Origin of the sequence: Agrobacterium sp. CNPSo 2736 (assembly GCF_004005385.1) — a bacterium.
GTDB classification, from domain to species: domain Bacteria; phylum Pseudomonadota; class Alphaproteobacteria; order Rhizobiales; family Rhizobiaceae; genus Agrobacterium; species Agrobacterium leguminum.
This window is the reverse complement of the sequence record NZ_RZTX01000006.1, coordinates 113,926-171,596: the sequence shown is the minus strand read 5'-3', so window position 1 is coordinate 171,596 and position 57,671 is coordinate 113,926. Positions and strand designations below refer to the sequence as shown.

General features: G+C 61.6%; 48 protein-coding genes (2 of these 48 only partly in view). 28 read left to right on the top strand and 20 right to left on the bottom strand.

The window, feature by feature from the left end:
* The 10 genes from EM858_RS12745 to EM858_RS12700 form a co-directional block, all read left to right on the top strand.
* Nucleotides 1-1,261 carry the 3' portion of an NAD(P)/FAD-dependent oxidoreductase gene (locus tag EM858_RS12745; protein ID WP_080821055.1) on the top strand. It extends 137 nt beyond the left edge of the window, so 1,261 of the gene's 1,398 nt are visible here — the last part of the coding sequence; its start codon lies off the left edge, out of view; its stop codon occupies nt 1,259-1,261.
* On the top strand, nt 1,258-2,478 hold the full coding sequence (locus EM858_RS12740; protein WP_080820316.1) for an FAD/NAD(P)-binding oxidoreductase: 1,221 nt from the start codon (nt 1,258-1,260) through the stop codon (nt 2,476-2,478). The genes EM858_RS12745 and EM858_RS12740 overlap by 4 nt, the downstream gene beginning before the upstream one ends.
* Entirely contained in the window at nt 2,478-3,923 is a 1,446-nt protein-coding gene (locus EM858_RS12735; protein ID WP_080820318.1) for an FGGY family carbohydrate kinase, read from the top strand. Before EM858_RS12740 ends, EM858_RS12735 begins: the two co-directional genes overlap by 1 nt.
* Before the next feature lie 143 nt (nt 3,924-4,066).
* The gene (locus EM858_RS12730) at nt 4,067-4,882 is read left to right on the top strand and encodes a DUF2189 domain-containing protein (protein WP_127756882.1); all 816 of its coding nucleotides are present in this window, start codon (nt 4,067-4,069) and stop codon (nt 4,880-4,882) included.
* Nucleotides 4,883-5,171: 289 nt separating this feature from the next.
* Nucleotides 5,172-5,987, top strand: coding sequence for a cytochrome c oxidase subunit II (locus EM858_RS12725; RefSeq protein WP_127756881.1), 816 nt, complete (start codon nt 5,172-5,174; stop codon nt 5,985-5,987).
* A gap of 54 nt (nt 5,988-6,041) precedes the next feature.
* Entirely contained in the window at nt 6,042-7,820 is a 1,779-nt protein-coding gene (locus EM858_RS12720; RefSeq protein ID WP_127756880.1) for a cytochrome c oxidase subunit I, read from the top strand.
* Nucleotides 7,817-8,521: a cytochrome c oxidase subunit 3 gene (locus EM858_RS12715; RefSeq protein ID WP_080820326.1), complete on the top strand. Its 705-nt coding sequence runs from the start codon at nt 7,817-7,819 to the stop codon at nt 8,519-8,521. Before EM858_RS12720 ends, EM858_RS12715 begins: the two co-directional genes overlap by 4 nt.
* Before the next feature lie 12 nt (nt 8,522-8,533).
* On the top strand, nt 8,534-9,259 hold the full coding sequence (locus EM858_RS12710) for a heme-copper oxidase subunit III family protein (protein ID WP_080820328.1): 726 nt from the start codon (nt 8,534-8,536) through the stop codon (nt 9,257-9,259).
* 14 nt (nt 9,260-9,273) lie between these two features.
* Entirely contained in the window at nt 9,274-9,606 is a 333-nt protein-coding gene (locus EM858_RS12705; RefSeq protein ID WP_127756879.1) for a cytochrome C oxidase subunit IV family protein, read from the top strand.
* Nucleotides 9,607-9,678: 72 nt separating this feature from the next.
* Nucleotides 9,679-10,983: an IS701 family transposase gene (locus EM858_RS12700; protein WP_127756878.1), complete on the top strand. Its 1,305-nt coding sequence runs from the start codon at nt 9,679-9,681 to the stop codon at nt 10,981-10,983.
* A gap of 59 nt (nt 10,984-11,042) precedes the next feature.
* Here EM858_RS12700 and EM858_RS12695 read toward each other — a convergent pair whose 3' ends face one another.
* Nucleotides 11,043-12,089, bottom strand: coding sequence for a GlxA family transcriptional regulator (locus tag EM858_RS12695; protein WP_162936915.1), 1,047 nt, complete (start codon nt 12,087-12,089; stop codon nt 11,043-11,045).
* 85 nt (nt 12,090-12,174) lie between these two features.
* On the opposite strand from EM858_RS12695, the gene EM858_RS12690 reads away from it, so the two are divergent.
* The 7 genes from EM858_RS12690 to purU are packed head-to-tail and all read left to right on the top strand — an operon-like array spanning nt 12,175 to nt 20,902.
* The gene (locus tag EM858_RS12690) at nt 12,175-13,428 is read left to right on the top strand and encodes a sarcosine oxidase subunit beta family protein (protein ID WP_080820333.1); all 1,254 of its coding nucleotides are present in this window, start codon (nt 12,175-12,177) and stop codon (nt 13,426-13,428) included.
* An 11-nt stretch (nt 13,429-13,439) separates the two neighbouring features.
* Nucleotides 13,440-13,760, top strand: a complete 321-nt coding sequence (locus EM858_RS12685) for a sarcosine oxidase subunit delta (protein WP_080820334.1) — start codon at nt 13,440-13,442, stop codon at nt 13,758-13,760.
* On the top strand, nt 13,757-16,747 hold the full coding sequence (locus EM858_RS12680; protein WP_080820335.1) for a sarcosine oxidase subunit alpha: 2,991 nt from the start codon (nt 13,757-13,759) through the stop codon (nt 16,745-16,747). The genes EM858_RS12685 and EM858_RS12680 overlap by 4 nt, the downstream gene beginning before the upstream one ends.
* A gap of 13 nt (nt 16,748-16,760) precedes the next feature.
* Nucleotides 16,761-17,315, top strand: a complete 555-nt coding sequence (gene soxG / locus EM858_RS12675; RefSeq protein WP_162936916.1) for a sarcosine oxidase subunit gamma family protein — start codon at nt 16,761-16,763, stop codon at nt 17,313-17,315.
* A 17-nt stretch (nt 17,316-17,332) separates the two neighbouring features.
* On the top strand, nt 17,333-18,601 hold the full coding sequence (glyA, locus tag EM858_RS12670) for a serine hydroxymethyltransferase (protein WP_080820339.1): 1,269 nt from the start codon (nt 17,333-17,335) through the stop codon (nt 18,599-18,601).
* Nucleotides 18,602-19,996, top strand: a complete 1,395-nt coding sequence (locus EM858_RS12665; protein WP_127756877.1) for an L-serine ammonia-lyase — start codon at nt 18,602-18,604, stop codon at nt 19,994-19,996. It begins immediately after the preceding gene.
* A 21-nt stretch (nt 19,997-20,017) separates the two neighbouring features.
* The gene (purU, locus tag EM858_RS12660) at nt 20,018-20,902 is read left to right on the top strand and encodes a formyltetrahydrofolate deformylase (protein WP_080820344.1); all 885 of its coding nucleotides are present in this window, start codon (nt 20,018-20,020) and stop codon (nt 20,900-20,902) included.
* Between the two features lie 60 nt (nt 20,903-20,962).
* Here the strand turns inward: purU and EM858_RS12655 are convergent, their stop codons facing one another.
* From EM858_RS12655 to EM858_RS12625, 7 genes are all read right to left on the bottom strand, one after another.
* A complete protein-coding gene (locus tag EM858_RS12655) occupies nt 20,963-21,712 on the bottom strand; it encodes a siderophore-interacting protein (RefSeq protein ID WP_080820346.1) in 750 nt (249 codons plus the stop codon).
* The gene (gene fhuB / locus EM858_RS12650; protein WP_080820348.1) at nt 21,709-23,679 is read right to left on the bottom strand and encodes a Fe(3+)-hydroxamate ABC transporter permease FhuB; all 1,971 of its coding nucleotides are present in this window, start codon (nt 23,677-23,679) and stop codon (nt 21,709-21,711) included. Before fhuB ends, EM858_RS12655 begins: the two co-directional genes overlap by 4 nt.
* On the bottom strand, nt 23,676-24,566 hold the full coding sequence (locus EM858_RS12645) for an ABC transporter substrate-binding protein (RefSeq protein WP_127756876.1): 891 nt from the start codon (nt 24,564-24,566) through the stop codon (nt 23,676-23,678). The genes fhuB and EM858_RS12645 overlap by 4 nt, the downstream gene beginning before the upstream one ends.
* Nucleotides 24,566-26,986, bottom strand: coding sequence for a TonB-dependent receptor (locus tag EM858_RS12640; protein WP_127756875.1), 2,421 nt, complete (start codon nt 26,984-26,986; stop codon nt 24,566-24,568). The genes EM858_RS12645 and EM858_RS12640 overlap by 1 nt, the downstream gene beginning before the upstream one ends.
* Nucleotides 26,987-27,102: 116 nt before the next feature.
* Nucleotides 27,103-28,059, bottom strand: coding sequence for a FecR domain-containing protein (locus EM858_RS12635; protein ID WP_127756874.1), 957 nt, complete (start codon nt 28,057-28,059; stop codon nt 27,103-27,105).
* 151 nt (nt 28,060-28,210) lie between these two features.
* The gene (locus tag EM858_RS12630) at nt 28,211-28,714 is read right to left on the bottom strand and encodes an RNA polymerase sigma factor (protein WP_080820354.1); all 504 of its coding nucleotides are present in this window, start codon (nt 28,712-28,714) and stop codon (nt 28,211-28,213) included.
* 303 nt (nt 28,715-29,017) lie between these two features.
* Nucleotides 29,018-30,244: an MFS transporter gene (locus EM858_RS12625; protein ID WP_127756873.1), complete on the bottom strand. Its 1,227-nt coding sequence runs from the start codon at nt 30,242-30,244 to the stop codon at nt 29,018-29,020.
* 121 nt (nt 30,245-30,365) lie between these two features.
* Here EM858_RS12625 and EM858_RS12620 point away from each other — a divergent pair, with 121 nt between their 5' ends.
* From EM858_RS12620 to EM858_RS12575, 10 genes are all read left to right on the top strand, one after another.
* Nucleotides 30,366-30,959, top strand: coding sequence for a TetR/AcrR family transcriptional regulator (locus tag EM858_RS12620; RefSeq protein WP_164865416.1), 594 nt, complete (start codon nt 30,366-30,368; stop codon nt 30,957-30,959).
* Between the two features lie 129 nt (nt 30,960-31,088).
* Entirely contained in the window at nt 31,089-31,538 is a 450-nt protein-coding gene (locus EM858_RS12615; RefSeq protein WP_080853693.1) for a DUF1801 domain-containing protein, read from the top strand.
* Nucleotides 31,539-31,798: 260 nt separating this feature from the next.
* The gene (locus tag EM858_RS12610) at nt 31,799-32,851 is read left to right on the top strand and encodes an NAD(P)-dependent alcohol dehydrogenase (RefSeq protein ID WP_127756872.1); all 1,053 of its coding nucleotides are present in this window, start codon (nt 31,799-31,801) and stop codon (nt 32,849-32,851) included.
* 386 nt (nt 32,852-33,237) lie between these two features.
* Nucleotides 33,238-34,122, top strand: a complete 885-nt coding sequence (locus EM858_RS12605; protein WP_080821057.1) for an AraC family transcriptional regulator — start codon at nt 33,238-33,240, stop codon at nt 34,120-34,122.
* Between the two features lie 96 nt (nt 34,123-34,218).
* Complete coding sequence (locus EM858_RS12600) at nt 34,219-35,130, top strand: ABC transporter substrate-binding protein (protein WP_080820364.1); 912 nt, start codon at nt 34,219-34,221, stop codon at nt 35,128-35,130.
* Nucleotides 35,131-35,201: 71 nt separating this feature from the next.
* Nucleotides 35,202-36,704: a sugar ABC transporter ATP-binding protein gene (locus tag EM858_RS12595; protein ID WP_080820366.1), complete on the top strand. Its 1,503-nt coding sequence runs from the start codon at nt 35,202-35,204 to the stop codon at nt 36,702-36,704.
* The gene (locus EM858_RS12590; protein ID WP_127756871.1) at nt 36,694-37,671 is read left to right on the top strand and encodes a ribose ABC transporter permease; all 978 of its coding nucleotides are present in this window, start codon (nt 36,694-36,696) and stop codon (nt 37,669-37,671) included. Before EM858_RS12595 ends, EM858_RS12590 begins: the two co-directional genes overlap by 11 nt.
* 39 nt (nt 37,672-37,710) lie before the next feature.
* A complete protein-coding gene (locus EM858_RS12585) occupies nt 37,711-38,442 on the top strand; it encodes an SDR family oxidoreductase (protein WP_080820370.1) in 732 nt (243 codons plus the stop codon).
* A gap of 89 nt (nt 38,443-38,531) precedes the next feature.
* The gene (locus EM858_RS12580; protein ID WP_127756870.1) at nt 38,532-40,142 is read left to right on the top strand and encodes an FGGY-family carbohydrate kinase; all 1,611 of its coding nucleotides are present in this window, start codon (nt 38,532-38,534) and stop codon (nt 40,140-40,142) included.
* A gap of 57 nt (nt 40,143-40,199) precedes the next feature.
* Nucleotides 40,200-40,925: an SDR family oxidoreductase gene (locus EM858_RS12575; RefSeq protein ID WP_080820377.1), complete on the top strand. Its 726-nt coding sequence runs from the start codon at nt 40,200-40,202 to the stop codon at nt 40,923-40,925.
* Between the two features lie 97 nt (nt 40,926-41,022).
* Here EM858_RS12575 and EM858_RS12570 read toward each other — a convergent pair whose 3' ends face one another.
* Complete coding sequence (locus EM858_RS12570; protein ID WP_080820381.1) at nt 41,023-41,319, bottom strand: PRC-barrel domain-containing protein; 297 nt, start codon at nt 41,317-41,319, stop codon at nt 41,023-41,025.
* 275 nt (nt 41,320-41,594) lie between these two features.
* Between EM858_RS12570 and EM858_RS12565 the strand changes: the two genes are divergently transcribed.
* Nucleotides 41,595-42,731, top strand: a complete 1,137-nt coding sequence (locus EM858_RS12565; RefSeq protein ID WP_080820383.1) for a polysaccharide biosynthesis/export family protein — start codon at nt 41,595-41,597, stop codon at nt 42,729-42,731.
* An 11-nt stretch (nt 42,732-42,742) separates the two neighbouring features.
* On the opposite strand, the gene EM858_RS12560 is transcribed toward EM858_RS12565, so the two are convergent.
* The 11 genes from EM858_RS12560 to tssC all read right to left on the bottom strand — a co-directional run.
* The gene (locus EM858_RS12560; RefSeq protein WP_080820385.1) at nt 42,743-43,648 is read right to left on the bottom strand and encodes a protein kinase; all 906 of its coding nucleotides are present in this window, start codon (nt 43,646-43,648) and stop codon (nt 42,743-42,745) included.
* Nucleotides 43,635-45,041, bottom strand: a complete 1,407-nt coding sequence (gene tagF, locus EM858_RS12555) for a type VI secretion system-associated protein TagF (protein WP_080820387.1) — start codon at nt 45,039-45,041, stop codon at nt 43,635-43,637. Before tagF ends, EM858_RS12560 begins: the two co-directional genes overlap by 14 nt.
* Nucleotides 45,042-45,121: 80 nt before the next feature.
* Entirely contained in the window at nt 45,122-48,601 is a 3,480-nt protein-coding gene (tssM, locus tag EM858_RS12550) for a type VI secretion system membrane subunit TssM (RefSeq protein WP_080820389.1), read from the bottom strand.
* On the bottom strand, nt 48,598-50,100 hold the full coding sequence (gene tssL, locus EM858_RS12545; protein WP_080820392.1) for a type VI secretion system protein TssL, long form: 1,503 nt from the start codon (nt 50,098-50,100) through the stop codon (nt 48,598-48,600). Before tssL ends, tssM begins: the two co-directional genes overlap by 4 nt.
* Nucleotides 50,097-51,437: a type VI secretion system baseplate subunit TssK gene (tssK, locus tag EM858_RS12540; protein WP_080820394.1), complete on the bottom strand. Its 1,341-nt coding sequence runs from the start codon at nt 51,435-51,437 to the stop codon at nt 50,097-50,099. The genes tssL and tssK overlap by 4 nt, the downstream gene beginning before the upstream one ends.
* Nucleotides 51,427-52,632, bottom strand: a complete 1,206-nt coding sequence (locus tag EM858_RS12535) for an FHA domain-containing protein (RefSeq protein ID WP_162936918.1) — start codon at nt 52,630-52,632, stop codon at nt 51,427-51,429. The genes tssK and EM858_RS12535 overlap by 11 nt, the downstream gene beginning before the upstream one ends.
* Before the next feature lie 4 nt (nt 52,633-52,636).
* On the bottom strand, nt 52,637-53,641 hold the full coding sequence (gene tssG, locus EM858_RS12530) for a type VI secretion system baseplate subunit TssG (RefSeq protein ID WP_080820396.1): 1,005 nt from the start codon (nt 53,639-53,641) through the stop codon (nt 52,637-52,639).
* A 9-nt stretch (nt 53,642-53,650) separates the two neighbouring features.
* The gene (gene tssF / locus EM858_RS12525; protein ID WP_080820398.1) at nt 53,651-55,432 is read right to left on the bottom strand and encodes a type VI secretion system baseplate subunit TssF; all 1,782 of its coding nucleotides are present in this window, start codon (nt 55,430-55,432) and stop codon (nt 53,651-53,653) included.
* On the bottom strand, nt 55,425-55,934 hold the full coding sequence (tssE, locus tag EM858_RS12520) for a type VI secretion system baseplate subunit TssE (RefSeq protein ID WP_080821059.1): 510 nt from the start codon (nt 55,932-55,934) through the stop codon (nt 55,425-55,427). Before tssE ends, tssF begins: the two co-directional genes overlap by 8 nt.
* Entirely contained in the window at nt 55,927-56,751 is an 825-nt protein-coding gene (locus EM858_RS12515) for a type VI secretion system accessory protein TagJ (RefSeq protein ID WP_080820400.1), read from the bottom strand. The genes tssE and EM858_RS12515 overlap by 8 nt, the downstream gene beginning before the upstream one ends.
* Nucleotides 56,748-57,671, bottom strand: partial view of a type VI secretion system contractile sheath large subunit gene (gene tssC, locus EM858_RS12510; RefSeq protein ID WP_080820402.1) — the 3' portion only. It continues 471 nt past the right edge of the window; the window shows 924 of its 1,395 coding nt (coding positions 472-1,395); its start codon lies off the right edge, out of view; it ends in the stop codon at nt 56,748-56,750. The genes EM858_RS12515 and tssC overlap by 4 nt, the downstream gene beginning before the upstream one ends.

Sequence of the window (57,671 nt, the reverse complement as noted above, 5' to 3'; positions counted from 1 at the left end):
CGCCTCCAAGGCCAATAGCGCCATCCTCCATACCGGCTTCGATGCGCCGGAAGGTAGTGTGGAACTGGAACTGGTGAAGGCAGGCCGGGCGGAATATCTCTCCATTCATGGGCAGATGGGCCTCAGCCTCGTCGAAACAGGCGCACTGGTTTGCGCCTGGAGCCCGGACGAGGCGGAAAAACTGCAGGCGATCGCCGATCAGGGGCGGCGTAACGGCATCGCCGGGCTTGAGCTTCTCACGGCGGGGCATGCTCGCGAAACCATGCCGGGCCTCTCCGACCGCCTTGTCGCCGCGCTCGACGTTCCGGGCGAACATATCATCGATCCGTGGTCCGCGCCGCTCGGCTATCTCACGCAGGCGGTGGCGCTCGGCGCGCAGCTGGTGCGTAACGCGGAAGTCCTGTCCGGTGTATTCGACGGCGGGTGGCGGATCGAGACGACCGCAGGCGTTATCCTCGCCGCGAGTGTCGTCAATGCCGCCGGGCTGTTCGGCGATATCGTCGATGCGCGTCTGGGACTTTCGCCCGACTTCGCCATCAAGCCCCGCAAGGGACAGTTCGTGGTGCTGGACAAGGCTGCCCGTCGGCATGTGCCGCGTATCGTCCTGCCCGTTCCGACCGAAATCACCAAGGGCATCGTGGTGTGCCCCACCGCCTTCGGTAATGTTCTCGTCGGTCCGACAGCGGAAGAGCAGGAAGACCGGGAGCGCGCGACGGTCGAGACGGCGACGCTGGAAGCACTGCTGGAGCGCGGTGCGGAGATCGTTCCGGCGCTGGCCTGCGTTTCCGTGACCGCCGTTTATGCCGGCGTGCGGCCGGCGTCTGAAAAGAAACATTACCGCATTTCCACCCGACCGGACCGACGTGCGATCACGCTCGGCGGCATTCGCTCCACCGGCCTCAGCGCCGCACTCGGCCTGGCGCAGCATGCGCTGAAGCTTCACGAAGGTTTCGGCATGCATTTTGTCCCACCGCCCTCGGCTCCCGACGTTACGATGCCCAACCTAACGGAAACCTGCGAGCGGGACTGGCAGCGTACCGATCACGGCGAAATCGTCTGTCATTGCGAACTCGTCACGCGCCGCGAAATCGAGGCGACCTTTTTAAGCCCGGTGCCGCCGGGCGATTTCGGCGGGCTGCGGCGGCGCACCCGCGCTGGCATGGGCCGCTGTCAGGGTTTTTATTGCAACGCCCGGCTGGCCGCGATGACGGGCGACCGTCTGGCAGCTCCGCTTGCCGTTCGCGAGGGAGACGACCGATGAGTGCGGATGTGATCGTGGTCGGCGGCGGCCCGGCGGGCGTGGCGGCGGCACTGGAGCTGAAAGCGCGCGGTATCGCCCGCGTGATGATCCTCGACCGCGAGCCGGCCCTTGGCGGCGCGACCCGGCATTGCCTGCATTCGCCCTTCGGCATGCGTGAATTCGGACGCATCTATTTCGGTCCGGCCTATGCGCAACGCCTGCAGCGGCAGGCGCAGGATGCGGGTGTCGATATCCGCACCGGTCATTCCGTGGTGGAACTCGGGCAGGATGGCGTGCTGCTGGTGGCATCGGCGCGCGGCGTCGAGACGCTAAAGGCCCGGCGTATCGTGCTTGCGACCGGCGCGCGGGAAAAACCACGCTCCGCGCGGCTTCTGCCCGGCGACCGGCCGGTGGGTGTGGTCACCACCGGCACGCTGCAATCCTATGTCGCCTTTCACGGCACCATGCCCTTTCGCCGGCCGCTTATCATCGGTTCGGAACTGGTTTCCTTTTCCGCGCTCCTGACCTGCCTGACGCATCGTGTCCGGCCGGTGGCGATGATCGAGCCGGAGCCTCATCCACTGGCGCGGTCGCCTTTTCAATGGTTTCCGCGACTGGCCGGGGTGCCTTTTCATTGTGGTGCGACACTCACGGATATTCGCGGACGCGGCCGGGTCGAGGAGGCCGATATCCGTCTTGCGGACGGTCGCATCCTGACAGTTCAATGCGACGGTGTTCTGCTCACCGGGCGGTTCACGCCGGAGGCAGCGCTTCTCAATGCATCCCCCGTGGATGTTGCGGCAGGCAGCGCCGGGCCGCTGATCGATCAGGACGGACGGATGCCCAATCCGATCTTCTTCGCTGGCGGGAATGTCTTGCGAGCTGTGGAAACGGGCGGCTGGGCGTTTCGCGAAGGCCGTCGGGTTGGCGCGGCGGTGGCTGACGATCTCGCCCGGGAACCATGCCGCGCACCGGGGGTGCCCGTCACCTTCGCCGATCCGCTCAAGCTGGCGGTTCCCGCCATGTTGCGGCCGGGTGGGCTCGACAGACCCGCATTTCGCGACTTTCAGCTTCGTTTCACCAGACGCGTTCAAGGCCGGCTTTCGCTGCATCTCGATGCAACGGAAGTGTGGAGCAAGACTGGCCGTTGGCGTCCTGAACGCCGTGTACTGGTGCCCATTCCCGGCGCTGCGTTTGAAGCGGGGCAGATTGCCTTTCATTTTCGGGAGGCCAATTGATGCGTATTGCCGCAATCGATCAGGGAACGACATCGACCCGGTGCCTTGTGGTGAGCGATGGCGGCACGGCGGAGGTCGTGGCCAGCCGGCGTCACGCGCAATTTTATCCGGCCGCCGGCCATGTGGAACATGATCCGGAAGAATTGCTGGGCAACATCCGCGCGGCGCTGGCTGCCGCCGGCCCGGTGGATGCCATCGCCATCGCCAATCAGGGCGAGAGTTGCCTGGCGTGGGATGCCGTGAGCGGCGAGGCGCTGTCGCCGGTCATCGTCTGGCAGGATGCCCGCACCGCCGAAGCGCTGGCCGCCCTGCCGTCTTCGGCAACGGATCGTTCGAAAGAGATTTGCGGGCTGCCGCTCGATCCCTATTTTTCGGCCAGCAAACTGGCCTGGCTGGTCAGGCACAATCCGGCGGTGGCGCAGGCACGCGCCGCAGGACGTTTGCGGCTGGGCACCACCGATGCTTTTTTTCTGGACCGGCTGACGGGCTGTTTCCGCACCGACCTTGCAACGGCGTCGCGTACGGGTCTGCTCGATCTTTCAACCGGAGACTGGAGTCCGGAACTCTGCGCGCTTCACGGCGTGCCGCTGGATTGCCTGCCCATAATCGGTCCTGTCGAGGGCGGCTTCGGCGCGGTTGAGGGAACGCCCATCCGCGTTTCCATCGTCGATCAGCAGGCAGCACTTTATGGGCATGGCTGCCGCAAGGCCGGCGATTGCAAAATAACCTTCGGAACCGGGGCCTTTCTGCTGGCCGTTGCCGGTAACGGGCGGCCTTTGACGGGAGAGCTTCTGCCGACCATTGGCTGGCAAATGCAGGAAGTGCCTGCGGTTTTCGCCATCGAAGGCGGGATCTATGATGCCGGCGCGGCGCTTGAATGGGCGAAAAACATCGGCCTCTATGCTGAAAATACCGAACTCGACGGTTTCGAGGGACCACCGGCCATTCGCCGAGGCCTTGTCTTCGTGCCCGCCCTTTCTGGCCTTGCCGCGCCCTATTGGGACAGGCGGGCCGTGCCGTTGTTCATAGGCATGGACCACGCGACCGAGCGGCGTGACATGGTGCGCGCCGTGCTGGAAGGCATTGCCCTGCTGACGGCGCGGCTGATCGAGGCGGCATCGGCGGTCGCCCCCATAGGCGACACGATCTCCATCGATGGCGGCTTGTCGAACAGCCGCTATTTCGCTCGCTTTCTGGCCGCCGCCAGCGGTCGAACCATTTGCGTGCCCGCCATGCGCGAGTTGACCGCGCTCGGTCTGGCGGAACTGTGCGGCGTCGATGTCGCGGCCCTGCGAGGCGATGCCGAGATATTCGCCCCCGACGGATCGGTCGATGCTGAAGACCATGCCCGCTTCGCACGCGCCATAGACAGTGCACGGAGCTGGCAACGATCCAAAACCTGCACAAGTGCGGTTCTGTCGACCGTGCCTGCAGCGGGCATCTGATTTTACCAATTTAAAGAACAGGCGACAAAGGCGACGGAATTTGATAAATTACAAAACAGCCGGTTGCGGTTTGACGCGTCGATAAGAAATCACCGAGCGTTCCTGTACCGCCAGCCGGATCATGGCGCAGGAGGAGAAGTGCTATGACGGCATTCCATGTCATGGCCGGTGCGAGTGGTGAATTTGCCCGCCCGGAAGTCCGCAAGATTGGCATCCCGGATATTGTGGATGCGTTGAAGCTGGGACTTGAGGACTTTAAAGAAAAGCCGTCCCACTATGTTTTTCTCTGTCTTATGTATCCGATCGCCGGTGTTTTTCTGGTGATGTGGAGTTCCGGCGCCAATCTGCTGCCGGTTATTTATCCGCTGATGTCGGGTTTTGCACTGATTGGTCCGATCGCGGCCATCGGGCTTTATGAAATCAGCCGGCGGCGCGAACAGGGTCTGGACACCTCCTGGCGGCACGCGTTAGAGGTTCGTCACTCTCCGGCCCTGCCGTCGATCATCGCGGTCGCCGTCATGCTGTTCGTGCTTTTCGTCGTCTGGTTGATTGTTGCGCAGAGCATCTACACTGCGACTTTCGATGCGACCGGTCCGGTTTCGCTCTCCACCTTTCTGTCGGACGTATTGACGACCTCGCAAGGTCTCTCCCTCATCATCTGGGGTAATCTGGCCGGTTTCGTTTTCGCGGTCGTCGTGCTGGCGACAACGGTGGTGGCGTTCCCGCTGCTGCTCGACCGGGATGTCGGCGCAGTCGCGGCGGTGGATGCAAGCATCCGCGCCACGCTTGCCAACCCGGTTCCGGTGGCGCTTTGGGGATTGATCGTCGCGGCGTTGCTCGTCGTCGGTACGATCCCGGTATTTATCGGCCTCGCGGTCGTCATGCCCATCCTCGGTCACTCGACCTGGCACCTCTATCGAAAACTGATCGTCTCCGATTATCCAAGCCGCATGCCCTGAATTCATAGAGGAAATCTATCCGTAATCATCCTCCCTGCCGTTGCGGCCCCGCTGAGGGGAGCCGCGGCGGTTGGGACGGCCATGGAGAGTGCGGGGACGCCATGTGGTATCGTTTTTTCCGATCTGTCTGCTTTTCGGGATTGCCTTCCCGATTGAGGCCGTAGCACAGGAAGAGGATACTGCCGCAGGCGCCATCGTAATTGCCCGCCCGATCAATTTATGAGATAATTCTAATATACTTCGCGATGGGGTTGTAGAAGTATTCGTAGCCGGGTCACGGGAGGAGACGATGGCTGTCGTTGTGATTCTCGTTCTGCTGGTGGTGGGATCGATCGTATTCCACCTGCTAAGCCCGTGGTGGTGGACGCCGATAGCCTCGAACTGGAGCTATATCGACAATACGATCATCATCACTTTCTGGATCACCGGCTTCGTTTTCTCGGCCGTCGTGCTGTTCGTCGCCTATTGCGTGTTCCGCTTCAGGCATCGCGCCGGAAACCGGGCGGCATACGAGCCCGAAAACAAGCGCCTGGAATGGTGGCTGGCGGGCGGGACCGGGGTTGGGGTGGCTGCGATGCTTGTGCCGGGCCTCTTCGTATGGAACCAGTTCGTGACCGTTCCGGACGGTGCGAGCGAGGTGGAAGTCGTCGGTCAGCAATGGCAATGGAGGTTCCGGCTGCCGGGAGCGGACGGACGGCTCGGGCGGGCGGATACGCGCGCTATTGCACCCGACAATCCGCTCGGCCTGAACAGGAACGATCCCGCCGGAATGGACGACGTCATCGTTGAAGGCGCCGAGTTGCATCTGCCCGCCGGCAGGCCGGTGAAAATGCTGCTGCGCGCGGTCGATGTCGTGCATGATTTCTATGTGCCGGAGTTCCGGGCCAAGATGGACATGATCCCCGGTTCGGTCACCTATTACTGGTTCACGCCGACCCGGACGGGAACCTTCGAGGTTCTCTGCGCGGAACTGTGCGGCGTGGGCCATCCGCAGATGCGCGGCACCGTCATCGTCGATACCGAAACCGACTATCAAGCCTGGCTGCAGCAGCAGCCGACTTTCTCGAAATTGCTGGCCTCGGCGGAAACGTCGGCGGCCAGATAAGCGCCGTGCATATTGGAAGGGAAGATCGCATCGGGGGAACAGGGAGGATGGAACATGGTCGAGATTGGATCCGGCGCCGGGCAGGTCATTCAGCCCGCTGAAGTCGAGGACGTCGAGCTTTATCACCCGAAAAGCTGGTGGACGAAATATGTCTTCAGCCAGGATGCCAAGATCATTGCCATTCAATATTTCCTGACAGCCATCGCAATCGGCATGGTGGCGCTGGTGCTTTCCTGGCTGATGCGGCTGCAACTCGGTTTTCCCGGCTATTTCTCCTTCATCGATGCGGAACATTATTATCAGTTCATCACCATGCATGGCATGATCATGGTGATCTACCTGCTCACCGCGCTGTTTCTCGGCGGTTTCGGCAACTACCTGATCCCACTGATGCTCGGCGCGCGCGACATGGTGTTTCCCTATGCCAATATGCTGAGCTACTGGCTCTACCTCTCCGCCGTCCTTGTGCTGGTGGCCGGTTTCTTCGCACCCGGCGGGCCGACGGGCGCCGGCTGGACGCTCTATCCGCCGCAGGCGCTTCTTTCGGGAACGCCGGGAGGGCGCGACTGGGGCATCATCCTGATGCTGTCATCGCTGATCCTGTTCATCATCGGCTTCACTTTGGGCGGGCTGAATTACGTCGTCACCGTGCTGCAGGGACGCACGCGGGGCATGACGCTGATGCGCATGCCATTGACGATATGGGGCATATTCACGGCGACCGCCATGGCGCTGCTCGCTTTCCCGGCGCTCTTCGTCGCCGCCGTCATGATGTTGTTCGACCGGCTGCTCGGCACGAGCTTCTTCATGCCGGCCATCGTGGAAATGGGCGAACAATTGAAGCATGGGGGCGGCAGTCCCATCCTGTTCCAGCACCTGTTCTGGTTCTTCGGCCATCCGGAAGTCTATATCGTCGCACTTCCCGCCTTCGGCATCGTCTCGGATTTGATCAGCACACATGCGCGCAAGAATATCTTCGGCTACCGCATGATGGTCTGGGCGATCGTCATCATCGCAGGGCTGAGCTTCGTCGTCTGGGCGCATCATATGTATGTCAGCGGCATGAACCCCAATTTCGGGTTCTTTTTCGCAACCACGACGCTGATCATCGCGGTGCCGACGGCGATCAAGGTCTATAACTGGGTGCTCACGCTCTGGCGCGGCGATATCCATCTCACCCTGCCGATGCTGTTTGCGCTCGCCTTCATCGTCACATTCATCAATGGCGGATTGACGGGTCTCTTCCTCGGCAATGTCGTCGTCGATGTGCCGCTTTCGGATACGATGTTCGTGGTCGCCCATTTTCATATGGTGATGGGGGTCGCGCCGATTATGGTGATCTTCGGTGCGATTCACCACTGGTATCCGAAAGTCACGGGCCGGATGCTGAACGAGGCGATGGGGCACGTCCATTTCTGGGTCACCTTTCTCGGTGCTTATGCCATCTTCTTCCCGATGCATTATCTCGGGCTGATGGGCGTGCCGCGCCGCTATTATGAGCTGGGCGAAACGGCTTTCATTCCAGATTCGGCGCACACGTTGAACATGTTCATCACCTGGGCCGCGCTCATCGTCGGTGCGGCGCAATTGCTGTTCGTGTTCAATCTCGAATGGAGCCTGCGCTGGGGCAAAAAGGCGGTCGGCAATCCGTGGCGGGCGACAACACTGGAATGGCAGACGCCGCAGACCCCGCCGGTTCATGGCAACTGGGGCAAGGAGTTGCCGGTCGTTTATCGCTGGCCATATGATTACAGCGTGCCAGGCGCGGCCGAGGACTTCCTGCCGCAAAACCAGCCGGCGGCGGCCGGGCCTTCCGAGAGGGCCCTGTCATGAGCGCCATCCTCGTCTTCATGGCCGGGATCGCCGGTATCATCGGCTGGTGGATGGCGCGGCAGCGGCTGGCCTCGAAGCCCTGGCTGGAAGTCGGTCTGGCAGGCGATGCGCCGGAGATGCAGGGATCCTCGGCGACGATTGCGAAAGTCGGACTTGGGATATTTCTCGCGGTCGTCGGTGCCTTGTTCACCCTGCTCATCAGCGCCTATCTCGGCCGCATGGGCGGCGCCGACTGGTGGGGTATCCCGATCCCCGGACTGTTATGGGTGAACACCGCGGCGCTCGCCGCCAGCAGTCTGGCGCTGCAATGGGCGAAAACCGAAATCCGTCCAGATCATCGCGACAGGCTGAATGCGGCTCTTGTGACAGCCTTTGCGACGGCTGTTTTCTTCATCGGCGGTCAATTCCTGGCGTGGCGGCAACTCATCTCCGCGGGCTATGTTCTGGCGGATAACCCATCGAACAGCTTCTTCTACATGATCACTGGCCTGCATGGCCTGCATATAGTGGGCGGGCTTTTCGTGCTTGGACGCACCGCAATCCGTGCCCGGAGCGAGCGCTTGTCGGCAAGAATGCGCCTGAGTGTGGAGCTGTGCGCCATCTACTGGCATTTCATGCTGGTCGTCTGGCTGGTCCTTTTTGCGCTTTTCGCCGGCTGGGCGAACAGTTTCGTCGATCTCTGCCGTCAATTGGTCACCTGAGGAGTGTCGATCATGGCCGCATCCATGGAGGAAAGACCGGTAAGTGATCCGCATCTGCGGCCGGCGGGACTGCGCGGCATCGCCGCCGATCTGTCATCGGACCAGCGGGCGTTCAAGAACGTCTCCTGGGGCAAGGCGATGATGTGGATATTCATCCTGAGCGATATCTTCATTTTCGGTTGTTTTCTTTTGGCCTACATGACCGCACGCATGTCCACCACCGTCGCCTGGCCCAATCCGAGCGAGGTTTTCGCGCTCACGATTGCCGGCAGGCACATTCCGCTGATCCTGATTGCCATCATGACCTTCGTCCTCATCAGCAGCAGCGGCACGATGGCCATGGCCGTCAATTTCGCATATCGCCGCGACCGTCGCAAAACCGCAGCGCTGATGGTGGCGACGGCAGCGCTTGGCGCGACATTCGTGGGAATGCAGGCATTCGAATGGAGCAAGCTGATCGAAGAGGGCGTTCGTCCCTGGGAAAACCCGTGGGGTGCGGCGCAGTTCGGTTCGGCTTTCTTCATGATCACGGGTTTTCACGGCACCCATGTTTCCATCGGCGTCCTGTTTCTTCTCATCGTCGCGCGCAAGGTGTGGCGGGGAGATTTCGATGAGGAAAGGCGGGGATTTTTCACCAGCCGCAAGGGACAATACGAGATCGTCGAGATAACGGGGCTCTACTGGCACTTCGTGGATCTGGTGTGGGTCTTTATCTTCGCATTCTTCTATCTGTGGTGAGTGAGGATGGCATCATGGCACAGCAACAGTCACAACAGGGACAGCAGCATCCGATAAGACTTTACATGGTGGTCTGGGGACTGCTTTTCGTCCTCAGCGCCTTCTCCTATATGGTCGATTATCTCGGCATTCAGAGCTATCCGAGATGGTCCTTGATCATCCTGTTCATGATCCTGAAGGCAGGGCTGATCATGGCGATTTTCATGCATTTGGCCTGGGAACGGCTGGTCCTGATCTACGTCATCCTGCTTCCGCCGGTCCTCGTACTCGTCTTCGCCGCCCTGATGGCCTCGGAATCCAACTATACGGCTCTTACCCGGGTGACCTTCATGGGTGCGGGTTCCTAGCACTACTTTGGCAGATTAACCGGCTATTTACGATGATGGGCCATCTTGGGCACTTTCACAGGGGTGCGCGAGATGGCGGAGCTGGATATTGCACTGGCGGATTGGCTGAAGCCGTTCGTTGAGAAGCTTGGTCACAAGAAGCGGCGGCAGATGTGCCCGGTCTATGTTTCGGGCCTGATCGGACCTGGCGATCGCAAGAGTATCGAGCCGATGGCGGAACGTCTCGCGCCTGATCGCTATGACCGTCTGCATCATTTCATCTCGGATGGGATTTGGGATGCCGGTCCCCTTGAGGCGGAACTGGCGGTGCAGGCCGACAAGATTGTCGGGGCTTCGGATGCTTTTCTAGTGATCGACGACACAGGCCTGCCGAAGAAGGGCGACCATTCTGTTGGGGTCGCGCCGCAGTATGCGTCAATGCTCGGTAAGCGCGCCAATTGCCAGACGCTGGTGTCGTTGACGCTGGCCCGCGACGAGGTTCCCGTCCCAGTGGGCTTACGGCTGTTCCTGCCCGAGAGTTGGACCAGCGATCAGGATCGGATGACTAAGGCTGGGGTTCCCGAGGAGATGCGCCGATCCCGCACCAAACCGGAGATCGCGCTCGACGAGATCGATCGGCTGATTGCCGCGGGCGTGCGGTTTGGCACCGTGCTTGCGGATGCCGGCTATGGTCTGTCGGCTGCGTTTCGCCAGGGGCTCAGTGCACGCAATCTCACCTGGGCTGTCGGTATTCCCAAGCATCAGAAGGTTTATCCTCATGATGTTGCATTGATCTTTCCTGTCGCCAGCCATGGAAGGCCGCGCAAGCATTCAATCCCCGACACCCTTTCGACCGCAGCCGAAACGATCCTGGAAGGAACCACCTGGAAGAAGGTCAGTTGGCGTCATGGCACGAAAGGTCGATTGACCGCACGCTTCGCTGCCCTACGCATTCGGATTGCTGATGGCAACCCGCAACGCATCCTCGACAAGGGACAGCAGCATATGCCGGGCGAAGAGGCGTGGCTCGTTGGTGAATGGCGCTCAAACGACGAGCGCAAATATTATCTCTCCAATCTGCCGGCCGAGGCGACCTTGCAAGCGCTCGCGGCTGCCATCAAAGCGCGATGGGTCTGCGAGCAGGCCCATCAGCAGATGAAGGAAGAGCTCGGCCTCGATCACTTTGAAGGCCGATCATGGCAGGGCCTCCATCGACACGCACTGATGACGATGATCGCTTACGCCTTCTTGCAACATCAGCGCCTACACAAGGCAAAGCGGGAAAAAAAGGAAGAAGCACGGCCCGCCCAAGCCGACACTGCCGACCATTCGACGCATGGTGATCGCCGCGCTGTCGCAGCACCAACCACCACAACGATGTCCACATTGCCGAATTAGGTTCCAGCCGTCCCGGAAATTGAATCTGCCAAAGTAGTGCTAGAACAGGGGCAAGATTTTCAGGATTGTGGAAGCAGCACGCCGACGGCGAATTCCTCTTCGGTTGCGACGTGGCCGGCCTGAGTCTTGCGATATTCGCTGGGGGTGAAACCGCGCTCGGCTCGTAGCGTGCGGGAAAGGTGCGGCGCATCGCAAAAACCGGTGGCGAGCGCAATCTGGGTGATGCTGTCACGCGTCGTGCGCAGCAGCGACAAAGCGCGATCCAGCCGAAGCTCGAGATAGACCTTGGAAGGCGTTGCGCCCAGGTCGGCGAGGAAACGCCGTTCGAGGCTGCGGCGGCCAAGGCCGAGATCATTCGCCAGTTCCAGCACGGTTCTCGGAACCTCGATATTCTGCTGCATCCGCAGGATCGCTTTTTTTACGAGGGGATCGTTGGCCTTGCGCGCGCTCTGCTGGCCGGGTTGAGGCTTTTCACCGCTCAGCGCGCTGTCGATCATCATGATGTTGAGGCTTTTGATGGCGGCGGACTGGCCGACATGGCGCTCGACGAGGAAGGCTGCCAGATGCGCGGCGCCGTGGCCGCCGGAACAGGTCAGCCGGTCGCGGTCGATGACGAAGATCTGGTCGGAGATCATCTGGACTGTATCGAAACGGTCGAGAAAATCCTGGCGGTGGAACCAGCTTACGCAGCAGCGATAACCGTCGAGCAGGCCGGCCTCGTGCAGGATGAAAACGCCGGTGCATAGCCCGACGATGGGAACGCCCGCCGCCGCCCGTTCCTTCAGGAAGCGCAGCGCCTCCTGCGGCAGGGCGCTGTGATCGCTGATCAAGCCACCGACAACGACGATATAGTCGTAATGCCCGGCGTCCATCAGCCGTGTATCCGGCTGCACCTTCACGCCGCAGCTTGATTGCACGCTGCTCATGGTTGCCGAAAGCACCGACCATTCGCACAGGATAGGCCGCGAACGGTCCGCCTCATCGGCCGCAAGGCGCAGCACATCGACGAAATTCGCGAAGGCCGACAGCGTGAAGCGGTCGGCAAGCAGGAAGGCGACGCTGAGGCGTTTTCTGGCGCGGTGTGAGGTCATGACGCAAATATTCATGCAAACAGACGCGATTGTCCAGCCGGGGCGCGGCAAATGCTCCTAGCTTTTGCGACACGAGATTTTCCAACTATCGGGTCCGCTCATGACGCGTTTTAATGCCTTCAATCTTTTGCGGAATGCCCTGACCGGCCACAAGAAATGGGACGAGCAATGGCCCGACAGTCAGCCGAAAACCGAATATGATGTGATCATCGTCGGCGCCGGCGGCCATGGTCTGGGCGCTGCCTATTATCTGGCCAGCCAGCACGGCATCACCAATGTCGCCGTCATCGACAAGGGCTGGCTCGGCGGCGGCAATACCGGCCGCAACACCACGATCATCCGCTCGAACTATCTCTATGACGAGAGCGCCCGTCTTTACGATCACGCCGTCGATCTGTGGGAAAATCTCAGTCAGGAATTGAACTACAACGTCATGTATTCAAGGCGCGGCGTGCTGATGCTGGCGCATAATGTGCACGATGTGCAGAGCTTCAAGCGCCACATCCATTCCAACCGTCTGAACGGCGTGGATAATCGCTGGCTCACCCCGGAAGAATGCAAGGAATATTGCCCGCCGCTCAGCATCGCGCCGAATGCCCGCTATCCCGTCATGGGCGGCGCGCTTCAGGAACGGGCCGGCACGGCCCGCCATGATGCGGTTGCCTGGGGTTATGCGCGCGGCGCCGCCGCCCGCGGTGTCGATATCATCCAGAACTGCCCGGTCACGGCCATTCGCCGCAATACCGACGGCTCCGTCGCGGGCGTCGAGACGGCGAGGGGCTTCATCAAGGCGAAAAAGGTCGCGGTTTCGGCCGCCGGCCACACCTCGGTCGTCATGGACACGGCCGGCGTGCGCCTGCCGCTCGAAAGCTATCCGCTGCAGGCGCTGGTGTCGGAGCCGATCAAGCCGATCTTCCCCTGCGTGGTCATGTCGAACGCGGTCCACGCCTATATCAGCCAGTCCGACAAGGGCGAGCTGGTGATCGGTTCGGGTACGGATCAATATACCTCCTATTCGCAGCGCGGCGGCCTGCCGCTGATCGAGCATACGATCGCCGCCATCGTCGAAATCTTCCCGATCTTCAACCGCATGCGGATGCTGCGCAAATGGGGCGGCATTGTCGATGTGACGCCGGATCGCTCGGCCATTCTCGGCAAGACGCCGGTTGCCGGTCTTTACGTCAATTGCGGCTGGGGCACCGGCGGTTTCAAGGCCACGCCCGGCGCGGCCCACACATTCGCCTGGACCATCGCCAAAAACGAACCGCACCCGATCAACGCGCCCTTCACGCTGGAACGTTTCCGCTCCGGCCGCCTGATTGACGAGGCTGCCGCCGCCGCCGTGGCGCACTGAGGATAAGAACCATGCTGCTGATCCGCTGCCCCTATTGCAAAGAAACCCTGCCCGAAGCCGAATTCACCTATGCCGGACAGGCCCATATTACCCGCGCGGCCGATCCCTCGTCGCAGACCGATGAACAATGGGAAGAATTCCTGTTCATCCGCGAAAACGTGAAAGGTCCGCATTTCGAGCGCTGGCGGCATCTGCATGGGTGCGGGCGCTTCTTCAACGCCGTGCGCGACACGGTGAGCGACCGTTTCCTCACGACCTACCGGGCGGGCGAGCCGCGTCCTGAACTTTCTTCCCTGACCCGTGCACCAGCCAGTTCCGAGGTGTCGAAATGAACTCCTATCGCGTTTCCGGCCGTGGCCGTGTGGATGCCGCCCGCTCGGTCAGCTTCACCTTCGACGGCAAGACCTATCGCGGCGTGAAGGGCGATACGGTTGCCTCAGCACTTCTCGCCAATGGTGTACATCTGATGGGCCGCTCGTTCAAATACCACCGCCCGCGCGGCCCGGTGGCGGCGGGTTCCGAGGAGCCGAATGCGCTGATCGGCACCCGCCGCAGCGCTGGACGTTTCGAGCCGAACACCCGCGCCACGGTGCAGGAAATCTGGAACGGGCTGGAAACCACCTCGCAGAACAAATATCCGAGCCTGAAATTCGATATCGGCGCGGTCAACGACATGGCCTATATGCTGTTTTCGGCGGGCTTCTACTACAAGACCTTCATGTGGCCGAAGAGCTTCTGGAACAAGGTCTACGAGCCCTTCATCCGCGCGGCTGCGGGTCTCGGCGTTTCGCCGACGGAGGAAGATCCCGACACTTATGCCTCGCGCAACCTGCATTGCGATGTGCTGATCGTCGGCGCCGGTCCTGCCGGTCTTGCGGCAGCGCGTGCGGCGGCGGTCGATGGCCTTAAGGTCGTGCTGGTCGATGAAAATGCCGAGGCCGGCGGCACGCTGCTGTCCGAGCCGCAGGCGAAGATCGACGGCAAGCCCGCATGGAATTGGCTTGCAGATGAGTTGAAGGCGCTGAGGGAGCGCGGCGTCAGGGTCATGACCCGCACGACGGCCATTGCCTATTACCATCAGAACATGATCGGCCTCTGCGAAAAGCTGACCGACCATCGGGAAACCGTGCCGAAGGATACGCCGCGCGAGCGCCTGTGGCGTGTCAGGGCGCGTCAGGTGGTGCTGGCGCAGGGTGCGCTGGAAAAGCCGCTGGTCTTCCACGGCAACGACCGGCCGGGTGTGATGCTGGCGGGTGCTGCCCAGACCTATCTCAACCGCTACGGCGTCAAGGTCGGCAACCGGCCGGTGGTGGTGACGAGCCATGACAGCGCCTGGTATGCGGCCTTCGATCTTCACGGTGCCGGCGCGCGTGTTCAGGCCATTGTCGATACCCGCGCCAAGGTGCGCGAGGAACTGGTGAACGAGGCGCGCGCGCTCGGCATTCCGGTCAAGCTGTCGCATACGGTCACGGCGACGTCGGGGCGGCTGCGGGTCAAGTCCGTCCGGGTCAATGCGGTTAATGGCGCGTCGGTCGGTGCGGGGCAGGAGATCGCCTGCGACGCGGTGCTGATGTCGGGGGGCTGGACGCCGTCGCTGCATCTCTTTTCCCATACGCAGGGCAAGATCGCCTGGGACGATGAGCGGACCACCTTCCTGCCTTCAGTTACCAACGAGGATTGCGTGATTGCCGGGGCGGGGCGAGGGCTCTGGGGCATCGAGGCGGCGCTGAAGGACGGTGCGGAGCGGGGCCGTGAAGTCACCGCCGCACTCGGCAAGGCCGCCAATAGTTCCAGCCATGCGGTGGAACATGACCGTACCGGCAGCGGCGTGTCGCACACGGAGCTTCCGAGCGACCGCGATGCCGGCAAGGCCAAGGCCTTCGTGGACTACCAGAACGACGTGACCGCCAAGGATCTGCGGCTTGCCGTGCGTGAGGGCATGCGCTCCATCGAGCATGTCAAGCGCTACACCACCAACGGCATGGCGACCGATCAGGGCAAGATGTCCAACATCAACGGTCTCAACATCGCGGCGGAAGCGCTGGGCAAGCGCCAGCCGCAGGTGGGACTGACCACCTTCCGCCCGCCCTATACGCCAACGACCTTCGGAGCGTTTGCGGGTTATCACCGCGGCGCGCATTTCGAAGTGACGCGCAAGACGCAGATCGACGGGTGGGCTGAGGAGCACGGTGCGGTCTATGAGCCGGTCGGGCAATGGCGTCGCGCCTGGTATTTCCCGAAGCCGGGCGAAGACATGGATGCGGCGGTCAGCCGTGAATGCCGGGCGGTGCGCCAGAGCGTTGGTATTTTCGATGCTTCGACCCTCGGCAAGATCGAAGTGATCGGGCCGGATGCGGTCGAGTTCATGAACCGCATGTATACCAATCCCTGGACGAAGCTTGCCGCCGGCCGCTGCCGTTATGGCCTGCTGCTCGGCGATGACGGCTTCATCCGTGATGACGGCGTCATCGGCCGCATGACCGAGGACCGTTTCCACGTCACCACCACGACAGGCGGGGCCGCCCGCGTGCTGAACATGATGGAGGATTACCTCCAGACCGAATGGCCGGACCTGAATGTCTGGCTGACATCGACGACAGAGCAATGGTCGACCATTGCGCTCAACGGCCCGAACGCGGCAAAGCTGCTCGCGCCGCTGGTGGAAGGTGTCGAACTAACGGAAGAGGCCTTCCCGCATATGTCCTGCGTGGAATGCACGGTGGCCGGCATGCCGGCGCGGCTGTTCCGCGTCAGCTTCACCGGCGAGATCGGCTTCGAGGTCAATGTGCCGGCGCCGCTCGGCCGCAAGCTGTGGGAAATCCTGTGGGAGGCCGGTCAGCAATATGGCATCACGCCTTACGGCACGGAAACCATGCATGTGCTGCGCGCCGAAAAGGGTTACATCATCGTCGGCCAGGACACCGATGGCACGGTTACGCCCTATGATGCGGCGATGGGCTGGGCCGTCGGCAAGGCGAAGCCCGATTTCGTCGGCAAACGCGGCCTTGCCCGCCCCGATCTCGTCGCCAAAGGTCGCCGTCACCTCGTCGGTCTTCTGACCGAAGACCGCTCGAAGCTGGAAGAGGGCGCGCAGATCGTCTTCGATCCGAAACAGCCGATCCCGATGAAAATGGTGGGTCACGTCACCTCGTCCTATCACTCGGATGCGGTGGGTCAGCCGATTGCGCTGGCGCTGGTGGAAGGCGGGCATGAGCGGATGGGCGAGACCGTCTACATTCCGATGCTGAACCGCACCATTGCCGCGAAAATCACCGGGATGGTCTTTGTCGATCCCGAAAATACCCGCCTGAAGATTTGACCTGGAGATGACAATGAACATGCGCGTTTCCTCCCCCGTTCCCGGCATGCTGGCCGAGAGCAAAGCAGCCCGGGTCAGTATTCTGGCCGCGCAGGCGCGGCTGTCGCTGCGGGCGCGCGGCGATCTCGCCCCGCTCAACGCCGCCCTTGGCCTTACCCTGCCGGACCGGATCGGCCTCCGCGCCGCTTCGGGCGACATCGAAGTCCTGCGCCTTGGTCCCGACGAATGGACCGTGCTTGCACCTGTCAGCGCGGTTGACGGGCTGATCGCCGCCTGCGCAGGCGTTTACGCCAGCCATCCGCATAGTCTCGTCGATATTTCCGGACGAGAAGTGACGCTCCTGATCGAAGGTCCGCAGGCTGCCGAATTGCTGACGCTGGGCTGCGCCCGCGACATCGACACGATTGCCGTCGGCGAGGGACGCCGGACGATTTTCGACGGCGTCAGCGTGGTGCTCTGGCGCGATGCGGAAAACCGTTTCCGCATGGATATCTGGAACAGTTTCGTATCGCATCTTGGCCATCTGCTTGAAACCGGCTGCAAGGAACTTGCGGCGGACATCGCCTGATCTCAGAGGAGGAAAGAATGCTCAACCGCCTGTCACACAATACCGTTTCGGACACAGTGATCGCCGACGCCATCGCCGAGGAACTCGACCGCCAGAAGACGCAGATCGAGCTGATCGCCTCGGAGAATATCGTTTCCGCCGATGTCCTTGCGGCGCAAGGCTCGGTGCTGACCAACAAATATGCCGAGGGCTATCCCGGCAAGCGCTATTACGGCGGCTGCGAATTTGTCGACAAGGTCGAGGCGGTCGCCATCGATCGGCTGAAGCAGCTCTTCGGTGCTGAATTCGCCAATGTGCAGCCGCATTCCGGCGCGCAGGCCAATCAGGCGGTGTTTCTGGCGCTGCTGCAGCCCGGCGACCGGATCATGGGCCTGTCGCTCGCCCATGGCGGCCACCTTACCCACGGTTCGCCGGTCACCATGTCCGGCAAGTGGTTCGATGTGGTCTCCTATGAGGTCGACGCCGAAACTCATCTGATCGATATGGAGAAGGTGCGGGCACGGGCGCTGGAGACGAAGCCGAAGCTGATCGTGGCGGGTGCATCGGCCTATCCGCGCCAGATCGATTTCGCCGGCTTCCGCAAGATCGCCGATGAAGTCGGCGCTTATCTGATGGTCGATATGGCCCATTATGCCGGGCTGATCGCCGGCGGCAAATATCCGAACCCCGTGCCGCACGCCCATGTCGTCACCTCCACCACCCACAAGACCCTGCGCGGTCCGCGCGGCGGTGTGATCCTCACCAATGATGCCGATCTCGCCAAGAAGCTGAACTCGGCTGTCTTCCCCGGCAATCAGGGCGGTCCGCTGATGCATGTCATCGCCGCCAAGGCCGTGGCTTTCGGCGAGGCGCTGCGCCCGGACTTCGCGGATTACGCCGGCCAGGTCATCGCCAATGCTCAGGCGTTGGCGAAGGTACTGACGCAGGGTGGTCTGGGGATCGTCTCTGGCGGAACCGACAGCCATATGGTGCTGGTCGATCTGCGCCCGAAAGGCGTGACCGGCAAGGTTGCCGAAATCGCGCTGGAGCGGGCGGGGCTTACCTGCAACAAGAACGCCATTCCCAACGACCCGGAAAAGCCCTTCGTCACCTCGGGTATCCGGCTCGGCAGCTCCGCCGGCACCACGCGCGGTTTCGGCGTGGCTGAATTCGAACGGATCGGTGCGCTGATCCTGCGTGTCATCGATGCGCTGGCGGCGAATGCCGAGGGTGACGCCGCAGTCGAGGCCGATGTGCGGGCGCAGGTCGCAGCGCTTTGCGACGCCTTCCCGATCTACGGTTCGTAAATGTTCCTGTCGGTCTTCGATATATTCAAGATCGGCATCGGCCCATCGTCCTCTCATACGATGGGGCCCATGGTCGCGGCCGCCCGGTTTCTCGACGATCTACGCGGCGGCGACAAGATCCCGGGGGCCGGAAACCTTTTCGGCCTGCGGGCGAGCCTGCATGGCTCACTCGCCTTCACCGGCAAGGGCCATGCGACGGATCGCGCGGTCGTCCTCGGCCTGTGCGGGCTGAAGCCAGATACGCTCGATCCCGACCGGGTGGAGGAGATCGAGGCGGAGGTGCGCAGGACCGGCCTCGTCGAGCCCCAGGGGCTGCCGGCGCTGCGGTTCGATCCGGACAGGGATCTGGTCTTCGATTATGGCCCGCCGCTTCCCGGCCATGCCAACGGGCTGGTCCTCATTGCCTGCGACCGTCAGGGCAACACCTATCATCGGGAGGTCTATTATTCGATTGGCGGCGGTTTCGTCGTCACCGAAACGGAGCTGCAAAGGTCGGCTGGGGGATTGAGCGCCGGCAAGCAGCAGCCGGTGCCCTATCCCTTCAGCACGGCGGCGGAAATGCTGCGCATGGGCCGCGCGTCGGGCAAGACCATCGCTCAGATGAAGCGGGCGAATGAAGAGGTTGTTTACGGGGCGGAACTGGATGCGAGGCTGGACCGCGTCTGGGAGGTGATGGAAAGCTGCATCGAGCGCGGCTTGACGCAGGAGGGCATCCTGCCCGGCGGTCTGAAAGTGAAGCGCCGGGCGAAGGCTATCCATGCGCAATTGCAATCCGAGCGCGGGCTTAATCTCACCCAGCCGCATCAGGCCAATGACTGGATGAGCGTCTACGCCATGGCGGTGAATGAGGAAAATGCCGCCGGCGGGCGCGTCGTCACCTCTCCCACCAATGGCGCGGCGGGCGTGGTGCCGGCGGTGGCGCGCTATTATCTCGACCATTGCGTCGGTGCGCACCGCGAAGGCATCCGCGACCTTCTGCTGGTGGCGGCGGCCATCGGCGGTCTCATCAAGCACAATGCCTCGATTTCGGGGGCGGAAGTCGGTTGTCAGGGGGAGGTGGGATCGGCGGCGGCCATGGCGGCAGCCGGGCTTTGCGCGGTTCTGGGCGGCAGCAACGCGCAGGTGGAAAATGCCGCCGAAATCGCGCTCGAGCATCATCTCGGCATGACCTGCGATCCGGCGGCGGGGCTGGTTCAGGTTCCCTGCATCGAACGCAATGCGCTGGGCGCCATCAAGGCCGTCTCGGCGGCCAGCCTTTCGCTGCGCGGCGACGGCACCCATTTCATGCCGCTCGACAATTGCATCACCGTGATGCGCGAGACCGGCCGCGACATGCATGTGAAATATAAGGAAACCTCGCAGGGCGGCATCGCCGTCAACCTGCCTGAGTGCTGATCCATCAAGGGGGAGCAGGATTTGACCACCTATATCATGAAAGTCTCGTGCCCGGCGCGCAGCGGCATCGTCGCCGCCGTATCCGGTTATCTCGCCCGGTCCGGCTGCAACATCAACGACAGTTCGCAATTCACCGATCAGGAGACGGGTCGCTTTTTCATGCGGTTGAGTTTCGTTTCCGAACAGGGATCGGGACGCGAGGCGCTGCTTGACGGCTTCGGTCCCGTCGCGGCCGATTTCGATATGGATTATGATATTCACGACCTTTCGCGAAAGACGAAGGTCGTCATCATGGTCTCGCGCTTCGGTCATTGCCTGAACGATCTGCTGTATCGCTCCCGCATCGGCGCGCTGCCGGTGGAGATCGTCGCCGTGATTTCCAACCACCTCGACTACCAGAAGCAGGTGGTGAACGAGGATATTCCCTTCCATCACATCCGCGTCACGCCGGAAACGAAGCCCGAGGCGGAAGCGGCGATCCTGCAGGTGGTGCGGGATAACGGAGCGGAACTCGTGGTGCTGGCGCGTTACATGCAGGTGCTGTCGGACCGGCTGTGTCAGGAAATGTCTGGCCGCATCATCAACATCCACCATTCCTTCCTGCCGTCTTTCAAGGGCGCCAATCCTTACAAACAGGCCTATGAACGCGGAGTGAGGCTGATCGGCGCGACCGCCCATTACGTCACCGCCGATCTCGATGAGGGACCGATCATCGAGCAGGATACGATCCGCGTGACCCATGCCCAGAGCGCGATGGATTATGTCAGCCTTGGCCGGGATGTGGAAAGCCAGGTGCTTGCGCGGGCCATCCACGCCCATATTCATCACCGGGTCTTTCTGAACGGAAACAAGACGGTCGTCTTTCCCGCGTCGCCGGGAGAACATGTCTCCGAGCGCATGGGCTGAATGTGGGGTCGTGATTGACGTTCTTTCCCAAGGCGAAACGCCAGTCCATTCAGAAAATTTTCAGTGGCTTGTCGTCATGTCGTCCCGCCAGTAGCAGGCGTTGAGATAGCGTTTTTTGGACAGGACCGTCAATTTGTCCCGGAAACACTGCCATTGCGAGAAGGCATTGGCGAGCCACAGGAAATATTCATTGTTGGAGGCGGCCGTTTCCAAGGCCGCATCGCCAACGCGTTCAACGAATCTCATGGGGCAAACGGTCGAGCGGGGCAGCCAGCATATCTGGATGCCGGAGGGGGCGGCGATGCCATATCGGCAATTTTCGGCCCTGAGGAAAATCCGGCCCGTCGCATTTTCGGGCAGGTTTTCGCAGATGCGGGCAATGGCGGGCAGGGCGGTTTCGTCTCCGGCCAGCAGATAGTGTTTTGCCGGCCTCATTCCTAAGCCGCAGGGGCCGGACATGCCGCAAAGCGCGCCGGGACGTGCATTCCGGGCAAAGGAACATCCCGGCCCGGCATCCTCATGCAGGACGAAATCGATGTCGATAAAGCCGCTGTCGGCGTCGATCGCGCGGATCGTATAATAGCGCACGTCGAAGGCATCGGCCGATGCCCCGATATTTTCACCGGGAGGAAGATGGCCGATGAAGTCTTTGCTCCGCTTTGAAAAGTAAAGCCTGACATGCAGGTTCTCCAGCGTATCGAAACGCTGAAGACCGGTGCCGGAAAATCGCAGGCGCTGCATGAAAGGGGCGACGCGCTGGCTGTCGACCACCGTCAGTATCCGAAAACTCTCATCCGTGAGAATGGTCATGCGCGCCTTCCGATCAGTACGAGCAAAAACGGCCCGCCGACCACCGTCGCCAGGAGGCCTGCGGGTATTTGAAACGGGAAAATAAGGTTGCGGCCCAGCCAGTCGGCGACGAGCAGGATGAGCCCGCCGATCAGCGCCGCCGCCGGCAATTGCGTGCCGGCGCGCTGGAAACCCGCAAGCCGCGCCAGATGCGGCCCCATCAGGCCGGCGAAACTCAAGGGGCCAACGAGGATTGTGGCGCTTGCCGTGAGAATGGCGGAAAGCGAATAGAGGCCGTTGCGGCTAGCCACGACCGAGACGCCGGTATTTCTGGCGATATCCTCGCCAAGCGGCAGCACCTCCAGCCAACGGCGGATGAAGGGGACAAGGGCAAGTCCTCCGGAAAGCAGCAGCGTCGCCATGATGGCTTCGCCCGGCGCGACCGCATAGGTGGAGCCGGAAAGCCAGGCGAGAAGCTGACCGAGCCTCGGATCCTGCGACGTCATCAATATGGCCATGACGAAACCGGAGATGGAACTGAGCGCGATGCCGATCAGCAGCAGCCGGTCGCCCGAAAAACCGGGCTTACACGAGAGGCTCAGCATCAGCAGCAAAACCGTCAGCGACCCCGCCGCACCGGCGAGGATTTGGACGGAGCGGGTAGGTGCGGCAAGGGTGAGGAGAACTGCAATGACGCCGAGCATCGCCCCGGAAGAGACGCCCAGCACTTCCGGCGACGCCATGGGATTGCCGGTGACGCGCTGGAGAATGGTGCCGGCAAGCGCCAGCATGGCCCCACCGCTGAAGGCCGCGAGCGCCCTCGGCCAGCGCCAGCCGAGACCGTGCGTGTCGTAAAGCCCCGCTAAAAACCAGCCCTCCGTGCTTTTCCCGACGAAGAGCGCCACGCCGGCCGCGACGCACAGAAGGGCGACGAGGCCGAGCAAAGCGGGCATGGGCCGGGCAAGGCGCGCCACCGCCGGCTGTGCACCCGGCTGCGGCGGGGCGGGCATCTTCAGCCGCCGGATCAGCGCGAACATCAGCGGCGCGCCGAGAAGAGCGGTGACGGCGGCAGTCGGGAACAATCGATAGGTAACGGGAAAAAACAGGACGATCTGGTCGGTCAAGGTGAGCAGCAGCGCGCCAAGTACCGCCGAATACCCAAGCTGCGCGCCCATTCGTCTTGCGCCGCAGGCGCGCGCCAGCGCGGGGGCGGCAAGGCCGATAAAGCTGATGATGCCGACCGAGGCAGTGACCACCGCCGTCAAGGCCGCCGCTACCACCAGCGTCAGCAGGCGGTAGGCGGCAAGCGACAGGCCGAGACTTCTGGCATTGGCGTCCTCGAGCGTCATGATCGTCAGGGGGCGAAGAAGCAGCACAACTGCAAGGATGAGCACAGTGAGACGAGGGGCGAGAAAGGAGACGGCGCTCCAGTCCTGCTGATCGAGATATCCAGCACCCCATAAAAAGATGCTGACGAGAAAATCATGGTTGAACAGCACCAGAACGGCGCTCGCCGCGCCGCAATAAAGGCTGACGATCATGCCCGCCAGCGTGACGGTGACAGGCGACAGGCCTTTGCGCCACGAAAGCGCGAGGATCGCCAGAAGCGACAGCGCCGCGCCCGCAAAGGCGATCCATTCCTGTGCGGCCATCCATTGCGGGAACCAGAGCGTGGCAATGGCAAGCAGCAGATAGGAACCGGCCGAAATGCCGAGTGTCGCCGGTTCGGCAAGCGGATTGCGCAGGATGTTTTGCAGGATCGCCCCGACAAGGCCGAGTGTGGCGCCGGTCATCAGCGCGACGACGATTCTAGGCAGCAAAGTATTGTGAAGCAGCACCTGCGCCGTCATGTCGGGATCGGGAAAAAACAGGGCTGCAAGCGGCGTCCCATCGGGCATGCGCAGAAACAGGTTGAAGCCGGCAAGGCCGGCGCAGACGATGGCGAGCGATGTGACGACGATCGCGGCTATGTTCGCCGTCCTCTTCATGGCGATGCCTCACCGGCAAGGGCTTCTGAAACGAGGCGGGCGAAACGTTTTGCCGGCGGCAATCCGCCGTAAAACAATACGTCCCCGATACGCACCAACCGGTTTTCACGAATGAAGGACAGGCTTTTGATGACCGGTGCGCTGAGAAGCGTATCCAGCTTTTCGCTGCTGGTATCGCCGATGCACAGAAGCCGCGCCTGCGGATGGCGGGAAAGCTGGTCGGCCGTCACTGTCGTATGACCAAATCTCGAGGTGTAACCATCCCAGGCGTTCTCGATGCCGAATTGATCGAGAACATTCTGGAAAAGGCTGTTCCTGCCGAAAACCAGGAGTCGCCTGCCATCTATGACCGTCGCCAGCAGCAGAGGCCGTCCGTCATAGGCGGAGAGCCGTGCGCGGGCCTGCTGCATTTCCGCGTCGAAACTTTCCTGAAACGCATCAAACCGGTCGGGTTCACCGATCTGTGCGGCGAGAGCGATGAGAGCGTTTCTGCCACTGATTAAATGGGTCTCGCCCGCAGTGACGCCGGCATCGAAAAGGTGGGTGGGGGCAATGGCGGCAAGCCGGCCGGCGGCCACGGTGAAATCATTGCTGTGCAGGATGAGGCTTGGCCGAAGATAGTCGACAAGTTCCAGATTGGGCTCGGACCGCAATCCAAGCTCGGCAACGGAGGGCGACAGGGCCGGTTCGACGACGAGGCTGGCATAACGTTCCAGTTCCGGCATGGCTGCGGGCTGCACGCCAAGCGCCAGCAGGTTCTGCCCGCTCACCCAGTCCATGGCGACGATGCCGCCGGAACGGGCGGCCAATGACGGCCGGTTTGTGAGGAAAAAAGCACCTGTCCCGCAGAGCAGCGCTCTGCGGGACAGGGAACTGCGCAGCATCATCAGAATTTCGCCTGAACCGAGAAGGATACGGTTCTCGGCGCGCCGAGATAATAGCTGTTCTGCCAGTAGTTCTCATCGGTGATGTTGCTGACATTCAGCCGGAAGGTCAGCGGATTGCCGAAGTTTTCGGTGGTGTAACGCAGCCCGAGATCGGCGGTGACATAGGAGGGGAGGCGGTCGTTGTTGACCGAATTCGCCCATTGCTTGCCGGTGTAATAAAGGCCGCCGGTCAGGAACAGTCCCTCGACGGTGGGAACCTCATATTCGGCATAGACCTTCGCCAGAACATTGGCGACGTTCATGGGGCGGTTGCCGTCATAGGTTCCGCCCTCGACCTGTGCATCGAGGAAGGTCAGGCCGCCGAGAACGGTAAGATCGTCCGTCACCTTGCCGGTCGCCGTGAACTCGACGCCGCGATGGCGCTGGCGGCCGTCCTGCGAATAGAGGTTGGCATCCGTCGTGAGTTCGTAAGCCTTGGAGATGTCGAACAAGGCCGCTGTCAGCAGCAGGTCGCCGACTTCGCCCTTGATGCCGATTTCCTTCTGCTTGCTGACCATGGGGGCCATGATCTGCCCGGAATTTACCGTCGTCGTCGGCGCGACGCCGCCCTGCTCCAGCCCTTCGATGTAGCTGCCGTAAAGGGTTACCTGTTCGATTGGCTTGAATAGCAGTGAGACCGAAGGCGAAAGCCGCCCTTCGTCGTAATCGGGAGCGGTGCGGACGCCGGCACTGTTCAGAGACTGGGTCTGGATCACGCTGTAATTGGCGCCGACAAGGGCCGACCATTGTTCGCTGAACTCGATCTGGTCGCCGACAACGAAGTTGTGGTTGCGCGCATAGCCCGCTTTATAAAGCGGCGAGGTGTTCGCAGGAAAGGCCGGTTCCGGCAGATGAAGAGGAGATGACATCGGGAAGGGGCCGATATATCCGGTACTTGGATTATCCACCGTCGACCATGATCTGTCCTGAAACATATGATATCCGACAGTCAGCTTGTGCGACACGGCTCCCGTGTCGAACGAAACGTCAGCGAACGCGTTGGCGGCTTCGAATGTGTTTTTTGTTTCACCTGAACGCATTGCGAGCTGGTAATATTGACTAGGTGCGCGAATGGAATTCATCGTATGGTCCTGCACGGGCCGATCGACATATTCCCGCATATATCCACCGCGCAGGGTAATGGCATCGTTCACATCATAGGTGAGTTTTGCCGAGTATCTTTTTTTCTCGATCTCGTCGTGAATCCATGGCTGGCTCCAGTTTTTGCTCGCGTCCGGCGCATCGGGCCGCGTTACGCCGGCACGGACGAACCAGTAGGAGTTCGGCGCATCCATCTTGTATTTGCTGTAGGACGCGTTGAGTTCCAGTTTCAGCCGGTCGGTAATGTTCCAGTCGAAAGCGCCGCTTGCCAGAAAGCGGTCGACATTCTGATCATCGATGGCGGTGTCACCCGCCGAGCGGACGATATTGAGGCGATAACCCATGTCGCCTTCCGGATCGATGCGGCCGCCGAAATCGCCATGGACGAAGGCCTGCGCGCCGCCGTAATTGCCGACCGTCACGCTGTTCAAACGTTCCTGCGTCGGGCGCTTGTACACATAATTGATCATGCCGGCGGGCGAGGCCGCACCATAGAGAAAGCCCGAAAGGCCGGAAAGAACCTCGGTGCGTTCCTTGTCTTCCAGCACCGTCGCATGGCTGTAGGAGCGGCGGAAGCCGTCTTCGGCCGTATCATAGGTGGTGAAGCCGCGAATATTGGCCATCGGCGCCCAGCCGGACATCTGCGGCGTCTGGCTGCGGATGGTCGGCAGGACACGATAAATATCCTCAGGGGATTGCGCCTGGATATTCTGGATCAGTTCCCTTGGTGCAACAGTGACGGAAAACGGCGTATCGCGAATGGCCGTCTGTCCGAGCAGGCCGAGGGATGACAGGGTTTCCGTGCGGTAGCCATCCTGCGCCAGCCCGTCCTGCTGCAATACGGATGCGCCGCGCGCGCCCTGAACCGTAATGGGTTCGAGAAGGGTGGAGTTTCCGGCTGCCGCAGCACTTGCCGCGCTGACCGGTGCGGCGATGATGACGGAGGTGGCGTCGGTGAAGGAATAAACGAGGCCGGTGCCGCGCAGAAGCTCCACGATCGCCTGCTCGCGGGTTGTCGCGCGGCTGACGCCCTGTGAAAGTTTTCCGCGTGCAATCGAGGCATCGTAGGAAATCTGCGTTCCCGACAGTTTTCCGAAGGTTGCCAGCGATTTGTTCAGCGGGCCGGCCGGAACCGAATAAACCGTCTGCGCAAAGGCTGGCTGTGCCGCGATGCCGGCGGCAAGCGTCGTGGTCGTCGCCAGAAAGGCGAAAAACAGCGCGCCACGACCCTTACGACCCCTGTTTGTACCCTTATGAGCCGATGAGAACTCATTCCCCATGTGAAAGCCACTCCATTAAATCTGTCCCCGGAGACCGGCCGGCCTGTGCTGGCGGCGGGTTCTCTGAGGACAATACGAATGACGTTCGAAAATTTTCCTCTTTTTCTCAAGTTTTCTTAAATGGAGGAAATAACGGTCAAAAATGGCGTGACGGCCCGCACCTTGCCGCCGAATGGCCGCACCACCGCATCGAGCGCCCGGATGGGGTCGGCAAGATCGAAGACACCGCTGACGACGTTGTTTTTCAGGGCAGGGGTGGCGATGACCACCTTGCCCTTTTGCCAGCGGGCGATGCGATTGACCACCGCCGCGACCGTCTCCTTTTCGGCAATGAGCATGCCCGTGCGCCATGCCGCGATTTCAAAAGCCTCCCTGACGCCGCGATCCATACGGCGCGATGCCTGGTCGTAGGTCAGCCACTCGCCTGCCGCCAGTTTCTCTCCGCCTGGAGAGGGCAGATCGGGCGATGTGGCCAGAACCAGCCCATGATCGACGGAGACGGAGATGGAGAGATCGTCGCCCGAAACGTCGAAAGCGGTCCCGAGCGCTGTGGCGGTCAATGGTCCGTAGGCGACGGAGAAGGGGCGCGAAGCATCGGGCATGACATCGAAATAGGCCATGCCGGTAAGGAGGTTCACCCGTCTTGCCCGCTCGCCGAAATCGACGGTGATTGCGCTGTTCGGCCCAAGCGTGACCATGCTGCCGTCCTCGAGGGGAATTTCTCTGATCTCGGCCGTCGATGTCAGATAGTCGGCGCGGGCGCGTAACGTCGCATAGGGTGCCAGCACCGAACCGCCTGCCGCCGCACCAAGACAGAGCACGCCTCCGACAAGCAGAAGACGCCGGTTGGGGTCGAAGCCCTTTTGCGAGGAACGGGCCTCCTCGGCCAGAATCTGGCCGGTCATGCCGTGGATCGCGGCGACCTTCGCCCAGGCGGCGGCATGGGCCGGTCCGCGTTCGATCCAGGCGCGTGCCGTTTCGATGGCGACGGGATTGCCGGGATCGTTCTGCAGGCGAATGGCAATATCCGCAGCTTCACGAAACAGGCGCCGTTCTTCCGACACTTCGTTCATAGGGAGCCTTTCAGGATTGCCGGAGACCGGACAATGTCACAGCCTTTGATATATACGAATGAGAGGCCGCATATTTCCGAATGAAAGAAGTTTAATGCGCAGGCCGGCGATTAAACGGCGATATCTGGGGCAAGACGACGGTTCCCGTCCTCTACAGACCGTTCAGCCGATCCTCTATGTGTTCGTAGGCGTCGCGGATCAAAACCCAGGTGCGGGTGGTGGACATGCCGAGCTTCTGCGCCACTTCGCTGATCGTCAGGCCGCCCATCCGGTGCAGCTGAAAGGCTTCGCGCACCCGACGGGGCAGTTCCGAAAGCGCCTGTTCCACCAGTTGCAGCCGCTGACGGTCATAGACGATGGTTTCGGCCGATGGCGACGGATCTATGATGGCATCGAAGGCGTTTTGCGGCAGGTCGACACGGCGCAGACTGCGTTCGCGGCGATAATGATCGATGCTGAGATTGCGCGCCACCGTATAGAGGTAGGATTTGGGATTGTGGGAGACGGCACTTGCCGGCGGCGGTGAGGCAAGCACCTTCAAAAAGGCATCCTGCGCCAGATCGGATGCCGTTTCAGGATCGATGCCCCTGCTGCGCAGGGACCTGACGATGCCCTTCGCATATAGCCGGAACAATTCCTGCAGATCCCAACTCAAGAGCCTTGCCTTCCGGTAACCGACCCCGTGCCTGCCCGGTGAACGGACGGTCGGTGTGTCGAACGATGCAGCCGTCGGTCGATTATGTGCAATCGGTGCCGAATTCGAGAATATGCGAAGCGACGGCTTCGATAAACAGGATCGCCCCGCAGGCATGATATCATCGGCCGTTGATGTTGCCGGTATCATGCTTGCGGGGCGACGGTAAAGTAAAACAGTCGCTGTACTATGGATTAGTCTGTGACTTTTCCTGCGGTCATATCAATTGCCGCGATGAACGAGGCAGACTGCGAGTAAAGGTTGTTATTCGGCGGGCTGCGCCACGGCTTCCATATCCGACCGTCCGCGATTTCCGGAGAGGCTTCGCTGGCCGAGCGCGATGATGGCGACTGTCGAAAGGCTTGCGGCGACGGACACCCAGAAACCGTTGTCCGGGCCGAAATTGTCGATCACCCAGCCGGAAACGAAGGCGCCGAGCGCCATGCCGATACCGATGCCGGTCATCACCCATGTCACGCCTTCCGTTAGCATCGATTCCGGCACGCGGCGCTCGATCAGGCCGAATGAGGTGATGAAGATCGGCGAGATTGCAACGCCGCTGAGGAAAACGGCGAAAGCGAGAAGCGCTACCGAGGTGTTGGCGACAAGCAGCGGCAGGGCGGTGAGCGCGAGCACGCTGACGGCGATCAGCAATTGCCGTTGCAGCGGCATTTTGGGGTTGAGCGCGCCGAGAATGAGGCCGACCACGAAGGAGCCGATGGCATAGACGCCGATGACGAGGCTGGCGGCTTCCGGTTGACCAAGCGCCTTGGTGATTGCGACGGCGCTTACCTCGGCCGTGGCGAAAGTGGAGCCGACGAAGATCAGCGCAAGCGTGATGATCTGGACCGGGCGCAGGAAGATGGCCGAACGCTGCCGGCGGCCGCTTTCAACCGGCCGCACCTTGGGCTCGGTCGAGCGTTGCAGAAGGAAGGCAAAGGTGCCGAGCGCCAGGAAGGTGGTGCTGATCATCATGCCCGCTTCCGGAAAGAGCGAAACCGCAAGGCCAACAGAAAGCGAGGCGCCGGAGATGTAGACAAGTTCGTCGGCGGCGGATTCGAAGGCGAAGGCGGTGTTCAGCTCCGGCCGGTCGCGGAAGATTTCCGTCCAGCGGGCGCGCATCATGGCGGGAATGCTCGGCATGGCGGCGGCGAGGAAGGCGGAAAGGAACAACGTCCACGCCGGCCATCTCTGATTTGTCGCGATAATCAGCGTCGCAAAGGCGATGACCGAGACGATGGTGGCGGGGATGAGGACCTTGCTCTGCCCCTTGCGGTCCACCAGACGGGAGATTTGCGGGGAGAGGGCGGCATTGGTCAATGCGAAGGTTGCCGAGACGGCGCCAGCCAGCCAATATTCACCGTGAGTCTGGGAAAGCATGGCGACGATGCCGATCGGGGCCATGGCAATGGGAAGGCGGGCGAAGAAACCGGCGGCGGAAAAGCCTTTTGCGCCTGGAGCCCGGAAAATTTCTCTGTATGGATTAGACATCGGGATGCACCTTGTTCTAAGGGTGTCCACCACATACATACGTGGCGTATGCGAATGAGATAATTGCATACGACGCGTATGTCAACTAATATACGCGTCGTATGTGGAAAATGGAGAAGAAATGCGCAAACCTCGCAGTGAAATGATTGCCGAGACGCGGGCGAAGCTTCTGGCTGCCGGCCGCAAGGCCTTTGGCAGCATCGGTTATGCGGAAGCGTCGATGGACGACTTCACCGCCGAAGCCGGTCTCACCCGTGGCGCGCTCTATCACCATTTCGGCGACAAGAAAGGCCTGCTGCTGGCCGTTGTGGCAGAAATCGATGCGGAGATGACGAATAGGCTCTGCGACATCTCTTCGAGGGCCGCGACCCGGTGGGAGGGTTTCGTCGAGGAGAATGTCGGTTATGTGCGCATGGCTCTCGAGCCGGAAATCCAGCGGATCATGTTTCGCGACGGGCCGGCGGTGCTCGGCGATCCGTCGCGCTGGCCCAATGCCAATGGCTGTATCTCGGCTGTCGCCCGAAGCCTGGATGCGCTTCGGGAAGAAGGCACCATCGGCGACATCGATCCGGAGGCATGCGCCCGCTTCATCAATGCGGCGAGCAGCAGCGCCGCCCAATGGATAGCCAATTCCGACGATCCCGAAACGACCTCGAAACGGGCTGTCGGCAGTTTCCGGACCTTTCTGGAGGGATTGCGGGTCAGGAAAGACTGACCCGCATAGCGGCCTATCTGTTATTCCGGGTCGGCTAGGCGATCATCACGGAAAATGTGTAGAGATATCTGGAATAGATACGGATCATGTTATTGGTAGCACCTGTTTGACACCTCTGAGGTCAAGGTTATGGTCGACAAGCCGTCGGAAAAAGCGTCCGGAAGCGCGCCATCGGATCAATCGCCGAAGCTTCTTTCGGGCGGTAATCCCCAGATTGCAAAAGGATATGGCGACGCGCCGGTGCAGGCCTATATCGCCGCCATGCCGGGGTGGAAAAGCGCGGTCGGTGGCCGTATCGACAGGCTGATCGAAGGTGTCGTGCCCGGCGTGCGCAAGGCTGTGAAGTGGAATTCGCCCTTCTATGGCATGGAGGACGATATCTGGTTCCTCAGCCTTCACTGCTTTACGAAATACATCAAGGTGACCTTCCTGAACGGCGCATCCTTGCAGCCTTTGCCGCCCGGCACTTCCAAACATCCGAAGGTCCGCTACCTCGATATCCACGAGGATGCGTTCGATGAAGCGCAGTTCGTGGAGTGGGTGAGGCAGGCAAGCGTGTTGCCCGGCGAAAAAATGTGAGCGACCGGGTTTATCGGTGCCACAGGCTTTCAAGCGCGCGATGCTCGCGAAATGGGCCAACGAATCAGGCCGGTTTTCCTGCCTCTTGAGGATCGCGTCGCGCCGCGGATGATGAGAAATCGCGGGCTGTCCGATACAGTTTTTCCGGAGTGAAGAAAAACCGGCAGATCCGGCCGATTTCTGTTTACTTTTGCCGGGCTTGCACGCCATCACGCTCACTGAATTCGCTGCCAGGCGTATCGCAAACCACGGAGGATGAGATGAAGGCACTGGTGCTGGAAGAAAAAGGCAAGCTCTCGCTCAGGGATTTTGACATTCCGGGTGGAGCGGGATCCGCTGAACTCGGGCCCAGGGATGTGCGCATCCGCACCCATACGGTCGGTATCTGCGGCTCGGATGTCCATTATTACACCCATGGCAAGATCGGTCATTTCGTCGTCAATGCGCCGATGGTGCTCGGCCATGAAGCGTCTGGAACGGTGATCGACACCGGCGCCGAGGTGACGCACCTGAAGGTGGGTGACCGCGTCTGCATGGAGCCCGGCATTCCCGATCCCACATCGCGCGCCTCCAAGCTCGGCATCTACAATGTCGATCCGGCTGTCCGCTTCTGGGCGACGCCGCCGATCCATGGCTGCCTAACGCCTGAGGTCATTCATCCCGCCGCCTTCACTTATAAGCTGCCCGACAATGTGTCCTTTGCCGAAGGCGCCATGGTCGAACCCTTCGCCATCGGCATGCAGGCAGCGCTCAGGGCGCGTATCCAGCCGGGCGATATTGCTGTCGTCACGGGGGCGGGTCCGATCGGCATGATGGTGGCGCTGGCGGCGCTTGCCGGCGGTTGCGCCAAGGTCATCGTTGCCGATCTCGCCCAGCCGAAGCTCGATATCATCGGTTCCTATGATGGCATCGAAACCGTCAACATCCGCGAACGCAATCTCGCCGAGGCCGTCTCGGCGGCGACCGACGGCTGGGGTTGCGATATCGTCTTCGAATGCTCGGGTGCAGCACCCGCCGTGCTCGGCATGGCGAAGCTGGCGCGGCCGGGCGGCGCGATCGTGCTGGTCGGTATGCCCGTCGATCCGGTTCCGGTCGATATTGTCGGCCTGCAGGCCAAGGAGCTGCGGGTCGAAACGGTTTTCCGCTACGCCAATGTTTACGACCGGGCAGTTGCGCTCATCGCGTCCGGCAAGGTCGACCTGAAGCCGCTGATTTCCGCGACCATCCCCTTCGAAGACAGCATCGCCGGCTTCGACCGGGCGGTGGAGGCGCGGGAAACGGACGTGAAACTTCAGATCGTGATGCCGCAATAAAAGATCGCGTGCCGACCACCGATGCCTGCCACCGATGATTGAGTGGCAGAGATGCTGCGGAAAAGTATGAGTGCGGTCTGCCGTTGTCCGGTGGTCCGCACTCCAAAAATTTACAAGATATCGCCTTCGGGTGAGCATTGTTTGAGCGGATCACGCCGAATTGTGCAAAAAAATCGGCGCGACCGCTGAGTTTTTGGCCAGCCTCATCCGGCGACTATTCAATTTCCGACAAAAAAGAGTCAAAAAAGTATCGGTAATTTCTTCGGCGTGATGTGGAAGCACAGATAGCGCACGCCATATGCTCCTCATCAACGCCTGGGACGAGCCATAAAGAGGAATGGCTCTGCTCCGCAAATGCGGCGGACGTGTCGATGGGAGGAACTATGATGCAGCCCGATCTGGAACTGGTGCACATCCGCAAGGGCGAATCCTTCGCTGCCTGGCGGCATGGCTATCCGTTCCGCACCGTGCGCTGGCATTATCATCCCGAATACGAAATCCACCTCGTTGTCGCCACGTCAGGCACGTTTTATATCGGGGATTTCGTCGGCCGTTTCGGCCCCGGTCAGCTCATCATGACCGGTCCCAATCTCCCCCAGAACTGGATCAGCGAGATCGAGCCGGACGAGATCGTGCCGACACGCTCTCTCGTGATCCAGTTTCCGGAGGCTTTTATCGAGGATGCCTGCACCTCCATGTCCGAGATGGAGGTGGTCCGTGCGCTGCTGGACCGCAGCCGCCGCGGCATTCTGTTCGACGATGAGACAAGCGATCGCGTTCGCCCGCTGATCCTTCGGCTGATCGAGGCGCAGGGGCTGACGCGGCTCGCACTTTTCTGGGAAATTCTCGATCTCCTGGTCAATGCGCCGTCTTCCGAGGTGCTGGCAAGCCTGAGCTACGAGCTTGATCTGACCGGCATCGGCGACAGCGGCATCAACCGCGCGCTGTCGCATCTGCGCCAGCACCTGACCGAGCAGGTCGAGGAAATCGACCTTGCCGAGATGGTAGGCCAGAGCCCAAGCGCCTTTTCCCGCGCCTTCAAGCGCCACACGGGAACGACGCTGGTGCGGTATCGCAATCAGTTACGCATCGATCTCGCTTGCCAGATGCTGCTGGCGGATCAGGAGGTCAAGGTGGCGGAGGTCTGCTACGATGTGGGCTTTTCCAATCTTTCGAATTTCAACCGGCATTTCCTGAAATTGAAGGGAATGTCGCCGTCGAGGTTCCGCACCATATTCGCAGCCCAGAAGGCAGCGGTCATGGCGGATTAACCAGCGACACATCGCCGATTTTTACCAATTCGGGCAGAGGGCTGTCCGGAAACGGGCACTTGTTGCCCCAACTTTCCAAACGGGAGGAATAGTGAGATGAAAATGAAATCCAAGTTTCTGATGGCAACAGCCGCAATCGCAATGATGGCTGCTCCGGCGCTGGCGCAGGAAAAGCTGAAGATCGGCATGACCTTCCAGGAGCTGAACAACCCCTATTTCGTATCGATGCAGGAGGCGCTGAAAGAAGCCGCAGCAAGCATCGGCGCAGATGTCGTCGTGACCGATGCCGGCCACGATGTGGCGAAGCAGATTTCCGACGTCGAAGACATGCTTCAGCAGAAGATCGACATTCTGCTCCTCAACCCGACGGACAGCGCCGGTATCGAAGCCGCCGTGCATGCTGCAAAGGCTGCCGGCGTGATCGTCGTTGCTGTCGACGCCAACGCAAACGGCCCGGTAGACACCTTCGTCGGCTCGAAGAACCGTGACGCGGGTTACAAGTCGTGCAAGCATCTCGGTGACGCGCTCGGCGGCAAGGGTGAAGTCGCGATCCTCGACGGCATTCCGGTCGTGCCGATCCTGCAGCGCGTTGAAGGTTGCAAGGCAGCGCTTGCCGAATTCGCCGACATCAAGCTCGTCGATACGCAGAATGGCCGTCAGGACCGCTCCGTTGCTCTCGGCGTCGTTGAAAACATGATCCAGTCGCGTCCGAACCTCGCCGGTATCTTCTCGGTGAATGACGGCGGCGCGATGGGTGCACTCGCTGCTATTCAGGGCTCCGGCAAGGACATCAAGCTGACCTCGGTAGACGGTGCTCCGGAAGCTGTGAAGGCGATTGCCGAGGGTGGTCCTTTCATCGAAACCACCGCGCAGTTCCCGCGTGACCAGGTCCGTGTCGGCCTTGCCATGGCGCTTGCCCAGAAGTGGGGCGCTCGCGTGGTGCCTAAGGAAGTCCCGATCGACGTTATGGTCGTCGACAGCAAAAACGCCGGCGAGTTCAGCTGGTAAGAACTCCTCCCAGGCCCCGTCCCCATCTAGTATGGGGGCGGGGTTAAATCCCGACCATTGAGGAGGGTGAAATGCTGGAACTGAATGGAATAAGAAAAAGCTTTGGCAAGATCGAAGTCCTGCGCGGCGTCGACCTTGAGGCGCGCGCCGGCGAGGTGCATGCGCTTCTGGGAGAAAACGGCGCGGGCAAGTCGACGCTGATGAAAATCCTGTGCGGCATTTTGCAGCCATCGGAGGGGACGATCCGCATTGACGGCAAGGATCGCCGCTTCGCCAATTATGACGAGGCGATTGCCGCCGGCGTCGGCATCGTGTTTCAGGAATTCAGCCTGATTCCCTATCTCAACGCCGTTGAAAACATGTTCCTTGCCCGCGAGATCCGCGGGCCGCTGCGCCTTTTGAACAAGGGCGCGATGCGCAAGCGCGCGGCCGAGATCATGAGCCGTCTGGCCGTGGATGTTCCGCTCGACGTGCCGGTGCATCGTCTCTCCGTTGCCCAGCAGCAATTCGTCGAAATCGCCAAGGCGCTGTCGCTGGATGCGCGCATTCTCGTTCTCGATGAGCCGACGGCCACGCTCACCCCCTCCGAGACAGAGCACCTCTTCAAAGTCATGCGCGAGCTGCGGCGTCAGGGCGTGGCGATCATCTTCATTTCGCATCACCTCGAGGAAATATTCGAGATCTGCGACCGCATCACCGTTCTGCGCGATGGTGAGTTGATCGGTTCCTGCCTGACGTCGGAGGTCGACAATGACCGTCTGGTCGAGATGATGGTCGGCCGGCGCATCGAAGCCAGCTTCCCGCCGAAGCCGCAGCTCGATCCTTCCGCCGCAAAGGTGATCGAAGTCGAAGAGCTGCAATTGAAGAAGGGCGGCCCTGTCTCGCGCTTTGCGCTGCGGAAGGGCGAAATTCTCGGCTTTGCCGGGCTTGTCGGCTCGGGCCGCACGGAAACGGTTCTCGCCATGCTGGGTGCGCATTCCGCCTCGCGCCGCAAGATCAAGGTCGACGGCGTGGACACGCGTTTTTCCGGCCCGGATGAAGCGCTGATGCGTGGCATCGGCCTGCTGCCGGAAAGCCGCAAGGAGGAGGGGCTGATCACCAGCTTCTCCATCCTGCAGAATATTTCGCTCAACAATTATCGCAAATACCGCAAGGCGCACTGGTTCCTCGATCTCAAGAAGGAACTGGAGCACACGACAAAGGCCATGGCGCAGGTGCAGGTGAAGGCGCAGGGACCCTATGCCCGCGTCGACACGCTATCGGGCGGCAACCAGCAGAAGATCGTCATCGCCCGCTGGCTGAACCATGACATGCGCGTGCTGATCTTCGACGAGCCGACACGCGGCATCGACGTTGGCGCGAAGGCGGAAATCTACTCGCTGATGCGCGAATTCGCTGCCAAGGGATACTCGATCATCATGATCTCCTCGGAGCTGCCGGAAGTGATCGGCATGTCCGACAGGGTCTGCGTCTTCCGTTCCGGCGGCATCGTCGCCACGGTCGAGGGGGAAGACATCAATTCAGAAACAATAATGACAAACGCCACCACCGGGAGAGTTGAACATGTCGCTTGATGCAAACACCGGCGTTGCCGCGAAAACGGGCGGTTTCAGTCTCAGCGCCATGCTGCGTTCGCCGCTCGCCCTGCCTCTGGCGGGCCTGATTGTCGTATCGATCCTGATGGGGCTTGCGAGCGACAATTTCTTCAGCGTCAACAATATCATGAACGTGCTGCGGCAGGTTTCCGTCGTCGGCATTCTCGCCGTCGGCATGACCTTCGTCATCCTCACCGGTGGGATCGACCTGTCGGTCGGCGCGGTCATGGCGCTTGTCGGCACATTGTCCGCCGGACTGATGGTGAATTCGGGCTTGCCTGCCTCGGTTGCCCTGCCGGCCGGTCTCTTTATCGGTCTCGGCATCGGCATCTTCAACGGGGCGCTTGTCGCCTGGGGCAAGATGCCGGCCATCATCGTAACGCTCGCCACCATGGGCATGGCGCGTGGCCTCGGCCTCATTTATTCAGGCGGTTATCCGGTCAGCGGCATTCCGAGCTGGATTTCCTGGTTCGGCGTCGGTCGCGTCGGTGTCGTTCCCGTACCGGTCATCATCATGGTGGTGATTTATGCCATTGCCTGGGTGCTGTTGCAGCGCACGGCTTTTGGCCGCCACGTTTATGCACTCGGTGGCAACGAACTTGCCGCCCGCCTTTCGGGTGTGAAGACCCAGCGTGTCAAACTTGCCGTCTATGGCATTTCGGGTGTCACCGCAGCACTTGCCGCCCTCATCCTCACCGGTCGCCTGATGAGCGGTCAGCCCAATGCCGGCGTCGGCTTCGAACTGGACGCCATCGCGGCGGTCGTTCTCGGCGGTACAGCGATTGCCGGGGGCAGGGGCCTCATCCTCGGCACGCTCATCGGCGCGGTGCTGCTGGGCATTCTGAACAACGGCCTCAACCTGATGGGCATCAACCCCTATCTGCAGGATGTCATCAAGGGCGGCATCATCCTGCTGGCTATCTATATCGGGCGCGAATGGCGCTGAGCCGGCCCGGAAACATCTTCATAAACGCAGGAGAATTAAATGTCTGAATCGCTGCAAGGCAAGATCGCGGTCATCACCGGCGCCGCATCCGGCATCGGGCTTGCCACCACCGAAGCGCTCTTGGAACAGGGCGCAACCGTGGTCATGGTCGACTGGAACGAGAAAGCCTTGAATGATCTGGCCGCCAAGCTTGGTGACCGCGCCATTCCGCAGGTGACGAACCTGCTCGATGCCGACAGCTGCAATGCCATGATCCCGGAAATCCTTGGGAAGGTCGATCATATCGACATCCTCTATTGCAATGCCGGCACCTATATCGGCGGTGAGCTGACCGAAACGACGCCTGAAGCCATCGACAAGATGCTGAACCTCAACGTCAACGCCGTCATGAAGAACGTCCATGCCGTCGTGCCGCATATGTCGGAGCGCAAGACTGGCGATATCGTCGTCACCTGCTCGATCGCCGGCCATTTCCCGACCTATTGGGAGCCGGTCTATTCGGGCTCGAAATGGGCGATCACCAGCTTCGTGCAGGGCATGCGCCGCCAGATGATCCCGCACGGCGTGCGCGTTGCGCAGGTCTCTCCCGGCCCGGTCGTCTCCGCACTTCTGGCGGATTGGCCGGAGGAAAACCTTCGCAAGGCCAAGGAATCGGGTAGCCTCATCGATGCGAGCGAAGTGGCCGATGCCGTTGTCTACATGCTGACGCGCAAGCGCACGGTCACCATCCGCGACATGCTGGTTCTCCCGACCAACTTCGACCGCGTTTAAAAATCTCTGGAGCGGCGGGACAACCGGAAACGGTCCGCCGCTCAACCCTTGTTCAAGCACCGGATGATCCGCTCCGAGGAGTATCGCAAATGGCTTCCTATCTGATTGGCGTCGATGTCGGGACCGGCTCGGCGCGCGCCGGTGTCTTCGATGTCGCGGGAAAGCTGCTCGCCACCGCCAAACGCCCGATCAGCATGCATCGCGAGGATGGCGGCATTGCCGAACAGTCGAGCGGCGAAGTATGGCAGGCCGTTTGCGATAGCGTCCGGGAAAGCGTTTCCCGCGCCGGCATCGATCCCGCCGAGGTTGCCGGCATCGGTTTCGATGCCACCTGCTCGCTGGTGGTGCGTGGACCGGAAGATGAGACCCTGCCGGTTGGGGGCCCCGATCATCCCGAGCGCGACATCATCGTCTGGATGGATCACCGCGCCGTCAAACAGGCGGAGCGCATCAATGCCGGCGAACACGCCGTGCTGAAATATGTCGGCGGCCGTATTTCCCCGGAAATGCAGACGCCGAAACTGCTGTGGCTCAGCGAAAACAGGCCGGACATCTATGCCCGGGCCGAGCACTTCTTCGACCTCACTGACTTTCTGACATGGAAGGCTTCGGGCGCGCTTGATCGCTCCGCCTGCACGGTGACCTGTAAATGGACCTATCTGGCCCATGAGAACCGTTGGGATGCGGAGTATTTCACCCGCATCGGGCTTGGCGATCTTGCCGAACAGGGTTTTCGCCGCATCGGTCAAAGCGTCGTCCATCCCGGCACGGCGCTGGGTAACGGTTTGACGGAAGACGCTGCAAAAGCCATGGGTCTGGTTGCGGGCACCGCGGTTGCGGCAGGTCTGATCGACGCCCATGCCGGTGGTGTCGGCACGGTGGCTGCGGGCGGCGATGCGTCGCGATGCCTCGGTTATGTTTTCGGCACCTCATCCTGCACCATGACGACCACCGCCGAACCCGCCTTCGTGCCCGGCGTCTGGGGCCCCTACTATTCCGCCATGGTTCCGGGCGCATGGCTGAATGAAGGCGGCCAGTCCGCTGCCGGCGCGGCCATCGATTACCTCGTGCAGCTGCACCCGGCCTATGCCGAGGCGAAGGCGCTTGCCGACAAGGAAGGCAAAGCCTTGCCGGTATGGCTCGCTGACCGGGCGCTCACTCTTGCCGCATCCGCTTCCGCTGCCGCAAAGATCGCCGAGGATTTTCATGTGGTGCCGGAGTTTCTCGGTAACCGCGCGCCGTTTGCCGATCCCCATGCCCGCGCTGTCATTGCCGGTTACGGCATGGAGACGGGCGTGGATTCCCTTACGGCGCTTTATGTGGCCGGCCTTCTCGGCCTTGGTTACGGGCTTCGCCAGATCATCGAAACGCAGGCCCGCAACGGTGCGCCGGTGGAAACCATCAGCGTCAGCGGTGGGGCGGGTGCGCATCCGCTTACAAGACAATTGCTGGCAGACGCCACCGGACTTCCCGTTGAGCTTAGCGAATGCGAAGAGCCTGTGCTTCTCGGCTCGGCCATGCTCGGTGCGGTTGCCGCAGGGACCTATCCGGACCTTATCGCCGCCATGCCGGCCATGTCCCGCATCGCCAGCAGTTCCGCACCCGATCCCGCTTTTCAGCGGGTGCACCAGTCCCGTTACGACGCATTTCTAGCGCTGCAAAATGCCGCGCGCGCCATTCGTGCCGCCAGCCATTCCTGAGCGCGGTCAAAAGTTTAGATCATCCGGCCGTCATGGCCGCAAAATAAAGAGGATTCCATGCAGTTTTCCGGAAAATCCGTCATCATCACCGGCGCAGGCAAAGGCATCGGCCGCGCCTGCGCCCGCCTGATGGCCGCGCGCGGTGCGGAAGTGGTGGCGATCAGCCGCACCCAGTCCGATCTCGACAGCCTGAAAAGCGAAATCGGCGGCCGTTCGATCCGCGTCGATCTTGCCGATGTCGCGGCCACCCGCGCCGCCATGAAGGAAGCCGGCCCCTCCGATTTCCTGATCAACAGCGCCGGCATCAACGTGCTCGAAAGCGTGCTGGATATGAGCGATGCGGGTTATGAGGCCGTCCTCGGCATCAACCTGCGCGCGGCTTTGGTCACATGTCAGGAATTTACCCGGGCCCGCGTGGCGAATGGCGGCGGCGGCGCCATCGTCAACATCACCTCCATCGCCGGTCACCGCGGTTTTCAGGATCATCTCTGCTACGCGGCCTCCAAGGCCGGGCTGGAAGGGGCAACCCGCGTTCTTGCCAAGGAGCTTGGCCCGCACGGCATCCGTGTCAACGCGGTTGCGCCGACCATCACCCTCACCGAACTGGCCGCGGAAGCTTGGAACGACCCGGCGAAAAGCCAGCCGATGATGGTTCGCCATCCGCTCAATCGGTTCGCCGAAGCGGAGGAGGTGGCTCAGAGCATCGCGCTGCTCCTGTCGGACGACAGCCGCATGATTTCCGGAGCCGTGTTGCCGGTCGATGGCGGTTTCCTCGCCGTTTGATGTGCGCGGGGGAAGTCTGACGCGCAAACGCCTGCCCGAAAAATAAAAGAACGCCCGGCAAACAGCCGGGCGTTCCTCTTAATGAATGACAATGCTGTTAATGACGATGCTCGGGCATGTCCTTCAGCTGGTCCTTGGTCCATGAAGTGACCGCATGGACATCGCCGTCCTCATCCCGCATGAAATCAAGATCGCTGAGCGGCACTGCGACCGGCTTTGCGCCGATACCAAGAAAGCCGCCGACATCGATGATGGCGGTGCTGCCGGCCCCGACGCCATGGACATGATCGACCTTGCCGACCTTGTGATCGTCTGCACCATAAACGGTGGCGCCTTCAAGAACGGACGGCGTCAGTTCGGTTTCAGCCAGGCGCACGTGATTGGTGTGATCCATTGTTTCTTCCTCCTGTCTTGGTTTGCAGAAAACAAACTCCTCCCCCGCAAAACCGTTCCATTGAATGTCGCTGGCCGCCGCCAGGTCCGTGAGGACGGTGATTTCTCATCGGTGCATTGTTGGGGTTTGCGGCAGGCGGTTCCGAAAAGGTTGCGGAATGGTCACACCTTTTCTCTGGAAGACAAGTTTTCGCTAAATTGCAACCGCTAAAGTTGTTGCGATGACGTGTCTGGATGTTATCTCTGCGTCAGGTTGAATCATCAAGGGGATGAGGGATGAAAAAGTTGGGGGCGGTTTTGCTGGTGGCTCTTTTGAGCGCATGTGCAAAGCCATCTGACGGACCGACCGCAGGCAATATCCGATCTGCGACTTTCCCTCGAACCAACGAAAAAATCCCCGTCATCGAGCTGGCGAATGCACCGGCGGCCACGGTTTCCGCCGGAAGCCTGCAGAATGCCTCCGGCCCCGGCCTCACAGCACTTCGCAACACCGGTTACAACGCCCAGAGATTGCGTCGCGGCGACGTGATCGACATCACCGTGCTGGATACGGGCGAAGACGGGCTTTTCTCCCCGACGCAAAGCAAGACGCTCAATCTCGGACGCTTTACGGTGGATCAGAGCGGATCGGTGAATATCCCCTTCGTCGGCAAACAGAGGGTGGTGGATTCGACGCCGGAGGGGCTGCAATCGCAGGTCGTTGCCGGGCTCAAGGGATCGGCCGTGAACCCGCAGGCGGTCGTCACCGTCGTCGACAAGCCGACAAGCGCCGTCATGCTTAGCGGCGCGGTGAAAAACCCCGGAAAAATAACGCTCACCGCCCGTCAGGAGCGGGTGCTCGATGCGCTCAATCAGGCCGGCGGCCCGACTGTCGCTCCGGGCGCTGCCACGGTTACCGTCGTTCGCGGCTCGCACAGGGCCAGTGCGCCGCTTGACCGCGTCATGCGGGAAGACCGCCAGAATATCCGCCTGTCGCCGGACGATCAGATCATGATCGATGGCGATGCGGCGAGCTACACCGCGCTCGGCGCTTTCAAAAGCGCCGGCGAATTCCAGTTCGAAGCCGGAAAACTGACCCTCGCGCAGGCTGTTGGCCGCGCCGGCGGATTGCTGGATGACCGTGCGGACGCGCGCAACGTCTATGTTTTCCGCAACGAGATCATTCAGGTGCCGTCGGCAGCTGCATCGGGCGCGAAAGGCCCGGTCGCGACGGCCACGACCATGCGGCCGGTGATTTATCACGTCAATATGCGCGATGCTTCCAGCATTGCGCTCATGCAGCTCTTCCAGATGCAGAAGGGCGATGTGCTCTATGCCAGCAACGCGCCGCTGGTGGATTCGGCCAAGCTCCTGACCGTTTTCCAGAAGAGCGTGCCGACGGCGGCAGCACCGCTTCCCGGCAGCGGCAACTGACCAGTGAAGCGCTACAGAAGCTGTAGCGCTTCCATCGCCGATTGCGGTCGCGACGCGGGTTCGTCGTGGCAACAGGCGTCCGCAAAATCCGCCAGCCTTTGCGTTGTTCGCATCTCATTCGTGGCGAAAAGCCGCCGGGCAAGCCGCCCCACGGAAAATATATCCTGATCCGGCTTTGCGGTTGCGTCCCGCATCCGTTCCGGTGCTGCAAATTCACACGAGGCGGCAAAGCTCATGCCTCGGTCCGCGTGTTTTTGGCCGATCTCCAGCGCAATGCCGAAATCGCCAAGCCTGCCCGTTTCGAAATCGCCGTCCTCCAGCAGAATATTGGCTGGCGTGACATCGCAGTGGACGTACCCCCGTGCATGTATGGCGCTCAGCCCTTCCAGCAGGCGGCGAAGGATCGTAATAGCTTGCGGCGCGGTAACCGGCCGCTGCGATGCAAGCGACGCCAATGATTGCGAAAACCATGGCTGTAAGAGGCCCGGCCGGCCATCGGCCAGTCTCAGCAGCGCCGATGTTTCCACCAGACACGGATGGCGTAGCGTCAGTCCGAGCTGCGCCTCCTCGCGTAATCTTTGCAGCAGCGCCGCGTCGTTTCTCAACGCCGGCGGTGTGGTTTTCAGGGCGTGAAGGGAGCCGAGATCGCGGTGCCGCACCTGCAGCAGCAGTGTGTTTTCGCTTTCGTAGGCAATCCGTTCAAGGGCAAAACTATCGGCGATCCAGTCGGGTTTCGCATCGGAAAAATGTGAGATTTGCCGATCCAGCGCATTTCTGACCTGATCGATCAGGTCTTTCTGTTCTTCGGCAGGCCTTTCCCGCGTGCCGTCATGGCGGATGGTTTGCCACAGATCGGAAAAGCGCTCGGCAACCTGCGGGTAGGCAGGCCCGTCGCCGGATTGTTTACCCTTGTTCAAGCCGGTTTCCAATCACGATGGCGCTGACATTCTCGCGTGCGTCCTCGATCAATGCTTCCTGGATCAGGGCGCTGGCGCAATCCTTGATCGGGGTGTCGCCGACAATCTCGGCAATGGCCCGCTCCTTCAGGACTTGTACCAGCGGATAGCTGCACAGGAGCAGCCTGTCCTGCGAACCCCAGTCTTCCCCGACGATATCCGGCCGGAACTGCTGGGAAAGGCCGACACATTGCGAAAGCTGCCTTTTCATGCCGACAACGACGTGATCGCGCGAAAGCTGATGCATGGTTCCGTTTTTCAGGAGATAGGCGCGCGCGTCGCCGGACCACAGGACGCTCAACCTGCGGCCGATAATGGAGGCAATGATGACGCTTGCCATCGGCCTGCCGTCAGCGCCCATGGTTTGCCGGGAAAGAAGCAGGCTGTTGACGGTGCCGAGCTTTCCCCTGATCTGCTGCGCCATCACCTCGGGGCTTTCGGCATCGGGCGTCTCGGCAAGAATATTTGTGGCCAGACGTGCGGCTTCCACGGCGCTGTGCGTGTCGCCCTGTCCATCTGCTATGGCGAAGAGGGCCGGGGTCTGGGAAACGAAGAGCGAATCCGCGTTCAGGGAAAGCCGTGTTCCCGGGTGCGTGGCATAGCTGTAGATGACCGGTGACGGCTGTTCCGTTGGCGGTGCGGGCGCGGGCGTCATTACGGGCGGAGTTTTTTGTCTCGCACTTTCCTGCGTCTGTACGGGTGTCGAGCCGTCCTCATCGCCCTTGCCTGCCATGTCGCTGAAGAGGCGCAGGAAATCGGAAGCTTTCGGTTTGCCGTCGAATTTGAGACCGCGGGCGCGGCGGCTGACGGGATCGATGCGCCACCAGAGGCTCGTCGGCGCGCGGCTGCGCGCCATTTCCGGGGCGTCATCCTCTTCCCGTGGTTTCGGCAGGCGCAGTTTTTTAACGGAGGTGTTAAACCGGGACATGTCGAAATCGCCCGTCATGGATGTCTCGGCCAGCGCCTCGGCGGCCATGAACCAGGTGTCGTCGAGATAGAGCGTTCTCGGATGTTTCCGGAAGCTATTGAGCTGGGCAATGATGGCCAGCGGATATTTGCGTCCCACCCGATCTGCACTGGGCACCAGCACGCCGGCATAGGCGCAGTTTCCCCATATGCCGCTTTCGATGATGAAGCGTATGGGCGGCGATGACGTAAATATTTCGGGCCATCGGCCCGAAAACAGGTCCGCGCAGGCGTGCAGGCCGGATCGCATCCAGTCGTCAAATGTCCCGATCAGCTCCCGTTCAAGCCCGTCGGAGATGAAGTCGCCATGGCTGGGGACCTTGCCGAAGAAGCCGATGCGGTCGCTTTCCGCTGCGGTTTCCGCGGGCCTCGATGCCTGATTGGCCATCAGTCGTTATTGACCGCGGTGCTTTTCGTCGTTGCTTTCATCATAATCCCCTCCTAAAAAAACGGTGCGCCGCCCCGCCGCTAAAATTGCGCGGGGCAGGCAAAGCCGGCGATGGCATCCAGCCTGAACGGGTTGAGAACCGAGCCGAACTGAATATCGAATTCGGCAGCCTGAGCGCCATTCGCAAATCGCACCCGCAGCAGGTCACCCGACTGGTTTTCGATATCGGCGCCGTCGAACAGCCGGAATGGCGACCAGTCGCCGTTTTCGGTTTTCGCCTGCTGCCAGCCGCCCGGCTGGAAGGCGATGCGCGACAGGCTCGCCGTGTTTTCACGCGACGGCCAGGTGATCGATTTCGCCTGAATGGGGCCGTGATAATAAACCACCCGCTCGCCTTCGATTTCCAGCATCACCGCGCTGGAAGCGTTGGTGAGCGAAACGGGTTTGACATTGATCGACACCGCCGGCGTCTCGCTGCCATTCGGGAAAAAGGCGCGCGAAATCTTGTCGGCATTCTCGAACTGGGCGACGGCGCTGCTTGGAATGCCGGCTGCGCCGAAAGTGCCTTTCCAGCTCCAGGGGTTGGTGGTCTTGTCGACGAAGGCTTCCATTCGCTGTTTGAAGAAGGACTGGAAAACCCCGGTCGGCCCAAAGAGACGGGTGAAATCCGCGATGGCGACATCGCGGGAAGATGACCTGTCGAAAGGATAACGGCCGGTCACGATGGAAGAGCACAGCGATGCCGCATCGGCTGCCCAGAGTTCGGCAATGCGGCTGCGGGCGGATTTGACCGCAAGCGAGCCGACATCCGCCGCCACACCCGCCACCCACACATCGAGAGGCGCCGGCAACTCACGGGCCTGCTGCAACAGATCCTGATTGGCCTTGGTGAGCTGGCTGTCCACGTCGAACACCTTGGCGACCTCGTCGGAGGTGGTTGCCGAGCGGGCAAGCTGCTCGTTCAGCATCTTGAAATGCGCGAGCAACTGTTCTGATGGCGAGCCGCCGGCCTTGCCGCCATTGGCCTGCTCGCCCGTTGTGGCCGTCCCTTTCGCCGCCAGCATGTCGCGCAGTCTCGCATAGGGATCGGCCGCGTTTACCGTGGCGGCCAGAACGGCCGCGGTTGCGTCGCCTTCTGCGGCGGAGGCGAGGGCGGCGGGGTTTGCCCCGGGGCGCAGATCGGTCGCCTCCGCGATCGATCTGGCAGCCTCCACCACGATATTGCGCTCATTGGCAAGCGCGCGGGTCGTTTCCACCGCGTCGCCAAGGGTCTGGGACGGCTTGACCCGAAGGTCGGCCAGCGTATCGGTCCATTTTTTCTCGAAACGGTCGAAATAGATTTGCAGCGCGGCCTGCGCCACCTGCTCGACCGTGGCACCTCTTATGGCATCATCGGAACCGCGTACCCACCCTTCGGAAAGCGCGATGCGCGCCGCATGGGCGACCTGTGGAATGACGACGCTGCGATATCCCTCCGCCGTGAAAAGACCTTCGATGCCTTCCGCCATCGGCGCTTTGCTTCGCCGCTCGAAGGCGCGCTCTCCCAGCGGGCCGAAGGCCGTGGCTGGTGTCCATTCCATCAGTTCCCGCGCCTGCGGAAGACCGGCGAGAATATCGTAGGCGCGCGTGCCGACAGCCTGGTTGCGAATGGTTTCACGGGCGGTGGCGATGAGCCGTGCGTCGAGCTCAATCGGGGCGAGCACGCCGTCCGCGAGCGCTTTCGCATGCCGGTCGAGCGCTTCTCTGGCCGCCGCCCTTCCATCGCCGGGATAGAGGGATGCGAACATCTGGTGCGTCTGCACGGTCAGGAAATCGGGGTCCAGCGCACCCATGCCGCCGAGCATTCCGTAGAGCTTCAGCGAATTGAAGGTGCGCGTGACATCCTTTTCATCCTTGAGCTGTTTCTGGAGCTGCACGATCATGCGCGGCAGGAGCAGGGCATTGAGCGCGCGCTGGTAGGCGTCACGCTGCCGTCCGGCGATCTTGTCTTCCTGATCGAGCCCGAAGCTGACATTCCACACTCTCTCGCGGGCAAAGCCGGAATTGACGTCGCGCAGATTGTCGAGCGCCGGAAGGATGCGGAGAAAATCGGCGTCGGAAACATCGCGTACGGGAATGCCCTGAACGAGTTGTTCATAAGCGCCAAGTTTTCGATCCGCTTCGGCAAGCGCCTGCGTATTGGCGAAATAGGTGAAAATCCAGCCGGTGAAGACGATGGCGACTGCTGCGGCCGAAACACCATAGGCGATGCGCCGTACCAGCAATTGCCGTCCGGAAAGGCGCTTGTCGCGCATCACCAGCGCGGCTTCGGGGAAGATGACATCCTTGAACAGCCGCGACAGGAAGTAGCTTCGGCGGGTTCTGGCCGCTGCGGGAGACCTTTTCGTTTCCGGCTGCGTTCCCGAAGCAAGATAAACGCCACGCAAAAGCGGTGCTTCGATCAGCGGGGACCGTGCGCAAAGTTCGGTCAGGGCCTCATGGAGCCGGTCTTTCAGCCGCGCAAGTTCGGCGGGGAAACGGAAGATGCGGCCGCGCGTCTCGGCATTCTGCTCCTGCTGCAGCCGCTCGATCAGCATCGCATCGACCCGCTGTTGCAGCAGTTCGAACTCTTCCGTCAGGCGTTGCGGCAGGTTCTCGGCGGTATAGCTCTCATCCAGCTTGAAGGTCGTGCCCCACACCTGCTGGCGGTCGGTCTTGTTGAAACCGTCGAAGAATTCCACGAAACCATGCAGCAGATCGGCCTTGGTCAGCACGATATAGACCGGAACGCGGGCGTGCAGATATTCGTCCAGTTCCGAAAGCCGCTGGCGGATGGAGCGCAGTTCCTGTCGCTGTTCCTCGGGATCGCGGGTGAGAAGATCGGGGATGGACAATGTCACCAGCGCGCCGTTGATCGGCTGCGAGCGACGATAGCGTCTCAGAAGGCCGAGGAACCCTTCCCAGCCGGCCTTCGAGGAGCCATCGAGGTCGTCCTGTGTGGTGTAACGGCCGGCGGTGTCGATCAATATCGCCTCATCGGCGAACCACCAGTTGCAGTTGCGCGTGCCGCCGATGCCCTTTACCGCGTTTTCGCCGAGCGCATCGCCAAGCGGAAATTGCAGGCCGGAATTGGTGAGCGCCGTTGTCTTGCCGGAGCCCGGTGCGCCAAAGATCACGTACCAGGGAAGGTCGTAAATATAACCGAAACGCTTTTTCGTGACCCGCCGCAGCAGCGCCAGCGCTTCCTTGAGACGCATCTGGATCTCGCCGACTTCGGCCTGGCGGTTGGCCAGAGCCTCGCGCTCGATACTGTCGACGAGCTCCTTGTCCTGCTTGCGGCCGCGATAAATGGTGACGGCGATATAAATCAGCCATATGGCGAGAACGATGCCGATGGCGATGAACCGGGCCTGCGTCGTTCCCAATGGCTTGAAATCGCCCAGCGCGACCAGATAGCCGTAAAACCAGATGACGATGCAGAGCGCGACCACCCATAATAGCGACAGGAAACGGCGGCCGATGAGAGCGGCATAACTCTCGACATAGGATCGGATCGTATAAAAATAGCTCAATGGATTCATGGCTGTGCCTCTTGCGGCTGCTGTCCCGAACTGTTCTGGATGGTCGGCGAGAGAATGCCGGCGTCGCTCAGTTTTTCATCGGGATTGGTCAGGACCATGATTTCCGTCCTGCGGTTGATCTGGCGGCCTTCCTCCGTTTTGTTGTCGGCGATCGGGTCGCTGTCGGCACGGCCTTCCGTCAGGATCGCTTCTGGGCCGGTGAATTGTGAAAGAATGTCCCCGACCGCTTTGGCGCGGGCTTCGGAAAGGTGCCAGTTGGACGGAAATTCCACCGTCTTGATCGGCACGGTATCGGTATAGCCGATGACGACGGCGCGGAATTTCTCAGCCGCAAGCGCGCCGCCGATACGCTGGATGAGATCGCGGAACTGCGGGCTGACATCGGCGCTGCCGGTGGAGAACAGGCCCGAATTGTTGATGCGAATGCGCAGCCGGCCGTTCACATCGGCCAGCGTGACCAGCTTCTTTTCGACTTCCGGCTGAAGGAAGGCCATCAGCTTTTCAAGCCGGGAGGGTTGCCGTGGCTCCACCGTCTTCGGCGGTTCCACGACCTTGGGCGTTTCGACCTGCGCCGGTGGCTGGGGCGGGCTTGCGATCAGCACGCTGGGCGTCTCGTTCGGCGGCAGATGGGCGAGCCTCTCGAAAGTGACATCGGATGCGTTGTTGAGCGACAGCGTGAAGAAGAGATAACCAAGCGCGAAGGCAAGCGCCATCAGGGACAGCAGGGTCCACAGCGCAGCCATGGTGCGCAACGGCGTATGACGGGCTTCCACGCCTTTCCAGTGCGGCGAAAGCTCCCGCTCAAAAGTGCCGTATTGGCCGATCAGCGTCTTGTAGAGGCTGTCGCGGATGCGTGAGAGCTCCAGCGCACCCTTTGGCGAAACGCGGGTGCGCCCTTCGAAAGCCAGCGACAGGCACAGATAGATCAGCAGCAGCAGATCCTTGCTGGCGCCGGGCGATTGATGGAAATGGTCGAGAATGTCGAAAACCCGGTCGCCGCCGGTGACATCGTTGTGGAAGGTGGAGACAAGGCCGGAGCGCGCCCAGCCTGCCCGCACGCCCCAGGGTTTGCTGAGAACCACATCATCCACCGTGGCGCAGACGACATAATGCGCCGCCCTTGCCCGCTCGGGGCTGATGCGGGCGGAAGCGAGATCGCGCTCGTAGCGGGTGATCGCCTCAATGCAGGCGCGGCGAAGCTGATCGGGATCTGGCTCCGCATCGCTGAAGCGCAGGAGATGCGCGAGGTTGAGAAGGGGAGCGGCCGATTGCACGAGCGTCGGCACATCGCCGCCGCCGAAATGGAAACCGGAGAGCAGCTGATCGACCGGCATGGCGGCCGCGCCTGCCTTCGTCCGCCCGGCCGGGGCGTCGGTCTCTACAATGTCTTCGAGGATCGCTGCCATGTTGCGGGCGTTCTGGTTGCGTCGGCGGCTTTCCTCGGTGATTTCGACCACCGTTGGCAAATCCTGCCAGGAAGAGGGGTTTTCCTTGCTCATTCGCGTAACGCCCACATTTCCATCTCAAGCCCGGGGAACTCGCCCGCCAGATGCAGGGCAATCGCGCCGGAGGTCTCAAGCTGCTTCCAGAGGGGTGATTGCGTGTCGATCTCGAAATAGACGGTGCCGGACCGATAGGGCAACTGCCGCGGCAGGACCGGCAGGGAGCGCACGGGAATGCCGGGCAGCGCTACATTGACCAGTTCGGAAATCCGCTCCACCGGCCCCACCTTGATCTGTGCCGGCAGGCGGCGGCGAATGTCCTCGGCGGCCATGTCCGCGCGCACGGCAAGCACGAAGCCGGCATCGCGCAGCAGCGTGCGGTCGTGGATGGTGCCGACGCGGACGCCATGGCGACGCTCCACCAGCTCGATCGCAACGGCTGCCTGTTCCAGAACCGCGGACAGCGAGGTGCGCAGATCGTCGAAAACCGCCCCGAAGGTGGCTTTCAAGTCCTCGTGCCGATAGGGCGGGAAATCCGTCGCGCGCTTTTTGTCCGTGGTGAAGGTTGCAAGCTCGCCGGCAAGCTGGATGCAGTCTTCGTAAAAACGGATGGGGTGAAAACGCGTGGCGTTGGCGCAGCGATGCGCCAGCAGCGGATCGGCCCGGTTGAGGATTTGCAGCAGGAAATAATCGCCCACTTCCGCCGTTCCCCTGATCGTCGGATCGCCGATGCGTTCGGCAATCGCCTGGGCGCGGTGGCGAACGATCCCCAGAAGCTCCGTCAGCAATTCGTTGAGGCGGGGCGCCGCCGCGCAGCTCAGGCTCGGAGGGATGAAATCCGGGTCCAGAATGACCGCGCGGTCTGAGCGGACCTCGATGACCCTTGCAAGACCGATGAGATCGTAACCGGAAAGATCGTCGCCGGTTTTCAGGAATTTCAGGCTGAGACGGCCGACATCGATGGGGGCCACGAAATCCGTCTCGATATTGGTGTCGGAGACCTCATAGCTGGAGGCGGTGAAGCGCACATTGTTCGCATCGTTGCGGCCGCTGGCGGACATGTCGGCCTTGCCCGGCTGCCGGGCCGGCAGCGCGAGATAGATGACGGCGTTCTTGACGCTGTCGTCGAGATCGAGCGGCGGCGGCAGGTCGGAATCCTCCGGCGCCTCGAAAGGCGTTCCATCGGGAAGTACGCCGCGCAGGTTCGACAGGGCGAATTGCCCTATCGACAGCGCGCTGCGGTCCACGCCGATTTCGGCGATGCCCCACGGGTAAGGCGAGAGGTTGCGCGTGGTGTTGCGCACCAGCCGTTCGGTCCAGCGGTCGGATTGCTGAAAATGCTGGACGCGAAGAAACATGCCCTCGCTCCAGGCAACACGGTTCTCATGTCTCATCGTGGTTGTTTACCCCCTTTGCATCGGCCGTTATCGCGTCAGGTTCCTGCGTGGGCGCGGCTTCACCGCGCGCTGCCCGCTGCAGGAACTGCCTGACTGGCAATGGACGGCCGTTTTCCTCAAATTGCTTTTTGTAAGTCGACCAGTAATCGGTCTTCATGATCAGCCCCTGCCAGTCGCGGCGCTCGATTTTGGCACGAAGATCGTTGCCGGCATCGACGGAGGCTTCGAGAAGCCTCGGCTCGAGCTTTTGCGTGCAGCCGTGGATCAGGGTTTCAAGAGAGGCGGCGAGCCGCCGTTGCTGGCGGATGAGCGTTTCCACCCGCTCGCTCAGGGAGGCTGACGAACCGTGGCCGGCGCGCTCGCCTTCAATGTCGAGAATGGCCAGACAATCGGCGCTTTCCTGCTCCAGCGCGATCAGAAGATCGCCGATCTCCTGCGCGGTCGAAGCAGCAGCAGTTGATGCGTTCTCCACGGTCAGGTCTTCGCCTGCTTCCGGGAAAACGCTGTCGAAATCCTCGTTACCTGAGGCCGAAACCGGACGAGAGATCATGACCGGCGTGTTCAGTGCGTCGGTATGTTCGTGCTCGCTGCTTGCAACCGGCTCCTCGTCCCAGTTATCAGGCAGAACGGCGCCTATCCCGCGCGTCGCGGGCGGCTCGCTCCAGCCGATCTCGACATTTCGCGAAATGGATTTCGCCTTCCGCTTCGCGCCTTCGCGCCATGTTTCGGACCAGTCGTCGGCGGGGGCGGTGTTGCCCATCACGCCGCCGGCCGAGCGACCGTTCGGGGCGATGTCGGCAAGGATCGCCGAAATGGTCAGCGGCTCGTCACTCATGCGCAGGGAAGCGTCGGGATCGGAAAAATCCAGCTCGGCATCGCCGCTGATGGCGACCTGAAAAACCCGCCCGCCAATGTTGATTTGCGAACCGTCGCGGAGACGCGCGCTTTCACCTTCCAGCAGCAGGCGGCCATCAACCAGCGTGCCGTTCGCGCTCTGGTCAAGGATCGTAAAACCTTCGCCATCGCGGCTGAGCGTGCAGTGCTGCTTGGAAACGCGCCGCTCATTGTCATCGATCTGCCAGTCGCAATCACGAGACCGGCCGATGACGCGGCGGCCGCGCTCGAAGCTCCACTGACCGGCTCTTGCGGCTCCGATATTTCGTGTATCCCTGAGTGCAAGCTTCATATCCATGCCCTCACGCGGAAATCGCCGAGCCTTCCCGCTCGGTCACCACAGCATCGGCGCTGTCTTTTTCTGCGGGCGCCACGCGAGCCCAGCTGTTCCAGCCGAGGCGGGCAGGGGCATCGGACTGGCCGAGGCGGCAAAAGGGAATGTCCTCCTTTTTCAGGATCACCTGCACATCGAAATGCAAGGCGCTTCCGACGAACAGGCGTGTCAGCGAAAATATCTCCGCAAGCCGCTTCGATCCGGGCGTCAGGGCGAGATAGTCCGCATAGGCGACGGGACCGATCACGATCCGGAAGCCGCCGCTCATATCTTCGACAGCGCTTCCCGCCGTCGTGTTCTGTCCGAGCCTCAGACCGGATGCCTGTCCGAGCTGGCTTTGTTCGTGAAGCGGCAAAGCCACCCATCGCCGGCGAAACTGTTCGACATTCACCGGAAGTCCCGTGAATTCGCAAAGCATGGAAGTCAGGGCCGAAACATTGCGGTTGCGGCCGGCCAGAAGACCGCTGAACCGCAGGAGCGCATCTTCGCTCACGCCTGCCTTTTCCACCAGACCGGCTGTGCGGAACCCGGTGAGTGCAAGCAGGGTTTTGCGAAAACCGTTCTCCCTCTGCTCGGCCGACCAGCGCAATCCCCTTGCGAGGCGGTATTTTTCCGTTGCGGATACGAACAGTTCGCTGAACCTTGCCGCGAACAGATTGAAGAAGCTTGCCAGCGCGCCGGAGCGATTGCGCTCTTCCCGCTGCAGCAATTCGCCATAGGCCGGCGGCAGCGAACCGAGCGGCCCGACAATGGGCGCGAAGGCGGATTTCAGTTCGGCCTGGCCGTGTTTGCGGTTGAAGCCGCTGATCGCCAGCGGGGTCGGCTGTGTTCCGCCATGAGCGCCGACGACAATCCCGTCATCCGCCGAAACGAGCTGGGCGACGCGAAACGCGGTGGCGGGCTCAAAACGGCCGGGATCGTCGCTGAGAAGCGCCGCCTGCCGGTCTTTCATGGTTGGCGTCTGCTGTTCCATCCCGGTCTCCTAGAGCAGCGGCCGGTCGGCCGCGCGGGCAGGCCAGCGGGCAATCGGTTTGGAGTGGCCGCGCATCGTCGCCGTCAGCCGTGTGAAACTGTTGATTGAGGTGTAGAGCCCGAAGAAATGATTGAGGACATTGGCGAAAACAAATGCGGCCGGTCGCGCGATCAGCGCGGGATCGAATTCCACGGTGATATCCGTTCCCGGCACCATGGCCGAGCCGATCCGGGCATGGGAATTCTGCGCCTCGACATTGCTGATCGCCTCCACGAGCTGCCGGGTCTCCGGGCTGTCCCTGAAGGAATAGAGCGACAGAATGTCCTTCAGCGGGGCGCCGCCGCTGTCGGTGAGGGAGAGGTGGTTGAGGAGGAGATGCGAAATCAGCCGCCATTCACGCGCCGAGCGCTCGTTGACGCGGATCGCCGCCGTCGGCGGCATCAGCGCATGGATGGATTTTATAGCCTCGTTGCCGGTCGAAAGCTGCAGGAAGGGGTGGCCGCCGCCAAAGGGAAGCTGGCTTGGCAGCTCGCGATTGATGCACAGCGTATCGATGCTTGCCACCATGTCGAGCGGTCCCAGCGGTCCGCGCTTCTGATCCACGAAGGCGATGTCCGTATCGGAAGAACCGTCGTCATCGAAACGGCGCTGTATCTGCCAGAAAACGTTTGCACCGTTGTTGCGCTGGGTGCGGCCGAAGAACGGGGAGGTCTTTTCGGTCTGCCCGGAACGGCTGGTCAGTTGAACGTTTTCGACGGCATAGATTTCGCGGGTCCGCTGCCGCCGCGCATCCGGCAGCAGGCGGTATTCCGTGCGCGTGCCATCGAGGCTGAGCGGTTCGCAGCTTTGCTTGAACAGGTTGATGACCGGCGAGGCGTTCAGCACGAAATCCCGGACCGATACCATGCGCTCAAGCTGCGTGTCCGCCGCGTCCAGATAGATGTAAAGTTCGCAGTCGCCGCCGCTCCATTTGTGCAGCCCGTCGATATCGAGAAAGAGAAATTTCTGCGGCAGCGCGAAGAATTCAGTGAGAAGCCGGTATCCGTCAAAGCTGTTAGCCGGATAGGGCAACATGGCCTGATCGCGCGTGTAGCCGGATGGCGTGAGATTGCCGGCGGGCAGGAAAACGGCTTCCTTGTCCTCGGCGTGCCGCGCAAGCGCCATGCCCACGCAGTGGTTGCTCAAAAGCTCGTAAAGCGCCGTGGCCTGCTGCCAGGCGGCTGACAGAAAAATCTGAAGTTTCGTCAGGCCCATTTCCGGGAAAGTGCCGCCGCGCGGCGCCGTGCTGCGCAGCGAAAGCCGCAGGCAGCTGGCGGCGCCGGCAAACGAGGCCGAAAAAGGCGCGTCGATCGGCTGGCCGGAAAGCGTTGCGGCTGCGATTTGCAGCGGCGCGATCTCCACCGCCTGCGTGGTGCGAAAACGGCAGCTTTCACCGCCCACCGGCTCCGCAAGGATTTCGCTGTGCCGTGGAAGCGTCTGCACGGTTGCGAGCGCCGTGCTCGGGGTGAACTGAACCACGCTCATGGACGGGATCGGCGCAAGATAATGCGGGTAGAGCGTTTCCAAGAGGCTGTCCGACAGTTCCGGAAACTCGTCGTCCAGTTTCTGGCGCACACGGGCGGCGGAATAGGCGAAGCTCTGGATCAGTCGCTCGACATGCGGATCGTCGGCCACATCGCCCGTCATGCGCAGCCTGCCGGCAATCTTTGGAAACGCCGCCGCAAAACGCGATGCGCGCTTTCTCAGGGCGAAGAGTTCGTCATTGTATTTTTCGAGGAAGCCGTCAGCCATTCGTCGCCTCCACCAGGAAACGCTGTGTGGACGGATCGATCCGGGACTCAAAGCTGATCGGCGGCATGCCTTCCTGAAGCCGGAAACTTGCCTGTATGCGCATGCGAAGCGCCCGGTCGCCATCCGTGCGGTTTTTCAGGATCGTCACATGCACATCGCCAAGGCGGGTTTCGAACAGGGAAATCCGCCGCTCGATGCTGCGTGCGAGCCGCGCCTTGGAGGCATCCGTCACCAGATTGGCCGAAAGAATGCCGTCCACGCCATAGCTCACCAGCGCGTCGGACAGTTCCTTCAGCGCCGCCGGCGGGCCGGCGGGGTTACGGCGGGTATTGAGCAATGCCTCGAGATCGCGGCGGATCACCTCGCGCATCTCGCGTGCCTGATCCTTCAGGCTGACGAGCATATCCGTTTCCGCATCCGGCGCGTCATCGAGCAGCCGGTCCAGAACGGAGCGCGACAGCGTTCTCTGCCGTGCGCGATATTGCTCCAGCGGATCAACCACGGGCAATCTGCCTTTCATCGTCGGAGGCGGCGGAAAGGGAGCCGATCTCGTGGAACGGCACCACATCGTCGCCAATCAGCAGGCAGCGCTGGCCTTGCCCGGTTGCCAGAGGCTGGTCATCCTCGCTCCATCGGGTTTCCCGGCCGAGGAGAAGGCCGACATCGTCCTTCGCGCCGTGATAAATGGCCGGAAGCAGCACGGATGCGACCGCGCCGTCGCGCAACGTCAGCTCAGCCCCGCGAAAAGCGAGGTCGCGCGGGCGGCTCATCGGGTCGATGGCGAGGCTTTCTATGCGACCGTAATCGATCCAGAGGTAGCGGCCGCCATTGGTCAGCACCTCTAGCGCATGCGGAATCCGGTCGTCCAGGTCGCGAATATCGCCGGCGCTCTTGCCGTTGCGGCCGATCGGCACATCGCCGCGTTTATCATCGAGTTCAGCCAGTGCGGTTCTGGCGGCATCCGCATCGCCGCTGCGCGCGGCGATATTCGCCCGGATGGCCAGCTGATCGAGTTCGGACGGACCGCCGGGGAAATCCGGCACCGCGCCGGTTTCGAACCACGCATTGCGTGCGGCCATGGCGCGCAGCTGGTGGCGAAAGAGAGAAAAACCGACGCTTTCCTGCGGCGAAAATGTTGCGGCAAGATTGCATTGCGCATCGGCCTTCTCATAGTCGCCGGCAAGGACTAGCAGGTCGATGTAGAAATGGCGTCCATCCTTGTCGGTTGGCTTCGTCTTGACGTGTTCGCGCGCAAGATTGATCGCGTCCTGCAGCCGGTCATCGTCGAGAAGGCGGGAGATATCGTCGCGCAGCGTCATGCGGGTATCCTTTGCGGCTCGGCCGGAGACCGGGATGCGGCGGCGGGCGGCATCATGGTTTCGGCAATGAGGTGGAAGCTCGTGGAGACGTCATCGAGCTGGAAATGCGGCTGAAGGCGCACGGTGCAGGAGAATGTTCCGGGCTTGCCGGGAACCTCGAAGACGTTGATCCCGGCAGAACGCAGCGGGTAGCGCGTGCGCAGCGCCGCTTCCGCATCGTCATTGCCGAGCGTGTAGGAGGAAAGCCAGCCTTCCAGCTTGCGCTCTATCGTCGAGGCATCGCTCAGCTGGCCGATATCGTCGCGCATGATGACCTTGAGATAATGCGAGAACCGGGAGGCGCACAGCACATATTGCAGCATGGCCGCGAGGCGGGCGTTCTGTCTTGCCGCTTCGCTGGAATAATGGCCGGGTGCATGCAGGGACTGGTTGGCGTTGAAGATCGCCATGCCGGAGAGATAGGTGGTGGAGACGGGCACGATGCCGAGATCGGAAAATTGCTGCTCCTGTCCGGTCGTCAGCTGCACCTCGACAGGCGGCTGCGCGGAAAGGCCGTTGCTTTCGATGCCGAGATCGAGCGGCGGCAATTGCCGGGAAGAGAGCATGCCGCCATCCACGGCATCCTGCGTCACACCGCGCAGATCCGCAAACCAGCCGGAATCGACGAAATTGCGCACCACCACGGTTGCAAAGGCGAAGGCGGCATTGCCCCACAACAGGGTCTCGCCGCTTTCCGCCACATGCTCGCGGAATGGAAATCCGTCATCGCGCCCCCGCGCATAGGGCCTGTAGGGCGAGCGCAGCAAAACGCGCGGCGCGACAAGGCCGACGAAGCGGGAATCGTCGCGTGCACGCAGCGCATTCCACCGCAGCCGCGATTTATCCTGCTTCAGCGAGGAAAAGTCGTGAACCCGGCTGAG

What these genes read in the sequence shown, in the direction of transcription:
- EM858_RS12640 (WP_127756875.1), bottom strand. Translation starts at nt 26,986, where the DNA reads ATGGGGAATGAGTTCTCATCGGCTCATAAGGGTACAAACAGGGGTCGT.
- EM858_RS12735 (WP_080820318.1), top strand. Translation starts at nt 2,478, where the DNA reads ATGCGTATTGCCGCAATCGATCAGGGAACGACATCGACCCGGTGCCTT.
- EM858_RS12610 (WP_127756872.1), top strand. Translation starts at nt 31,799, where the DNA reads ATGAAGGCACTGGTGCTGGAAGAAAAAGGCAAGCTCTCGCTCAGGGAT.
- EM858_RS12575 (WP_080820377.1), top strand. Translation starts at nt 40,200, where the DNA reads ATGCAGTTTTCCGGAAAATCCGTCATCATCACCGGCGCAGGCAAAGGC.
- EM858_RS12655 (WP_080820346.1), bottom strand. Translation starts at nt 21,712, where the DNA reads ATGACCATTCTCACGGATGAGAGTTTTCGGATACTGACGGTGGTCGAC.
- tssG (WP_080820396.1), bottom strand. Translation starts at nt 53,641, where the DNA reads ATGGAACAGCAGACGCCAACCATGAAAGACCGGCAGGCGGCGCTTCTC.
- tssM (WP_080820389.1), bottom strand. Translation starts at nt 48,601, where the DNA reads ATGAATCCATTGAGCTATTTTTATACGATCCGATCCTATGTCGAGAGT.
- EM858_RS12625 (WP_127756873.1), bottom strand. Translation starts at nt 30,244, where the DNA reads ATGTCTAATCCATACAGAGAAATTTTCCGGGCTCCAGGCGCAAAAGGC.
- EM858_RS12720 (WP_127756880.1), top strand. Translation starts at nt 6,042, where the DNA reads ATGGTCGAGATTGGATCCGGCGCCGGGCAGGTCATTCAGCCCGCTGAA.
- EM858_RS12535 (WP_162936918.1), bottom strand. Translation starts at nt 52,632, where the DNA reads ATGGATATGAAGCTTGCACTCAGGGATACACGAAATATCGGAGCCGCA.
- EM858_RS12695 (WP_162936915.1), bottom strand. Translation starts at nt 12,089, where the DNA reads ATGAATATTTGCGTCATGACCTCACACCGCGCCAGAAAACGCCTCAGC.
- EM858_RS12635 (WP_127756874.1), bottom strand. Translation starts at nt 28,059, where the DNA reads ATGAACGAAGTGTCGGAAGAACGGCGCCTGTTTCGTGAAGCTGCGGAT.
- glyA (WP_080820339.1), top strand. Translation starts at nt 17,333, where the DNA reads ATGCTCAACCGCCTGTCACACAATACCGTTTCGGACACAGTGATCGCC.
- EM858_RS12730 (WP_127756882.1), top strand. Translation starts at nt 4,067, where the DNA reads ATGACGGCATTCCATGTCATGGCCGGTGCGAGTGGTGAATTTGCCCGC.
- EM858_RS12690 (WP_080820333.1), top strand. Translation starts at nt 12,175, where the DNA reads ATGACGCGTTTTAATGCCTTCAATCTTTTGCGGAATGCCCTGACCGGC.
- tssL (WP_080820392.1), bottom strand. Translation starts at nt 50,100, where the DNA reads ATGAGCAAGGAAAACCCCTCTTCCTGGCAGGATTTGCCAACGGTGGTC.
- fhuB (WP_080820348.1), bottom strand. Translation starts at nt 23,679, where the DNA reads ATGAAGAGGACGGCGAACATAGCCGCGATCGTCGTCACATCGCTCGCC.
- EM858_RS12645 (WP_127756876.1), bottom strand. Translation starts at nt 24,566, where the DNA reads ATGATGCTGCGCAGTTCCCTGTCCCGCAGAGCGCTGCTCTGCGGGACA.
- EM858_RS12515 (WP_080820400.1), bottom strand. Translation starts at nt 56,751, where the DNA reads ATGACGCTGCGCGACGATATCTCCCGCCTTCTCGACGATGACCGGCTG.
- EM858_RS12620 (WP_164865416.1), top strand. Translation starts at nt 30,366, where the DNA reads ATGCGCAAACCTCGCAGTGAAATGATTGCCGAGACGCGGGCGAAGCTT.
- EM858_RS12705 (WP_127756879.1), top strand. Translation starts at nt 9,274, where the DNA reads ATGGCACAGCAACAGTCACAACAGGGACAGCAGCATCCGATAAGACTT.
- EM858_RS12595 (WP_080820366.1), top strand. Translation starts at nt 35,202, where the DNA reads ATGCTGGAACTGAATGGAATAAGAAAAAGCTTTGGCAAGATCGAAGTC.
- EM858_RS12710 (WP_080820328.1), top strand. Translation starts at nt 8,534, where the DNA reads ATGGCCGCATCCATGGAGGAAAGACCGGTAAGTGATCCGCATCTGCGG.
- EM858_RS12570 (WP_080820381.1), bottom strand. Translation starts at nt 41,319, where the DNA reads ATGGATCACACCAATCACGTGCGCCTGGCTGAAACCGAACTGACGCCG.
- tagF (WP_080820387.1), bottom strand. Translation starts at nt 45,041, where the DNA reads ATGGCCAATCAGGCATCGAGGCCCGCGGAAACCGCAGCGGAAAGCGAC.
- EM858_RS12585 (WP_080820370.1), top strand. Translation starts at nt 37,711, where the DNA reads ATGTCTGAATCGCTGCAAGGCAAGATCGCGGTCATCACCGGCGCCGCA.
- EM858_RS12580 (WP_127756870.1), top strand. Translation starts at nt 38,532, where the DNA reads ATGGCTTCCTATCTGATTGGCGTCGATGTCGGGACCGGCTCGGCGCGC.
- EM858_RS12600 (WP_080820364.1), top strand. Translation starts at nt 34,219, where the DNA reads ATGAAAATGAAATCCAAGTTTCTGATGGCAACAGCCGCAATCGCAATG.
- EM858_RS12680 (WP_080820335.1), top strand. Translation starts at nt 13,757, where the DNA reads ATGAACTCCTATCGCGTTTCCGGCCGTGGCCGTGTGGATGCCGCCCGC.
- tssK (WP_080820394.1), bottom strand. Translation starts at nt 51,437, where the DNA reads ATGAGACATGAGAACCGTGTTGCCTGGAGCGAGGGCATGTTTCTTCGC.
- EM858_RS12565 (WP_080820383.1), top strand. Translation starts at nt 41,595, where the DNA reads ATGAAAAAGTTGGGGGCGGTTTTGCTGGTGGCTCTTTTGAGCGCATGT.
- EM858_RS12725 (WP_127756881.1), top strand. Translation starts at nt 5,172, where the DNA reads ATGGCTGTCGTTGTGATTCTCGTTCTGCTGGTGGTGGGATCGATCGTA.
- soxG (WP_162936916.1), top strand. Translation starts at nt 16,761, where the DNA reads ATGAACATGCGCGTTTCCTCCCCCGTTCCCGGCATGCTGGCCGAGAGC.
- tssF (WP_080820398.1), bottom strand. Translation starts at nt 55,432, where the DNA reads ATGGCTGACGGCTTCCTCGAAAAATACAATGACGAACTCTTCGCCCTG.
- EM858_RS12700 (WP_127756878.1), top strand. Translation starts at nt 9,679, where the DNA reads ATGGCGGAGCTGGATATTGCACTGGCGGATTGGCTGAAGCCGTTCGTT.
- EM858_RS12590 (WP_127756871.1), top strand. Translation starts at nt 36,694, where the DNA reads ATGTCGCTTGATGCAAACACCGGCGTTGCCGCGAAAACGGGCGGTTTC.
- EM858_RS12715 (WP_080820326.1), top strand. Translation starts at nt 7,817, where the DNA reads ATGAGCGCCATCCTCGTCTTCATGGCCGGGATCGCCGGTATCATCGGC.
- EM858_RS12605 (WP_080821057.1), top strand. Translation starts at nt 33,238, where the DNA reads ATGCAGCCCGATCTGGAACTGGTGCACATCCGCAAGGGCGAATCCTTC.
- EM858_RS12740 (WP_080820316.1), top strand. Translation starts at nt 1,258, where the DNA reads ATGAGTGCGGATGTGATCGTGGTCGGCGGCGGCCCGGCGGGCGTGGCG.
- EM858_RS12685 (WP_080820334.1), top strand. Translation starts at nt 13,440, where the DNA reads ATGCTGCTGATCCGCTGCCCCTATTGCAAAGAAACCCTGCCCGAAGCC.
- EM858_RS12665 (WP_127756877.1), top strand. Translation starts at nt 18,602, where the DNA reads ATGTTCCTGTCGGTCTTCGATATATTCAAGATCGGCATCGGCCCATCG.
- EM858_RS12615 (WP_080853693.1), top strand. Translation starts at nt 31,089, where the DNA reads ATGGTCGACAAGCCGTCGGAAAAAGCGTCCGGAAGCGCGCCATCGGAT.